The 57671-nt window shown below is 40.9% G+C and carries 53 protein-coding genes and 1 other annotated feature (2 of these 54 cut by a window edge); of the genes, 22 read left to right on the forward strand and 31 right to left on the reverse strand.

Annotated features, from left to right (window positions below; all coding sequences use genetic code 11):
* The 7 genes in view from hisF to hisG are tightly spaced (at most 13 nt apart) and all read right to left on the reverse strand, a layout consistent with a single transcriptional unit that may run on beyond the window.
* A protein-coding gene (gene hisF, locus PSF28_RS00510; RefSeq protein WP_210838850.1) for an imidazole glycerol phosphate synthase subunit HisF crosses the window boundary here: on the reverse strand, positions 1-126 show its beginning. The gene continues 651 nt to the left of window position 1, outside the view; the window shows 126 of its 777 coding nt (coding positions 1-126); it begins with the start codon at positions 124-126; its stop codon lies beyond the left edge, outside the window.
* Positions 108-845, reverse strand: coding sequence for a 1-(5-phosphoribosyl)-5-[(5-phosphoribosylamino)methylideneamino]imidazole-4-carboxamide isomerase (hisA, locus tag PSF28_RS00515; RefSeq protein ID WP_210838852.1), 738 nt, complete (start codon positions 843-845; stop codon positions 108-110). The genes hisF and hisA overlap by 19 nt, the downstream gene beginning before the upstream one ends.
* A 5-nt stretch (positions 846-850) precedes the next feature.
* Complete coding sequence (gene hisH, locus PSF28_RS00520; protein WP_272684450.1) at positions 851-1444, reverse strand: imidazole glycerol phosphate synthase subunit HisH; 594 nt, start codon at positions 1442-1444, stop codon at positions 851-853.
* Positions 1444-2511 (reverse strand): bifunctional histidinol-phosphatase/imidazoleglycerol-phosphate dehydratase HisB, encoded by a 1068-nt coding sequence (gene hisB, locus PSF28_RS00525; protein WP_210838856.1) that lies wholly within the window; start codon positions 2509-2511, stop codon positions 1444-1446. The genes hisH and hisB overlap by 1 nt, the downstream gene beginning before the upstream one ends.
* Positions 2512-2524: 13 nt before the next feature.
* On the reverse strand, positions 2525-3595 hold the full coding sequence (gene hisC, locus PSF28_RS00530; RefSeq protein WP_272665356.1) for a histidinol-phosphate transaminase: 1071 nt from the start codon (positions 3593-3595) through the stop codon (positions 2525-2527).
* Between the two features lie 3 nt (positions 3596-3598).
* Positions 3599-4915: a histidinol dehydrogenase gene (hisD, locus tag PSF28_RS00535; RefSeq protein ID WP_272684451.1), complete on the reverse strand. Its 1317-nt coding sequence runs from the start codon at positions 4913-4915 to the stop codon at positions 3599-3601.
* Positions 4916-4921: 6 nt separating this feature from the next.
* Positions 4922-5821 (reverse strand): ATP phosphoribosyltransferase, encoded by a 900-nt coding sequence (gene hisG, locus PSF28_RS00540; RefSeq protein WP_210838862.1) that lies wholly within the window; start codon positions 5819-5821, stop codon positions 4922-4924.
* Between the two features lie 53 nt (positions 5822-5874).
* Positions 5875-6002: a sequence feature (His leader region), on the reverse strand.
* Positions 6003-6270: 268 nt separating this feature from the next.
* Here hisG and PSF28_RS00545 point away from each other — a divergent pair.
* On the forward strand, positions 6271-7098 hold the full coding sequence (locus PSF28_RS00545; protein ID WP_272684452.1) for an SDR family oxidoreductase: 828 nt from the start codon (positions 6271-6273) through the stop codon (positions 7096-7098).
* Here PSF28_RS00545 and PSF28_RS00550 read toward each other — a convergent pair whose 3' ends face one another.
* Positions 7099-7722, reverse strand: coding sequence for a glutathione S-transferase family protein (locus tag PSF28_RS00550; RefSeq protein ID WP_272665353.1), 624 nt, complete (start codon positions 7720-7722; stop codon positions 7099-7101).
* Between the two features lie 218 nt (positions 7723-7940).
* Here PSF28_RS00550 and PSF28_RS00555 point away from each other — a divergent pair, with 218 nt between their 5' ends.
* The gene (locus tag PSF28_RS00555) at positions 7941-9146 is read left to right on the forward strand and encodes a serine hydrolase (RefSeq protein ID WP_272684453.1); all 1206 of its coding nucleotides are present in this window, start codon (positions 7941-7943) and stop codon (positions 9144-9146) included.
* A gap of 81 nt (positions 9147-9227) precedes the next feature.
* Here PSF28_RS00555 and PSF28_RS00560 read toward each other — a convergent pair whose 3' ends face one another.
* From PSF28_RS00560 to ybjG, 3 genes are all read right to left on the reverse strand, one after another.
* Positions 9228-10595, reverse strand: a complete 1368-nt coding sequence (locus PSF28_RS00560; RefSeq protein WP_210838870.1) for an L-serine ammonia-lyase — start codon at positions 10593-10595, stop codon at positions 9228-9230.
* A 75-nt stretch (positions 10596-10670) separates the two neighbouring features.
* On the reverse strand, positions 10671-11987 hold the full coding sequence (locus tag PSF28_RS00565) for a serine/threonine transporter (RefSeq protein WP_210838871.1): 1317 nt from the start codon (positions 11985-11987) through the stop codon (positions 10671-10673).
* Positions 11988-12838: 851 nt separating this feature from the next.
* Complete coding sequence (gene ybjG / locus PSF28_RS00570; protein WP_272684454.1) at positions 12839-13447, reverse strand: undecaprenyl-diphosphate phosphatase; 609 nt, start codon at positions 13445-13447, stop codon at positions 12839-12841.
* 199 nt (positions 13448-13646) lie between these two features.
* Between ybjG and PSF28_RS00575 the strand changes: the two genes are divergently transcribed.
* On the forward strand, positions 13647-14075 hold the full coding sequence (locus tag PSF28_RS00575) for a secondary thiamine-phosphate synthase enzyme YjbQ (RefSeq protein WP_272684494.1): 429 nt from the start codon (positions 13647-13649) through the stop codon (positions 14073-14075).
* A 247-nt stretch (positions 14076-14322) separates the two neighbouring features.
* Here PSF28_RS00575 and PSF28_RS00580 read toward each other — a convergent pair whose 3' ends face one another.
* Entirely contained in the window at positions 14323-14586 is a 264-nt protein-coding gene (locus PSF28_RS00580; protein ID WP_004256424.1) for a GrxA family glutaredoxin, read from the reverse strand.
* Positions 14587-14746: 160 nt separating this feature from the next.
* Between PSF28_RS00580 and PSF28_RS00585 the strand changes: the two genes are divergently transcribed.
* From PSF28_RS00585 to rlmC, 3 genes are all read left to right on the forward strand, one after another.
* Positions 14747-15073, forward strand: a complete 327-nt coding sequence (locus tag PSF28_RS00585; RefSeq protein ID WP_004909362.1) for a YbjC family protein — start codon at positions 14747-14749, stop codon at positions 15071-15073.
* Positions 15074-15213: 140 nt separating this feature from the next.
* Positions 15214-15729 (forward strand): YbjN domain-containing protein, encoded by a 516-nt coding sequence (locus PSF28_RS00590; protein WP_210840384.1) that lies wholly within the window; start codon positions 15214-15216, stop codon positions 15727-15729.
* Positions 15730-15738: 9 nt separating this feature from the next.
* Positions 15739-16872, forward strand: coding sequence for a 23S rRNA (uracil(747)-C(5))-methyltransferase RlmC (gene rlmC / locus PSF28_RS00595; protein ID WP_272684455.1), 1134 nt, complete (start codon positions 15739-15741; stop codon positions 16870-16872).
* A gap of 66 nt (positions 16873-16938) precedes the next feature.
* Here rlmC and PSF28_RS00600 read toward each other — a convergent pair whose 3' ends face one another.
* The 8 genes from PSF28_RS00600 to PSF28_RS00635 all read right to left on the reverse strand — a co-directional run bounded on the left by PSF28_RS00600 (position 16939) and on the right by PSF28_RS00635 (position 23507).
* Complete coding sequence (locus tag PSF28_RS00600) at positions 16939-17442, reverse strand: hypothetical protein (protein ID WP_272684456.1); 504 nt, start codon at positions 17440-17442, stop codon at positions 16939-16941.
* Positions 17426-17920, reverse strand: coding sequence for a hypothetical protein (locus PSF28_RS00605; RefSeq protein ID WP_272684457.1), 495 nt, complete (start codon positions 17918-17920; stop codon positions 17426-17428). Before PSF28_RS00605 ends, PSF28_RS00600 begins: the two co-directional genes overlap by 17 nt.
* A gap of 147 nt (positions 17921-18067) precedes the next feature.
* Complete coding sequence (artM, locus tag PSF28_RS00610; protein WP_210840299.1) at positions 18068-18736, reverse strand: arginine ABC transporter permease ArtM; 669 nt, start codon at positions 18734-18736, stop codon at positions 18068-18070.
* Complete coding sequence (gene artQ / locus PSF28_RS00615) at positions 18733-19473, reverse strand: arginine ABC transporter permease ArtQ (protein WP_210840300.1); 741 nt, start codon at positions 19471-19473, stop codon at positions 18733-18735. The genes artM and artQ overlap by 4 nt, the downstream gene beginning before the upstream one ends.
* Before the next feature lie 12 nt (positions 19474-19485).
* Entirely contained in the window at positions 19486-20229 is a 744-nt protein-coding gene (gene artJ, locus PSF28_RS00620; protein WP_004256405.1) for an arginine ABC transporter substrate-binding protein, read from the reverse strand.
* A gap of 18 nt (positions 20230-20247) precedes the next feature.
* The gene (gene artP / locus PSF28_RS00625; RefSeq protein WP_210840301.1) at positions 20248-20976 is read right to left on the reverse strand and encodes an arginine ABC transporter ATP-binding protein ArtP; all 729 of its coding nucleotides are present in this window, start codon (positions 20974-20976) and stop codon (positions 20248-20250) included.
* A 98-nt stretch (positions 20977-21074) separates the two neighbouring features.
* Positions 21075-22556 carry a DUF2867 domain-containing protein gene (locus tag PSF28_RS00630; RefSeq protein ID WP_004909389.1) on the reverse strand — a complete coding sequence of 494 codons (1482 nt, stop codon included), beginning with the start codon at positions 22554-22556 and terminating at the stop codon, positions 21075-21077.
* Between the two features lie 51 nt (positions 22557-22607).
* Entirely contained in the window at positions 22608-23507 is a 900-nt protein-coding gene (locus tag PSF28_RS00635) for a lysine exporter LysO family protein (RefSeq protein ID WP_115167661.1), read from the reverse strand.
* 402 nt (positions 23508-23909) lie between these two features.
* Between PSF28_RS00635 and PSF28_RS00640 the strand changes: the two genes are divergently transcribed.
* The 7 genes from PSF28_RS00640 to PSF28_RS00670 all read left to right on the forward strand — a co-directional run bounded on the left by PSF28_RS00640 (position 23910) and on the right by PSF28_RS00670 (position 33370).
* On the forward strand, positions 23910-25574 hold the full coding sequence (locus PSF28_RS00640; protein ID WP_109911018.1) for an ATP-dependent nuclease: 1665 nt from the start codon (positions 23910-23912) through the stop codon (positions 25572-25574).
* Positions 25575-25784: 210 nt separating this feature from the next.
* Complete coding sequence (gene macA, locus PSF28_RS00645) at positions 25785-26891, forward strand: macrolide transporter subunit MacA (RefSeq protein ID WP_210836803.1); 1107 nt, start codon at positions 25785-25787, stop codon at positions 26889-26891.
* Between the two features lie 2 nt (positions 26892-26893).
* Complete coding sequence (gene macB, locus PSF28_RS00650; protein ID WP_210836804.1) at positions 26894-28837, forward strand: macrolide ABC transporter ATP-binding protein/permease MacB; 1944 nt, start codon at positions 26894-26896, stop codon at positions 28835-28837.
* A gap of 408 nt (positions 28838-29245) precedes the next feature.
* Positions 29246-30592 (forward strand): purine-cytosine permease family protein, encoded by a 1347-nt coding sequence (locus PSF28_RS00655; protein ID WP_004909397.1) that lies wholly within the window; start codon positions 29246-29248, stop codon positions 30590-30592.
* 10 nt (positions 30593-30602) lie between these two features.
* On the forward strand, positions 30603-31436 hold the full coding sequence (locus PSF28_RS00660) for a nitrilase-related carbon-nitrogen hydrolase (protein WP_210836805.1): 834 nt from the start codon (positions 30603-30605) through the stop codon (positions 31434-31436).
* Positions 31433-32185 carry an IclR family transcriptional regulator gene (locus PSF28_RS00665; protein ID WP_210836806.1) on the forward strand — a complete coding sequence of 251 codons (753 nt, stop codon included), beginning with the start codon at positions 31433-31435 and terminating at the stop codon, positions 32183-32185. Before PSF28_RS00660 ends, PSF28_RS00665 begins: the two co-directional genes overlap by 4 nt.
* A gap of 237 nt (positions 32186-32422) precedes the next feature.
* Entirely contained in the window at positions 32423-33370 is a 948-nt protein-coding gene (locus PSF28_RS00670) for a DUF1177 domain-containing protein (RefSeq protein ID WP_210836807.1), read from the forward strand.
* A 77-nt stretch (positions 33371-33447) separates the two neighbouring features.
* Here the strand turns inward: PSF28_RS00670 and cspD are convergent, their stop codons facing one another.
* Positions 33448-33693, reverse strand: coding sequence for a cold shock domain-containing protein CspD (cspD, locus tag PSF28_RS00675; protein ID WP_272665343.1), 246 nt, complete (start codon positions 33691-33693; stop codon positions 33448-33450).
* 389 nt (positions 33694-34082) lie between these two features.
* Between cspD and clpS the strand changes: the two genes are divergently transcribed.
* Positions 34083-34403, forward strand: a complete 321-nt coding sequence (clpS, locus tag PSF28_RS00680) for an ATP-dependent Clp protease adapter ClpS (protein WP_004256357.1) — start codon at positions 34083-34085, stop codon at positions 34401-34403.
* A 31-nt stretch (positions 34404-34434) separates the two neighbouring features.
* On the forward strand, positions 34435-36717 hold the full coding sequence (clpA, locus tag PSF28_RS00685; RefSeq protein WP_210836810.1) for an ATP-dependent Clp protease ATP-binding subunit ClpA: 2283 nt from the start codon (positions 34435-34437) through the stop codon (positions 36715-36717).
* Between the two features lie 60 nt (positions 36718-36777).
* Here clpA and infA read toward each other — a convergent pair whose 3' ends face one another.
* From infA to trxB, 6 genes are all read right to left on the reverse strand, one after another.
* On the reverse strand, positions 36778-36996 hold the full coding sequence (gene infA, locus PSF28_RS00690; RefSeq protein ID WP_004244560.1) for a translation initiation factor IF-1: 219 nt from the start codon (positions 36994-36996) through the stop codon (positions 36778-36780).
* 141 nt (positions 36997-37137) lie between these two features.
* Entirely contained in the window at positions 37138-37839 is a 702-nt protein-coding gene (aat, locus tag PSF28_RS00695; RefSeq protein ID WP_210836811.1) for a leucyl/phenylalanyl-tRNA--protein transferase, read from the reverse strand.
* 7 nt (positions 37840-37846) lie between these two features.
* Complete coding sequence (gene cydC, locus PSF28_RS00700; protein WP_272684458.1) at positions 37847-39589, reverse strand: heme ABC transporter ATP-binding protein/permease CydC; 1743 nt, start codon at positions 39587-39589, stop codon at positions 37847-37849.
* A gap of 2 nt (positions 39590-39591) precedes the next feature.
* A complete protein-coding gene (cydD, locus tag PSF28_RS00705; RefSeq protein ID WP_210836813.1) occupies positions 39592-41358 on the reverse strand; it encodes a heme ABC transporter permease/ATP-binding protein CydD in 1767 nt (588 codons plus the stop codon).
* A gap of 414 nt (positions 41359-41772) precedes the next feature.
* Positions 41773-43452: a DUF7057 domain-containing protein gene (locus tag PSF28_RS00710; protein WP_272684459.1), complete on the reverse strand. Its 1680-nt coding sequence runs from the start codon at positions 43450-43452 to the stop codon at positions 41773-41775.
* 182 nt (positions 43453-43634) lie between these two features.
* Positions 43635-44594, reverse strand: a complete 960-nt coding sequence (gene trxB / locus PSF28_RS00715; protein WP_109911028.1) for a thioredoxin-disulfide reductase — start codon at positions 44592-44594, stop codon at positions 43635-43637.
* A 535-nt stretch (positions 44595-45129) separates the two neighbouring features.
* Here trxB and lrp point away from each other — a divergent pair.
* The 6 genes from lrp (at position 45130) to PSF28_RS00745 (ending at position 54151) form a co-directional block, all read left to right on the forward strand.
* Positions 45130-45624, forward strand: a complete 495-nt coding sequence (gene lrp / locus PSF28_RS00720; RefSeq protein WP_004256338.1) for a leucine-responsive transcriptional regulator Lrp — start codon at positions 45130-45132, stop codon at positions 45622-45624.
* A gap of 423 nt (positions 45625-46047) precedes the next feature.
* Positions 46048-49701, forward strand: a complete 3654-nt coding sequence (locus tag PSF28_RS00725; RefSeq protein WP_272684460.1) for a DNA translocase FtsK 4TM domain-containing protein — start codon at positions 46048-46050, stop codon at positions 49699-49701.
* A gap of 88 nt (positions 49702-49789) precedes the next feature.
* Positions 49790-50410, forward strand: a complete 621-nt coding sequence (gene lolA / locus PSF28_RS00730; protein ID WP_210836816.1) for an outer membrane lipoprotein chaperone LolA — start codon at positions 49790-49792, stop codon at positions 50408-50410.
* 86 nt (positions 50411-50496) lie between these two features.
* On the forward strand, positions 50497-51840 hold the full coding sequence (locus PSF28_RS00735) for a replication-associated recombination protein A (protein ID WP_210836818.1): 1344 nt from the start codon (positions 50497-50499) through the stop codon (positions 51838-51840).
* A gap of 108 nt (positions 51841-51948) precedes the next feature.
* Positions 51949-53241 carry a serine--tRNA ligase gene (serS, locus tag PSF28_RS00740; protein ID WP_210836820.1) on the forward strand — a complete coding sequence of 431 codons (1293 nt, stop codon included), beginning with the start codon at positions 51949-51951 and terminating at the stop codon, positions 53239-53241.
* A 181-nt stretch (positions 53242-53422) separates the two neighbouring features.
* Positions 53423-54151, forward strand: a complete 729-nt coding sequence (locus tag PSF28_RS00745) for a sulfite exporter TauE/SafE family protein (protein ID WP_210836822.1) — start codon at positions 53423-53425, stop codon at positions 54149-54151.
* Here the strand turns inward: PSF28_RS00745 and PSF28_RS00750 are convergent.
* The 3 genes from PSF28_RS00750 to PSF28_RS00760 all read right to left on the reverse strand — a co-directional run bounded on the left by PSF28_RS00750 (position 54137) and on the right by PSF28_RS00760 (position 56820).
* Complete coding sequence (locus PSF28_RS00750) at positions 54137-55030, reverse strand: LysR substrate-binding domain-containing protein (protein ID WP_210836823.1); 894 nt, start codon at positions 55028-55030, stop codon at positions 54137-54139. The two genes, PSF28_RS00745 and PSF28_RS00750, sit on opposite strands and share 15 nt — an antisense overlap.
* Before the next feature lie 151 nt (positions 55031-55181).
* The gene (locus tag PSF28_RS00755; protein WP_004909482.1) at positions 55182-55988 is read right to left on the reverse strand and encodes a BPSS1780 family membrane protein; all 807 of its coding nucleotides are present in this window, start codon (positions 55986-55988) and stop codon (positions 55182-55184) included.
* Between the two features lie 364 nt (positions 55989-56352).
* Positions 56353-56820: an Lrp/AsnC family transcriptional regulator gene (locus PSF28_RS00760; RefSeq protein ID WP_004909485.1), complete on the reverse strand. Its 468-nt coding sequence runs from the start codon at positions 56818-56820 to the stop codon at positions 56353-56355.
* A 155-nt stretch (positions 56821-56975) separates the two neighbouring features.
* Between PSF28_RS00760 and PSF28_RS00765 the strand changes: the two genes are divergently transcribed.
* Entirely contained in the window at positions 56976-57398 is a 423-nt protein-coding gene (locus PSF28_RS00765) for a DUF2000 domain-containing protein (RefSeq protein WP_004909488.1), read from the forward strand.
* A gap of 31 nt (positions 57399-57429) precedes the next feature.
* Here PSF28_RS00765 and pflA read toward each other — a convergent pair whose 3' ends face one another.
* On the reverse strand, positions 57430-57671 hold the 3' end of the coding sequence (gene pflA / locus PSF28_RS00770) for a pyruvate formate lyase 1-activating protein (protein ID WP_042851778.1). 511 nt of this gene lie beyond the right edge of the window; the window shows 242 of its 753 coding nt (coding positions 512-753); its start codon lies beyond the right edge, outside the window — the gene reads right to left on this strand; it ends in the stop codon at positions 57430-57432.

The raw sequence follows: 57671 nt of genomic DNA on the forward strand, positions 1-57671 counted from the left end.
TTCTTGGGCATAGCGCTGTGCCAATGGAACAATATCACCGATAATTTCGTGATTACGAAATTGGACACCTTTAACCACTTGCCCATCACGGACGTCTAAGCAAGGAATTATGCGTTTTGCCAACATTTGATTGCCTCCGTAACGGTGAATTTACCTTCTAATAATGCACGACCCACAATCACGCCAGCCGCACCAGATGGCGGGATAGCCGCAATATCATCTAAATCGCCAATTCCCCCTGATGCCTGAAAGGCAATATCAGGGAATTTTTGGCTAATTTCTTGGTATAAATTCACATTAGAACCCGCCAATGTTCCATCTTTGGAAATATCAGTACAAAGGACATGTTTTAAGCCATAAGGGCGATATATTTCAATGGCTTGTTCTAAGGTTAAATTTGAATTTTCTTGCCAGCCGCTAATGGCGATTTCTTTTACGCCTTTGTCATTAATGCGTACATCTAACGCAAGTACAATGGCTTCCCCACCATAGGTTTCAAACCATGTTTTAACCAGTTCAGGTTTAGTCACCGCAGTTGAGCCAATGACGACTCGAGTTGCTCCGGCTTCCAATAAGGCTCTAACATCTTCTTCGGTACGAATACCACCACCCACTTGTACTGGAACATTCACGCCAGCTAATAATTTTTTGAGTAGTGGAATTTGGCGTTTTTGTGGGTCTTTCGCACCTGTTAAATCCACGAGGTGCAATAATGTTGCCCCTTCTTTTTCATATTGCTGCAAACGTGGGAGCGGGTCATTGCCATAATCAGTTTGCTTGGCGTAATCCCCTTGGTGCAATCGCACTACGGTGCCATCGATTAAATCTAATGCGGGAATGATCATGGTAATTACATCTCCAAAAAATTTTGAATCAAGCGTGAACCTGCGGTGCCAGAACGTTCTGGGTGAAATTGGACACCGTAGAAGTTATCGCGATTCACCGCGCTGCTAAACGGGTTGCCATATTGCGTTTGTGCAATGGTATTGCTGGAAATTGGCATTGAATAACTGTGTACAAAATAGAAATAGGCATTATCAGGGATGTCCCTAAACAGAGGGTTTCCTGCTAGGGCTTTGACTTGGTTCCAGCCGCTATGCGGAACTGGAAGCCCATTGGCATCCATTTTTTGCACAGGGCTATCAATTAACCCCAGTAGTGGCACCGTTGATTGACCTTCTTCACTGAAAGAACCGAGTAATTGCATACCTAAACAGATGCCTAACACGGGTTGAGTCAGTGCTTTAATTAACGGCACTAATTCACGTTCAGTGAGCTTTTCCATGGCTGTGCTAGCCGTACCGACACCCGGTAAAAAGACTTTGTCGGCTTGAAAAATGGTATTGGTATCACGGCTCACCACCGGGTCATAGCCTAGGCGTTTTACCGCATAGGTCACGGAGGCTAAATTTGCACAACCAGTATCAAGGATGACAACGTTCATTACAGAACCCCTTTTGAGCTAGGTAACGTATCCCCTTCAACACGAATCGCTTGGCGCAGTGTACGGCCGAAAACTTTAAACAAGCTTTCGGCTTTGTGGTGATCGTTTTTCCCTTTGGTTTTCAGGTGTAATGTACAACCCATAGCATAGGAAAGTGAGCTAAAGAAGTGCTCAATCATTTCAGTGCTTAAGTCACCGACACGTTGATATTTGAATTCTGCTTTATATTCAAGGTGTGGGCGACCTGAAATATCCAGTGCACAGCGTGCTTGGCATTCGTCCATTGGCAGAACGAAACCAAAACGTGCGATACCGCGTTTATCACCAAGCGCGATTTTCAGTGCTTCCCCTAAAGCAAGGCCCGTGTCTTCGACAGTGTGGTGGTCATCAATAAATAAGTCGCCATTGACTTCAATGTTTAACCGGAAACCACCGTGAGTCGCGATTTGGTCTAACATGTGGTCAAAGAAGCCCACACCCGTGCTAATTTTGCTGCCACCTTCTTGGTCTAGCCACACTTCGACTTGGATATTGGTTTCTTTTGTCACGCGTTTGACTAGCGCATGGCGGTCGCGTTTGGTTAATTGTGTGGTGATAGCTTCCCAGTCTAGTTCTGTAGGGTTATAACGTAACCCTTTAATACCCATATTTTTAGCGAGTTGAATATCTGTTTCGCGATCACCAATCACATAGCTATTTTCGCTGTCTAGTACGTTGCTATCTAAATAGCGCTCAACCAACTGAAGTTTAGGTTTACGGCAAGCGCAGTTATCTTCAGGCTTATGTGGGCAAATTAACACGTCATCAAACTTAATACCTTGGGACTCAAATACTTGCATCATTAAATTATGCGGTGGTTCGAAATCTGCCGTAGGAAAGCTCTCTGTACCTAAGCCGTCTTGATTGGTTATCATTACTAAGCGGTAATTGGCTTTTTGCAGGGCAAGTAAACTAGGAATGACCGCTTTTTCAAAGGCGAGTTTACTTAAGCTATCAACTTGGAAGTCGGTTGGTGGCTCGGTAATTAATGTTCCATCACGGTCGATAAATAAAATTTTCTGGCTCATGAGTCATTCCTAATTAGCAAAGTGCGGCAATAGCTTCAATAACGCGGGTATTTTCAATTTCTGTCCCGACAGTAATACGCAGGCAATTAATGAGACCTGGCTGTTTGCTTTGGTCACGTAAAATAATGCCTTGATCCCATAGGGCTTTAAAGACTTTACTACCATCGGTGAAACGCACCAAAATATAGTTAGTTTCACTCGGATAAACATGCTCAACCACAGACAAGTCGCGCAGAGCTTCACTGAGTGCAATACGGTTTTCTGTTACCGTTACTACACGGCTTTTCATGGTTTCAATGCCTTGTGGTTCAAGGGCTTGAGCAGCAATCATCGCAACAGGGGTTGATAAAGGATAAGGAGCGATAACCTTCAATAGCACTTCAATCACTTCAGGAGAGGCTAAGGTAAAGCCACAGCGTAAACCGGCTAATGCAAAGGCTTTAGATAAGGTTCTTAAAATCACCAAATTGGGGTATTGTGCTAACCAGCTTGCCACACTGTATTGTGGGCAGAACTCAATATAAGCTTCATCGACAACGACTAATGCGCGGCCTGCCGCCATATCTAGCACTTCACGCAAATCTTTATTATCGATGATATTGCCCGTTGGGTTATTTGGGCTGCAAATATAAATCAGTTTGGTATTAGATAAGTTTTCACGGATCGCGTTAACGTTTAATGCCCAGTCAGGCAATGCCATGATTTTCTTTTGTTCAACGCCAAAGGTTTCTGCACTGACGCTGTACATGCCATAGGTTGGTGGGCAAAACATCACCGCATCTTTACCCGGCTCACAAAATGCGCGGATCAATAATTCGATAGATTCATCGGCCCCACGGCAAACCAATACTTGTTCAGGTGTAATTTGCGCATAAGCCGCATAGTTATTGATCACGGCTACCGGTTGGCATTCAGGGTAACGGTTAAGGTTGCGTTCACTGAATTGGTAATCAGGTGCAATTGGGTATTCATTGGCATTGAGCCAAACATCTCCATTTCCTCCTAGACGTCGTGCAGACATATAAGGGGTCATGGTTTTAACATTTTCACGTGCAAGACTGGCGGCATTAAATGGTTGGCTCATGACTTACTCCTGATTTTGTTTTTTTAGTTCGTTAACGCGTAAGGTAACGGCATTTTTGTGAGCGGTGAGTTGCTCTGCTTGAGCTAAGGTTTCGATGGTGTTGGCTAAACCTAATAACCCTTGTTTTGACAGTTTCTGCACCGTCATTCTCTTCATAAAATCCGCGAGCCCAAGGCTTGAATAGGTTGCAGTATATCCATAAGTTGGTAATACGTGATTAGTGCCTGAAGCGTAGTCTCCTGCAGATTCGGGTGACCAGTCTCCGACAAACACGGAGCCTGCGCTAGTGATAGAATCGATTAGGTCATCGGCATTGCGTGTTTGTAAAATCAAGTGCTCAGGGCCATAGCGATTGCTAATTTCAACACATTGTTCGATCGAATCAGCAATAATGACACGGCTGGCACTTAGTGCTTCTCTCGCAATTTCGGCACGAGAAAGTTGCGCTAATTGTTTTTCTGTTTCTTCAATCACGCGCTGGGCAAAGTTTTCATCGTCAGTTAATAAAATGACTTGTGAATCAGGACCATGTTCCGCTTGTGATAGTAAATCAGACGCGGTGAACGCTGGGTTTGCTCCGCTATCCGCAATCACTAACACTTCAGAAGGCCCCGCAGGCATATCAATGGCGGCTCCATCATGGTTTTGACTCACTTGGCGTTTCGCCTCAGTGACATAGGCATTACCGGGGCCAAATATTTTATCAACCGTAGGAATGCTTTGGGTGCCAAATGCCATTGCTGCAATCGCTTGCGCGCCACCTACTTGGAAAATATCGCTGATGCCGCACAGTTTCGCTGCATACAAAATTTCATCGGCAATAGGTGGGGGCGAACACAAAATGATTTTGCGACAGCCTGCGATATTCGCCGGAGTTCCTAACATCATGACTGTTGATAACAAGGGAGCAGAGCCCCCCGGAATATATAAGCCGACCGCATCTATTGGGCGAGTGACTTGTTGGCACACTACGCCTGCCTGTGTTTCCACTCTAATCGGAGTGGGTTTTTGGGCTTCGTGAAAACGACGAATGTTGCCAATGGCTGTTTTCATTGCTGTTTTGATTTCATCGCCAAGACGAGCCTCTGCCGCGTCAACAGCATTTGCAGGTACTCGCACTGTTTCGATTTCAGTTTTATCGAAACGACGGCTTAGAGCTTGGAGGGCGGTATCGCCCTCGTTACGGACTTGCTCAATAATTTGGCTCACCGCAGTACTAATGCTGCCAGAGGCTGCAATTGCGGGGCGCATCAGTAAAGCATTTTGTTGCTCTTGGTTACAAGCCGACCAGCGAACAGGTTGGTTAAATCCCATTTTCATGGCGGCTTACTCCATCATTTTTTCAATTGGTAATACAAGGATTGAGCTTGCCCCTAATGCCTTGAGTTTTTCCATGGTTTCCCAGAATAAGGTTTCTGAGCTTACCATGTGCATAGCGACACGGTTGTTGTCACCAGCTAATGGCAGAATGGTTGGGCGTTCAGCACCTGGTAATAAGGCAATGATTTCTTCTAGTGTTTCACTTGGTGCGTGTAACATGATGTATTTAGATTCGCGTGCTTGGATAACACCTTGGATACGGGTCATCATACGGTCGATAAGCTGTTGTTTATCAGCTGACATTTCACCGTCACGTTGAATCAAACACGCTTTCGAACGGTAAATGACTTCCACTTCTTTTAGGCCGTTTGCCTCTAATGTGGCACCAGTAGAAACAAGGTCACAAATCGCATCCGAAAGTCCAGCACGGGGTGCAACTTCTACTGAACCATTTAACAGACATGATTTAAACTGAATGCCTTTTTGGTCGAAATAGCGTTTTAACAAGTGTGGATAAGAAGTCGCAACACGTGAACCATTCAGGCATTCTGCACCCGTGTAGTTAAAGTCCAATGGCGCCGCTAATGACAAGCGACAGCCACCAAAATCGAGGCGGCGCAGTGTTTTGTATTGTGGGTTTTCGCCTTGCGCGCGGCGGTTTAATAATTCTTCTTCAAGAACGTTTTCACCAATGATCCCTAAATCAACAACGCCATCCATGACCAGCCCTGGAATATCGTCATCACGAACGCGAAGTAAATCAATAGGCATATTTTCTGCATAAGCAATCAAACGTTGTTGTTGTAAGTTGATTTTGATACCGCAGCGAGCCAGTAGTTCTCTTGATTCTTCACTCAGGCGACCTGATTTTTGAATTGCAATACGTAAACGTGATTTATCCAACATGACTTTACCCTTATCCCTTTAAAATTTTTTGTTTAGTAACTCTTTGTTCAAGAATAAAAAAACCCTCGGAAGATTATCTTCCGAGGGTTCTCTCAATTCGCATTTCAGCCACCGGAAGATTCGTTGAACGTCTTCCAGCACACATCGCCCGAAAGACTAGTCAGGATGATGGTGATGATGATGGTTGCGTGAAATACGATTCATAATGTCTTCCGTTCTGTTATTTAAGTGAATGACTAAACATTCATTGTGCTAACTAAATACTCATTGGTATTCAACCTATCCGATTTCCCCCTATGAATGCAACCTTTTTTTAAAAAATAACCAATAATAATTAGTTGATGCGCTTTTATAGTGATTAATCTCTCAGAAATTGTGTTCGGAAGTTTTATGGTTTTCAGCTACTCTGTGATTAATTTCAGTCAGTTGGTCGATTGAGGAGTTATCGTATGAAGAAAGTCACCATTATTGGGTTAGGGTGGGTAGGGTTACCCCTTGCCCAAGCTTTATTGTCCCAAGGCATTCATGTGGTTGGCACTAAAACAACACCAGATGGTATTGAAGCCGCTCAAGCGGTAGGAATTGAGTGCTATGCATTGAAATTAACCCCAGAACTTGAATGTGATAACGATGATTTAGCGCAATTGATGATGCAAAGCGATGCTATCGTCATCTTGCTTCCCCCTTCTAAAATTAATACCGAATACTATATGGCAGCGATTGAAACACTGGTGAATAGCGCAATAGCATTTCAGGTACCCAAAGTTATTTTCACGTCATCTACTGCGGTTTATGGGGAGCAAAATGGTGAAATGACCGAAGATAGCCCATTGGATGGCGTGACGGATTCGGCTAAAGCTTTAGTGGCGACAGAACAGTGGTTGCATCAGTTACCGAACATATCGGTAGATATTCTGCGATTAGCTGGATTAGTCGGGGAAAAACGACATGCAGGGCGTTTTTTAGCAGGTAAAACCGGGGTGAAAGGGGCAAGTCAGCCTGTCAATATGGTGCATCAAGACGATGTCATTGACGCCATTTTATTATTGCTCCAGCAGCCACAAGGCGGGCATATTTATAACCTTTGTGCGCCAATCCACCCAACACGAGCCAAATTTTATACTCATGCCGCTCAATCTATTGGTTTAGTTCCACCACAATTTATTGAAGAGGGGAATGCATTAGAAGGGAAAGTCATTAACGGTAATAAAATTTGCCAAGAACTCGGGTTTGAATACCAGTACCCAAACCCAAGTTTGATGAATATGACTCTGTGATTACTTAATCGGGATCATGACAATTTTTTGGAACGCAGGACGCGTGGTCAGCTGCTGATACCAGCGTTCCAAATTGTTAAATTCAGGGCGTTCAGTCACAATTTCATGCCAAGGGTAAAATAGTGGCGCGATAGCGATGTCTGCGATACCAAATTTATCACCACTGAAATAGGCTTGGTTGGCTAATGCATTATCAGCAATTGTGAGTAATCGATTAATATTGCCATATATAATTTTAGCTTGCTCTGGGTCTCTATCTGCTTCAGGGACACGAACAATTTTGTTCATCATTTGCTTAATGTGGTCGAATAAATTAGCACCACCCCAATCCATCCATTTATCGGCGGCAGCTCTTTCTTGTAGGTCTTGTGCGAGTAATAAGTGAGAATGATCAAATTTTTCCGTAAGGTAACGTAAAATCGTATTTGATTCCCACAGAGCAAAGTCATCATCCTGTAGAGTTGGAATGGTGCTGTTTGGATTCATTTTTATATATTCAGGTGTATCTAGTCCACCAAATGGGCCACCCACATCTTTTTGATTGTAAGCGATATTTAATTCTTCTAAGCACCAAAGTACTTTTTTGACATTGGAAGAGTTGACGCGTCCCCAAACAGTTAACATTGCGGTCTCCTAAATTGATTTTTTTGGTATCGACTATGGTTAAGATAGATTAAATTCACTCATAGGCAAATGTTTATTTGTTAGCTGTGGCCTCTGTGAAATTAAAGTCTTATATTAGGTCTAGTTATCGAATTTTGTCACGGCGATGGTTTCTCGTTTAGTGATGCTGAGTCAATGACCGTATTTTAAATGTGTAGAATTAAGTGAAGGAATAACCGATGAGTAAGAAAATGTTGTCTTTAAAAACCCGCCGAGCAGGTATCGGGTTGAGTCTTTTGGTTGCCGTAAGTAGCAGTGTTTATGCGGCGCAGACACCGGTTGCTCCTCAAGTCGATGCAAAAGCATTTGTTCTGATGGATTATAATAGCGGTAAAATTTTAGCTTCTGGGAATCCAGATGAACGCTTAGACCCCGCAAGTTTAACCAAAATTATGACCAGCTATGTGATTGGTCAGGCAGTAAATGCAGGAAAAATTACCCCACAAGACATGGTCACGGTAGGGGAAGATGCGTGGGCGACGGGTAATCCTGTTTTGAAAGGCTCTTCTTTGATGTTTTTGAAGCCAAAAGACCGCGTTTCTGTATTGGATTTAAATAAAGGGATTGTGATCCAGTCAGGGAACGATGCCAGTATCGCCCTTGCTGATTATGTTGCAGGTAGCCAAGATTCATTTGTGAGCTTAATGAATCAATACGTGCAAAAGATTGGTTTGAAAAATACTCACTTTAAAACGGTTCATGGTCTCGATTCTGAAGGGCAATACAGTACGGCACGGGATATGGCATTGTTAACCCAAGCGATGATCCGTGATGTCCCCGATGAATACGCACTGCACAAGGAAAAGGAATTTACTTTTAATAAAATTCGTCAACCTAACCGTAATCGTCTGTTATGGAACCAAAATTTAAAGGTGGATGGCGTAAAAACTGGGCACACGAGTGGTGCAGGTCATAATCTAGTCGCCTCTGCAACAGAAGGTGATATGCGTTTGATTTCAGTTGTGTTGGGGACACCAAGTGACCGTGTGCGTTTTTCTGAAAGCGAAAAATTACTAACATGGGGTTTCCGTTTCTTTGAAACTGTCACGCCAATTAAAGCTGATGCCACATTGAAAAAGCAGCGTGTCTGGTTTGGTGATACTTCAGAAGTTGATTTAGGTGTTGCCGATGATGTTTCTATTACTATTCCTAAAGGGCAATTGCAAAACTTAAAAGTGGATATTCAACTCACCAACGATTCACTTGAAGCGCCTCTTGCTAAGAACCAAGCAGTGGGAACGATTAACTTTATTCTTAATGATGAAGTCGTCGAACAGCACCCTTTAGTCGCAAAAAATGCGGTTGAAGAAGCGGGGTTCTTTGGGCGTATTTGGGATTATATCATGAAAACCATTAGTGGCTGGTGGAGTGCCATTTTCGGTTAATAATGGTTGAGTTGAAAATGATGTGAACAAAAAAATGCCTGCATTAGCAGGCATTTTTTTAGAGACGATAGATAAACAATACTATTCGCAGTGAGCCAATTTAATCGCTAAACCGCCTTGAGACGTTTCACGATACTTAGCGTTAATATCTTTACCAGTTTCATACATGGTTTCAATGACTTTATCGAGGCAAACACGTGGGTCACTGACGCGACGCAGTGCCATGCGTGCTGCATTTACGGCTTTAACGGAAGCAATGGCGTTACGTTCAATACAAGGTACTTGAACTTGCCCTCCGACAGGGTCACAGGTGAGACCTAAGTTATGCTCCATGGCAATTTCTGCTGCGATACACACTTGCTCAGGGCTACCGCCCATTAATTCGGCGAGCCCTGCAGCGGCCATCGAACAAGCAACACCCACTTCTCCTTGGCAACCTACTTCGGCGCCGGAAATTGATGCATTCATTTTATATAACGCACCAATCACACCAGAAACTAAAAAGTAACGGGTATAGGAATTTTCATTCACAGGGCGAATAAACTTATCATAATAAGCTAATACCGCAGGAATGATGCCACATGCACCATTAGTTGGTGCCGTGACAACACGACCACCCGCTGCATTTTCTTCGTTAACGGCAAGTGCATACATATTGATCCAATCTATGACTGCCATTGGGTCCATATTGGTGTTATCGGTTGTCACGAGTTGACGGCGTAATGCGGCTGCTCGGCGCGGTACACGTAATGGTCCGGGTAGTAAACCTTCTGTTGTCACTCCCCGTTCAATACCGGATTTCATGACCTCCCATACGGACGAGAGGTATTGCTGAATTTCTTCTTTACTGCGTAATGCTAATTCATTTTGCATCACGAGTGCGGAAAGTGATAACCCTGTGTCTTTACAATGCTTTTGCAGGTCGGCCGCATATTTAAATGGGTAAGGGACTTGCACTGCATTTTCATCAGACTGGCCAAAGTGCTCTTCATCGACGATAAAACCGCCACCGATAGAATAGTAATTTTTGCTGTAAATAACATCATCACCACTGAATGCCGTAATACTCATTCCATTTTCATGGAGGGGGAGGTTGGTAGTATGAAAATTCATGCCACCTTCAGTAGGGAAATCAACTTCATGTTGCCCGTGTGCAAGGGAGAGCCTTTCAGTTTGCTCTACATTACGCATAAAAGCAGGAATAGCGTCAATATTAATGGTGTCTGGTAAGTTACCTGCAAGGCCCATAATAATCGCCATATCCGTTGCATGGCCTTTACCCGTCAAAGAGAGTGAGCCATAGACGTCTACTGAAATTCGTGTCGTGCGAGTGAGTAATTCTTGCTGGATAAGGTCGTCAACAAACTGCTTGCCTGCTTTCATTGGGCCGACAGTATGGGAGCTTGAAGGGCCGATACCAATTTTGAAGATATCAAATACACTAATCATATTCAGTGCTTCCTTTTGTAGAAAGTCATTGAAATTAGGTAGCTTCCATTACTGGTCGCTACCTAGTGGCTTCAATTAGAAGAATAACTTATATGTTGCCGCAGAGATAGCGACCAGACCCATAATTACGATAAATACATTACTGATTTTACCTGAGTATTTACGCATCGCAGGTACTTTGCTAATTGCATACATTGGCATTAAGAACAGTAAGATAGCGATAACTGGGCCACCGAGGCTTTCAATAATATCCAATACACCCGGGTTTAATGTTGCTACTATCCAAGTGGTGACTAACATGAAAATTGCAGTACCGCGGTTTAACTTACGAACATCAATGGTTTTACCTTTTGCACGGTAAGCACGTTCAACTAAGCCATTGAAACCTTCACGGGCCCCTAAATAGTGACCGAGGAAAGATTTAATAATTGCGATAAAGGCAATGATTGCAGCAGCGAATTTGATGAATGGCTGATCAAAATAGCCAGACAAATAATCAAGGATACTAATATTTTGTGCTTTAGCTTGTGCGAGATCCGCTGAAGATAAGGTAAATACACAGCTGATCACGAAGAACATAACGGTCAGCACCATCAAAATGTGCGCGGAGGCAAGGATCCGTGAGCATTTTTGTTCAGCGGCATCACCGTATTCTTCACGTTTTGCCACAGAGAAAGCAGAAATAATTGGCGAGTGGTTAAATGCGAATACCATCACAGGGATTGTCAGCCAAATGGTGACCCAAATACTTTGCCCACCCGTATTTTTTGTTGCTTCAGTGATACCTTCCCAAGTTAAGGTATTCAGTACATCACCAGACCAGTGTGGGATCATATACAGTGAGAATGCAACCAGTACGGCGATAAATGGAAACACTAACATACTCATGACTTTGACGATGTATTTTTCACCAAATGCTACAATCGCCATGACTCCGCCGACAAGGATCAAGGCAAGTAACCAGCGTGGTGGTGCGCCAACGCCTAATAATTCGGTTAAGAATTTATTGACGTTATTGGTGATGGAAACACCATAAACAAGAAGAATAGGGTAAATAGCAAAGAAGTAGAGTAGGGTGATCCAGTTACCTGCTGTGCGACCAAAGTGTTCCTCGACGACTTCAGTAATATCACCGTCAGGTTTTGAACCAGAGAGAACGAAGCGTGTTAACCCACGGTGAGCAAAAAATGTCATTGGGAAGGCTAATACCAGCATCAGTAAAACAGGTAATAAACCACTCATACCTGCGTTGATTGGCAAAAACAACACTCCAGCACCGATAGCTGTACCATATAAACCCAGCATCCATACTGTGTCAGTTTTGCGCCAAGCATTACTCGTTACTGTTTGCGAGGCTGTTTTGTCGATGGAACCAACTTTTGTTGCATCCATAATAGTCTCCGAAAATATAAGTCAAAAAAATCATTTAGCGTAACGGCAATTGCGTTACGAACTTTTAATCTTTTGGTACGAACAATTACTCAATAACAATTGTTTTCTTTTGCGTAACAATCTGATTGGAAATAAAACTAAAATTTACGGTAAATTGATTTTCAATCAGTTTTGTATTTTTATCATTTAATTTTAACAGTGGATTTTGAGTGTGTGAATTTATATTTTACCAGAATAAAATGCCGTGATCATTATCTCAAAAGAGAAATATCCCCCAAGATTGCGAGAAATAATCATATTTTATAAAATTGTTAAATAAATTTGTGTTAAGTTTATTTTTGTTAGCGATTAAATACTGAGTAAATAAGTTTTGCTTTGCTTAAATGTGAGTAGAATAAAATTCTATTAGAAAAATATTATTATATTAATGATCGGAATGTAGCTGGTTAAAATATCATCCATATCAATGTGAATATTGAACTGTACTGTAATAGTAGTACGGTTTTCTAAGCTGTGTATTTTTGTATTTACATGAAAAATAACAAAATATTTTTCATTTATTGATTGGTTTATTGCGTGATTAATTAGTTTGAAAACTGGAGGGAATAGAACTATATATTAATTATTTTATGTTTTTCTCAGACCTATATTTGTCACTTTTTTCGCAACGAAAAAAATAATTGAAAAAGGTAACAAAATATTTGTTAATTAATTGTTTTGATAATTTTATTGATAACTTCAAAAAAGTTTTAATGATGAAAATGAAAATAAACAGAAACTTTGATTTAGCTCAATTTTTATAAGGCGAAAAATACTGGCATTAATTAATGCCAGTATTTGAGTCTATATTGTTATGGTTGAAACCAACCTTTACGAATAAGTGGGGAAAAAATAAAGCTATATAGTTGAGTGATAGGTAATTGAATTTTATTCGCACCAAGAGACCAGAGAATTTGAGTTAAGCCGCATGCCACCATCGCAAGTATGAAAGCACCAGCCATATCTAAAGGCCAATGAACACCGAGGTAAATACGTGACCAAGCAATCACAACAGCTGGGATCATCATCACAAGCCCGACCCAAGTTCTTAGCCAGAAAAGGAATGCGAAGGCGAATGTAAAGACAATTGTGCCATGATTACTCGGGAAGGATGGCGTAGCTTCATGATCAGAGAAATTGGTACCAACCCCCATGACAAATGGGCGGTCATGTGGAGCAAAATAACCAATTAACCATGAGATAGTTAAACCAATGACGATAGCAATAGCGGCTTTACAGGCAAAGGCACGTTGGCGAGTCATATTTGGCTGGGCGCCCCAAAACCAACAAGCAACAGTAAATAGTGGAAATAACAAAATTAAACGTTTCGCAATCACGTTCGCTATAGCAATGGTTCCACTTGCGGTTTCTGGAGTGGCATTGATCAAATTGAATAGATCAAGGTTAAGTTGTTCCAGCACAGTTCAGTACCTCGGACAGATAGTTAGTGAGACAGAATAGAGTCAAAAAGGGAGATTAAAGTTTCTTAATGAGCAGGTAAAGTCCCTTTGTCTTATTATTGAAAGCTTTGTGCGACAAATTTACTTGCGGTTTAACTATTACTCAATAATTATTTAGTGCAGTAACAGACTTTGATAAGTAAAAGGAAGAAAAAAAGTGATGTGGTGGCAAAAAGAGATACAACTTAGCGCAAAAGCAAGAGGGTTTCATTTAGTGACAGAAGAAATTCTCAAGCAGCTTCCCGAACTTAGTTTAATCAATGTTGGTTTAGCCAATATTTTTATTCAACATACATCGGCATCTTTAACGATAAATGAAAATGCGGATTACACTGTCAGAGAAGATTTCGAAAGTTTTTTTAATCAGGCCGTTCCTGAAAATGAGCCTTATTATAAACATGATTATGAAGGAAGTGATGATATGCCAGCTCACCTAAAAAGCAGTTTATTAGGTGCCAGTTTGACTATTCCGATTACTAAAGGGCGTTTAAACTTGGGGACGTGGCAGGGGATTTATTTATGTGAGCACCGAAATTATGGTGGAAAACGTAGGTTAATCATTTCATTGCAAGGTGAACCCAGTAGTTAGAAACAAAAAACCCGATAGCAGGAAAACAAAAAGTTGGCTATCGGGCTCCTCAATATGGGGACATCAAAGAAAAGCAGTGGCATTAATTAAGACTCCGTCTAAAAAAGAAAGTTCTCACCTAGATGAAAAAAAGTGCAATATTTTTATTAAATTTGGCTTAAATAGCACAAAAAGAACAAGCAAAGTGTCAGCACCGATAAATAAGTGAACAACTTTGCTTGTTGAGATGAAAAACGGAAGTGGCTAACTATTTGTAAAGATTTAAATTTTCTTTTGCATAAGCTTCGAAATCTGTGCACCCACCAATGTGTTGCTCATCAATGAAAATTTGTGGAACGGTTTCAACAGGTTTGCCGACAGTTTTAGATAAATCTTCTTTAGAAATACCTTCTGCTTGAATATCAACATAGCGGTAGTCAAAATCTTCACGTTCATTTTTCAGTTTTTCAGCGAGTTCTTTTGCACGAACGCAGTATGGGCAGCCAGGACGACCAAAAATAACAGTATACATAGTATCTCCTTTTTATCTTGAACTCAGATTCTAATTACAATGCTCAATACTATGCCTACATAAATTATGAAATAAAAGTCGAATTTTCCTGTTATACCTATAGGTATGGCATATAATCCTCAGTTTGAGGAAGTGACACAATAATGAGAGGAGAGGAAGAATGAGTAATAAACCTCAGTCTAAAGGGACGATGCGTTCATTGGCGGATATGCCAAAGCCCATTATCGTGTTAGAAGGTGTCGGGATCATTCTGCTTATCATTGTGTTGTTGGCATTAAATGACTATATCACCCTGCCGGAGCCTTTAATGCAGCCGGGGGCTATCGTCAGCATTATTATGGTCGGTATTGGCTGTTTGGTACCTGCAATGATCAATATTGTCTGGCGAGCAATTCATGGCCTGAGTTTTTTGGGGATAGATAATAAACAACCAGAAAAGAAAGCCTCTAAAAAGTCGGACTCTACAGATAATAAACCTGATGAATAAATAGATTAAACGCGGTTTTACTGGTGTTTCGGCCTACAATATGTGAGAATTATTCGTTTTTTTCGTTAGGGGGAAAATGTGCCAAAACCCTAACAAATCAATATTGCACGACTATTTTGAGTTGAAGAAGGTTACTGCCCATGGATTCTATTTGTTACCCTGACATCACTAAGTTACGTGAATGGCTAGACCAACTCAAAACCTCTTATTTCGAGTGTGATTCCTGCTCTGCATTACATTTACCTCATATGCAAAATATTGACGGTATTTTTGATGCGAAGCTCGATATTTTAAATAATGTTTTGGTGTTGTCTGCATTAGCTGAGCTCAAACCGACAGCGATTGTGACGTTAGTGGCGAATATCAGCCAAATTAATGCCAGCTCATTAACGGCAAAAGTTTTCCTTGAAATAAATAATGAAAACTTGCCTAAATTGATTGTTAGCCAATCATTTTCATTAGCAGCAGGAATGACATATCGTCAATTCGGTCATTTTTTACAGCAAGCAGAAGAACAAATTTCAGCTATTGTATTTGAAATTTTTAGCAATAACTTGCTGTATGCGAATCAAGATGATTTCAGTGAAGACGATGACAATGTTGATGAAGACTCTGAGCATTCTCTTGACGACAAACCTTCGATAATCATCCACTAAGTCTTTGTTATGCATTGTGAAAAGTATGCCACAGGGCAATGCCATTCATGCCAATGGCTAACACTAACTCCTGAACAGCAAATTATTGAAAAGCAGAGCCAACTACAGGCTCTTTTACCTGCTATTGATACCTCCCTATTTCAGCCTCCAGCTACAGGGCCGCAAACGGCTTTTCGCAATAAAGCTAAAATGGTCGTTAGTGGTAGTGTTGAGAAGCCCATTTTAGGTATTGTTGGGCGAGATGGGCAAGGTGTAGATTTAACGGACTGCCCGTTGTATCCAGATGCCTTTTCTGACGTGTTTAGTGCCATTATTCCTTTTATTGCAAGGGCAGGGCTGACGCCTTATAACATTGAACGCAAACGTGGTGAGTTAAAATACCTATTATTGACTCAAAGTCATCATACTGGGAAATTTATGCTGCGGTTTGTGTTGCGCTCAGAGAAAAAAATTGAGCAATTAAAAAAGGCACTGCCATGGCTACAAGAACAGTTGCCACAGCTTGAGGTGATCACCGCCAATATTCAACCCGTGCATATGGCAATACTTGAAGGTGAGGATGAAATTTTCTTAACGGAGCAGCGCACACTTCGTGAAGAGTTTAATCAAGTCCCTTTATTTATTCGTCCACAAGGTTTTTTCCAAACGAATCCTATAGTGGCTGCAAAATTATACCAAACCGCTAGAGAATGGGTTAAAGCGTTAGATATCGATAGCTTGTGGGATCTGTTTTGTGGCGTGGGCGGTTTTGGGTTGCACTGTGCTGAAAAAGACACTCGCTTAACAGGGATAGAAATCAGTGCACCAGCGATTGCCAGCGCACAGCAATCAGCGGATGAACTTGGATTAAAGCATGTTGAGTTTAAAGCCCTTGATTCAACGCGTTTTGCCACGGCGAATCAGGATATCCCTCAGCTTATTTTAGTTAATCCGCCACGTCGAGGGATCGGTAAGGTATTATGCGATTACCTTACGCATATGCAGCCTGAATATATTTTGTATTCTAGCTGTAATGCACAAACCATGGCGCAAGATTTACAACTGTTGGCTGGCTATCAAGTCTGTAAAGTCCAGTTATTTGACTTATTTCCTCATACAGCACACTTTGAAGTGCTGACGTTGTTAAAGCGAATCGAACAGTAAAGCCTATTTGAACAGCTTATAGTTCGATATTTTTATGCTCTATTTTCAAAATTTATTCTAGTTATTTTATAAAATATTATAACTTGAATTCTTAAGTGATTCCATTGAGATTATTTCAACTGGAAAATCCAGTGTTTTGATTAGAGTTTTATCTGAACTATGATTGGAGAGTAACTCTTCAATATCATCAAAAAAAGATTCTTGAGTTTTATATTTTTTTATCCCTTTATTAGAATCAAAGAATTTATAGATATAATCGGAGTTTTTTGAGTTGCGTTTAATCGAAATAGCCATGCAGTGATTATCATAAATAATTAATGAATAAAAAACATGTTCATTGTTTATTATGCTTTTTATTCTGTCCTTAAGTTCCTGAATGGATGAAAGGTCATTATCGAAAATTAAATTTTCATCGTCATTAATTTTTCGTTCTTTACAGTTTACTAAACCAAAGTTTAATTTTTTAGACGTGTTTTTATACATTTCATTTTTAGCTAAAAATTTAAATGAGCTTTTTAAAAAATCTATTATTTCAGTTTCACTTAACTCTATGTCATTTTTTATTATCAATTATTAATGGTTTAGTTTCTTCATTGGTATTTAGGTAGCTTATCTTTTTATCTAGAGAGAGTCTTTGGGGCACTGTTTCTCCAATAATTGAATCTAAGTTGTATGAGATGTAATTGAAATTATATGCGCGTGAGCAATTCATTTGAATGTTTAAAACATTAGCTAAATGAGTGTTCAATGTCGATATATTATAATTGTATTTCTTTGTTTTTGTACTAAGTAACTTAAATTTGTTTGATGCTTTATCTTGGTTGCATTTTTTTAATTGTGAAGTTATGGTTTTTATTAATTTATCACCTTGATTCTTGTTTTCATTACAAAGATAAGCAGAGGATAATCCATAACAAAGGCCATTAGTTATATGTGATGTATTCTTTACAAGAGATAGTTTGTTACTTATTATGTTTTTTTTGTCTTTTTTAAAATAGGTAATTAATTTATTTTGATTAAAAGGAATGTCAAATTTAATATTAGGCATAGTCATCTCAATTATTGATTTTGTTTATGTAATGACCTGAATTATGGCATTTGTAACTTTAATGCTCTTTCAAAAATCAATGAATCTTATTAAAAAAAAGCTTGGCATAACACCAAGCTTTTTTTACTTGTCGGCGAGAAAGAAGGACTAACCTCTGTGCTCAAATTCCAACGCTTTGCGTTCAATTAAACGCATTAGAATGGTCAAAATTGCATTGACCACTAAATAAATAATTCCTGCTGCAACAAACGCCATCACATTCCAGCTTTGACCAAAGATCAGTTGGCTGTAACCCATAACATCTAGCATTGTAATCGTACTGGCAAGTGAAGTACTTTTGAAAATCAGGACGACTTCATTGGAATAGGACGATAACGAACGTTTAAAGGCATAAGGCAAAATAATACGCATGGTTTGCATTTTGCTCATCCCGAGGGCTTGGCACGATTGCCATTGGCCTGACGGAATAGCTTTAACTGCACCGTGGAATAACAAAGTAGAATATGCTGCACTATTTAGTGCCAATGCTATCATGGCGCATACCCAAGGGGTTGAGATAAACTCCCATAGCATTGGGTAATTCTGCAGTGATTTAAACTGGCTTGGACCATTATAAATTAAGAAGAACTGCACCAATAAAGGCGTACCAGTGAAAAGCGTGATATAGACTTTAACGGCTTGAGAAACCACGGGGGTTTTAAGTGAAAGAATTAAAGTAAATAATATCGCTAAGATAAAAGCTACAATAAGAGCACTAAATGTCAGTGATAAGCTGGTTGGTAGCCCAGGAAGAATATCTAAAATTAAATCCATCATTTTGATTCACCTCGCTCAAAGCGAGTCGTACGCAATTCAATACGTTTTAAAATAACTTGACTGACTAACGTAATGGCAAGGTAAATCAAACCCACAATGGCGTACCATGTGAATGGTTCGTGAGTTCTATTGACGATTGTTTTTGTTTGTAACATCAAATCATTAACGCTGATGAGTGAAACTAACGCAGTATCTTTTAATAATACAAGCCATTGGTTACCTAAGCCTGGAAGCGCATGGCGCCACATTTGCGGCATAATGAACCGAAAGAAAATAGTACGTTTGTTTAAGCCTAATGCAAAACCGGCTTCCCACTGACCATAAGGTACTGCTTTTAAAGCCCCTCTTAATGTTTGTGATGCATAAGATGCGTATAACAGGGCGAGGGCAATAACACCACAAACAAATGGGGTGTAATCAAATTCACCGCTATCAGCAAAGAATATGCTGGGGTCAATCTGGATAGTGCCTTGCCAAAAACCGAGGTTTATATCGAACCCATCACCAAACAAATTGATCAGTTGTAATGTACCAAAATAGACAAACAACACGACCAATAATTCAGGCAGACCGCGAATCAAAGTAACCCAACAGGTCCCTAAAAAGGCAATAGGTTTAAAACGGACGGACTCCCATGCAGTAAATAGCATGGCGAGGATCAGCCCCAAAACCAGTGCAGAAACAGCAAGGCCGACGGTAATACCGGCGGCACTTGTTAAAAATAGAAAGTTGCTCATTAATTATATCAATTACTGTTGAAACCATTTTTTGTGGATAGCATCATAAGTGCCGTCTGCTTTAACTTCAGCTAAGGCTTTATTCATTTTATCCAACAGCTCTTTATTTCCTTTACGCACCGCAATACCAAGCCCAATACCAAAATATTGTGGATCAGTCACTTTTTCACCTACAGCGGCTAAGTTTTCGTTACCTTTAGCTTTTAACCATTCGTCAGCAACTGCGGTATCACCGAAGACGGCATCGATACGGCCATTTTGCAGGTCTAAAATAGCAGATTGGTAGTTATCATAAGGAACGGTTGTCATACCTTTATGTTGTTCCATGATATATTTTTGGTGAGTGGTTCCGTTTTGAACACCAATTTTTTTATCTTTTAATTGGTCTACTGAGCTGATTTTTTCTTTCACAGCAATAAACTCTGCTGAGTTAGGGTAGTAAGTTTCAGTGAAATCCACTTGCTGTTGGCGCTCAGGGGTAATATCGATACCTGCCATTAATGCTTCAAAGCGGCGGAATTTTAAGCTAGGGATTAAGCTGTCGAAAGATTGGTGAGTAAATGTACAAGTTGCATTCATTTTTTCACACATGGCATTGGCTAAATCAACGTCAAAGCCAACGATTTGGTTATTCTTATCGAACATTTCAAAAGGTGCGTAAGTCGCTTCTGTTGCAAAACGGATGGTTTCTTTTTCCGCAGCAGTTGCAGATAGGGTTACAGCGCCCAGTAGTGCAGCTAATATAATTTTTTTCATTGCTTAATCCTATATCTATTAATGTGACAGATAATTTGCAAATGCTTCTGTTTGAGGTGCAGTGAAATGGCTTGCATCCCCTTGTTCTACTATATGGCCATTTTCCATATACACTACACGGCTAGCGGTTTTACGAGCAATTTCCACTTCGTGAGTAACGATGACTTGCGTAATTCCAGTTGCAGATAGTTCTCGAATAATATCAACAACTTGTGCGGTAATTTCTGGGTCAAGTGCAGCGGTTGGTTCATCAAATAATAAAACTTTTGGTTCCATCATCAATGCTCTAGCAATCGCAACACGCTGTTGCTGCCCACCCGATAAATGTAAGGGGTAGCGATCAGCAAATTGAGACAACCGTAAGCGCTCTAATAGCTTAGAGGCTTTTGCTTGCGCTTCTTGCTTGGACAATTTTAACACGCGGCACGGTGCTTCAATTAAGTTGTCCATAACGCTCAAATGAGGCCATAGGTTATATTGTTGAAATACCATTCCCACATTTTGACGCAGCTCACGAATCGCTTTCGCATCTGGAGCTGAAGAAAAGTCAAATTGCTGACCCACAATATTTAAGTGGCCTGAACGTGGCATTTCTAATAAATTGAGGACACGTAACAATGAGCTTTTACCTGCTCCGCTTGGCCCGAGTAATACCATAGTCTCACCAGAAGAACACTCTAGATTGATATCAAAGAGTGCCTGATGGGAACCATAGAAACAGTTGATGTTTTTTAATTGAATGCTCATGTGTACCAATAATATCTTATTTCACTACCCGCGATATTAATCCTATGAGCATATTTATGCAATAATTTCTGCATAAAAATTTGGTTTTTACGCTAAATTTATTCTGATTTAACGGTCAGTTGCTCTGCTTGCTGTTGTTTAGCGAGTTGTTTATCCCGCTCATAAGCTAGCTCACTGATGCGTTTTGCCATGCCTTTAAAAATAAATAAATGTGCAGGCATCATGGCAAACCAATAGAGTAGACCGCAAAAGCCAGCAGGGTGCCACCATGCCCGAACATCGATTGAACGGCGGTTTCCGCTATCATGAATAGTAAAAGTTAGGCGGCCAAGTCCTGGAGCTTTCATACCAAATAACAAGCTAAGTTGTTTATTAGGCTCAAGATTAATCACGCGCCAGCCGTCAATCTCATCACCGAGTTGGAGCTGTTCACGATCGGGGCGGCCATATTTCACTTTATTCAACATCATATCATCCATGATGGCGCGGGTTTTCCACAGGCCATTGGCATAGAAATAGCCGTTTTTTCCGCCAATCTGTTGCACTGTATACCAGAGCGATTCTGAACTGGCCGTTGTTCCAAGGGTTGCTCCCGCTTGTTTTGGGTAATAGCCATAACCAGGACGCCAACGTTTTCTGACTTCTGGGTCATAACCCCAATCTGCGTTATCAACGGCATCGGCTTCTTCAGCTAAAGTGGTTCTAACCGCATCATCAAAAGAAATTAAGGTTTGTGGGATCAGTTCTCGTAACGCTTTATCATCTGCCGGGAGATCGTGCTGCAAGCCTTGGATTAGCTCCTTAGCAATTGATGGTGGCACAGAGGTGATCAAACTGATGAAATGCACAGAGATCATACTGATGGGGATCGGAATAGGGATAAGTAAACGCCGTTTACCACTGACTTTAATAAAGCGTTTAAATAGTTCTTGGTAGCTAATAAACTCAGGACCACCCGCATCGAAAATTCGGTTCTCGGTTGTTGGTATTTTTGCTAGTTGCGTTAAATAATACAAAATATTCGACAGGGCGATAGGTGACGACTTAGAGCGAACCCAACGCGGTGGCGTTAAAATCGCTAAGTTGTAGACCATATCGCGCATTATTTCGAATGCAGCAGAACCAGAGCCAACGATAATGGATGAACGAATTTCAGTAACAGGGACTTGGCTCTCACGTAAAATATCACCGGTTAAACGCCGTGCTATTAGGTGTGGTGAATAGGTATGCCCGTGTTGTAATGCGCTGAGATAGATAACATGTTTAACGCTTGAGCCTTCAAGGGCTTGTTGCACATTGCGAGCGGCTGCGCGCTCACGTTCGACTAAATTGGCTTGGTCAGCCATGCTATGAACGAGGAAATAAACAATGTCGATGCCTTCCATGACACCTTTTAATGTTTCGGGGTCGTGAAGATCTACATAAATGCATTGGGTGTCTTGCCAGCCTTGAGATAGCATCCAATCAACACGGCGTGCACCTGCTGTTACGTCATATCCTTGCTCAATGAGTTTAGGGATCAAATTCTGACCAATATAGCCACTAGCGCCCAACACTAAAACACGTTGTTTATCTGTCATGTTAATTTCCTGTTTCACGCAAATTAACGGCTATTGTGACTGAAATTTTACCTATGTAAAGAAGGCCATAAGAATTGGCGTAATTAGACTAAGTACGAAACCGTGAACTATGGCGGCAGGGACAATTGAAACTCCACCGCTGCGTTGTAAAACAGGTAATGTAAAATCCATTGATGTTGAACCGCAAATGCCAAGAGCCGTTGAGCGGTAACGGTTGATAATAATAGGAATGAGCATGATGGCAGCAAGTTCCCTTGCTAAGTCATTGAAAAAAGCAGCACTTCCCATGACTGGGCCATATGCATCGGTAAGTACGATGCCTGTTAATGAGTACCAGCCAAAGCCAGAAGCGAGCGCTAGCCCCATTTTCACTGGAAGATCGAGTAAAAATGCAGCTAACGCGCCACCGGCTAACGCACTGATTGCCATGACAAACGCGATGGTGGTACCACGGCGATTGATTAAAATTTGCTTGATGCTCATGCCACTATTGCGTAGCTGAATACCGACAAGTAATAGCAATAGCATTAACGCCACTTGGCTGCCTTTGTCGGCATAGTGTAGAAAGTCAAAATGCGTCAAGCCAACGGCAAATCCGAGTAGTAGCACACCGCATAACTGTAAGGATTCGAGAACCATTTTGATTCGTGAAGGTGGCTTTTCTTGTTTATGTTGCGGAATTCTCCATGGATCAAATTTATCGAGCAATAACAGTGAGATTACATTCAATGAAAATATGCAACCAAAAAAGGTAACTGCATAAATTAAAATAGAAAATAAGTGAACGCTTAAGTTTTCAAGTAGTGCGAGGGTAATTCCCATTAAAAATAAAATAACATATACCATTGAATTCAGAGATTGATGAACTCGATGGAGAATACGTTTATTTTTAATAGGAATAAGATAACCGAGTGTTAACGGTAGAAGAATAATTAAGAGTCCTGAATACATGGCCGTTTCCTTAGAGGTTATCCCATCGACTAGGTTAATGTAAACAAAGGGTTATGCTTATCTTTTTTATTTAGGTTATCGAAGCATAAACCTGATTTAGCGCCCTGTGCTAAAAGAATTTATTGTTATAAAATTTTTTTATTGGTTAAAGAAAGAAAAATAGGTCAAAAACACTAAAAATGAAAGTTTTACTATTTTATAACACTGTAATTAGATGCTCAACACAGTTCGCTGTTTTGTTATAAGTATTTTTATTTTGCTTACATATTTATAGTAATAAAGGCGCTTAATCGGTAAGCTCTAAATAGTGTCTTTTAGTCTGTTTAATTGACGGAATCACCCGGTATGTAATGAAAACTAATAATATTGAGGGTGAATTAAAAATCTTCCAAGGAGAGTAATATGTACCTGGAACGTGTGGAAATATACGGATTTAGAGGAATTAACCGGCTTTCTTTAGAACTGAATAATAGTACGGTTTTAGTCGGTGAGAATTCCTGGGGAAAATCGAGTTTACTGGACGCACTTGACCTTCTTCTTTCCCCTGAGCATACAGATTACCAATTCAGCCTTCATGACTTCCATCACCCAGCAGGGAACGATGAATCACGTTATCGCTCATTACAGATTGTTCTAAAATTTTGTGAACGCCGAAAAGGACGTCATCAATCATATCGTTTTCATAATCTTAACTCTGTTTGGGTCGATAACGGAGATGGCCTTAAACATATTTTCTATCGTGTTAGCGCAGAGCTGAGAGATGATGACACGATAGTTGTAGATAAAAACTTTTTGAACTCAGGCGGTAATAAGCTTTCTTTAGATAATGTAGGTAAATACATTAAAGAAATTATTAGGTTGTATCCGGTTATTCGCCTGCGAGATGCCCGCTTTTTGCATACACTTAACACTGAAACTATCGTTACAGGCCAAAAAGATTTACGTGATTTGTTCAACGTTCGCATTAAAGAATTAACCCATGCATTGGTCAATAACCCTGAATGTTTAAGTGACGAGGACCTTGGTGATGGTATTGATGCAATGCAACAGCTGCTCAGTCATTATTTTTCAGGGCAGAGCGCGCATCTTATAAAACTGGATAACTCAATTGTCAATATAGAACCGCGCAAGCGTGGGTGGAAAGCACTTGATAATATTAGCCGTTTAATCGCTAAACCAAACCAACGCAATATTCGTTTAATTATCTTAGGAATGTTTTCTTCGTTATTACAATCAAAAGGTAATATTCAGTTAGATAAACATGCACGGCCATTGATTATCGTTGAAGATCCAGAAACACGCTTACACCCGATTATGCTCTCCATCGCATGGGGGTTATTTAGCCTATTTTCTCTACAGCGGATTACCACGACGAACTCAGGGGAGTTACTTTCATTAGCACCTCTGGAAGATTTGTGTCGTTTGGTACGCAATACCAATAAAGTTTCAGCTTATCGATTGAGTGAAAATGATTTAAGTGCTGAAGAATTACGTAAAATTTCTTTCCATATTCGCTTTAATCGTCCATCAGCGCTGTTTGCTCGCTGCTGGTTATTAGTTGAAGGGGAAACTGAAATTTGGTTGATGAATGAATTTTCGCGCCAGTGTAACTATTACTTTGAAACTGAAGGAATAAAAGTTATTGCATTTGCACAAAGTGGTTTGAAACCATTGCTGAAGTTTGCCAATAAAATGGGTATTGAATGGCATGTTTTAACCGATGGTGATGAGGCTGGGCGCAAGTATGCAGCAACAGCGACACATTATGCCAACAAAATTAATTCCTCAGATAGGGATAGGCTAACGATGCTCCCCGCACCAGATATGGAACATTTCCTATATCGTGAAGGGTTTAGAAGCCTTTATCATGAAATTGCTGATATTCCAGATAATGCGAAGGTTTCAACCAGGCGAGTAATTATTAAGGCGATTTCTCGTACATCGAAACCAGATTTAGCGCTAGCTACTGTAAATAGAGCCGCAGAATTAGGGCCAGACAGCATTCCGCTGCAATTAAAAAGTATGTTTTCTCGCGTGGCATGGTTGGCAAGGGGGAAAGCAAATTAATGGTGATATCGATAAATATTACTTGTTGTTGATTGATTATTAAGAAATGGCTCTCTCAGGTTTATCACATGTTGAATCAATTGATAACTTAAGTGATATATAATTTGATCATTAGTTTTTAGCTGGCAACTAATTGGATCCACCTTTTTACACGTTGTCAGCGATCTTAGAGGGCAAAGCCCTCTTTTTGTTCATAGGAAGCAAGTAAACATGAAGGCAAAGCCTAAGAAAAAGTGGCCGATTTATTTGGCAATCATTATTGTTGCCCTAATCACCGCTGGGTTTCTTTTTAATCGTGAGGAAGCCGAGGTTTTTCAAACCGTAGATGTCACTCGAGGCAATTTAGATAAACAAGTACTGGCAACGGGGAAACTTGATGCCGTACGTAAAGTCGATGTGGGGGCTCAGGTGAGTGGGCAGCTGCAAACTCTGTATGTCAAAGAGGGCGATTATGTTAAAAAAGGCGATTTATTAGCGGTTATTGACCCGAAAAAAGCCCAAAATGATGTTATTGAGTCTGAGGCAACAACACGTGAGCTCGAAGCCAATTTATCATTAGCTCAAGCCGAGCTGCGTCTTGCTCAGGTGACTTATCAGCGCCATCTGAGTTTGGCGAAGTTACAAGCTGTTGCTCAGCAAGATCTCGATAAAGCCAAAACAGATGTTGAGGTGAAAAAAGCGCAAGTTGCTACTTATCAAGCACAAATTAAACGTAATCAGGCCACATTAGACACAGCAAAAAATAATTTAAACTATACGCAAATTACAGCGCCAATGGATGGCATTGTGACCTTTATTAAAACACTACAGGGGCAGACAGTTATTGCTGCCCAAGAAGCACCAACAATTTTAACCCTTGCGGATTTGGACACGATGCTAGTGAAAGCCGAAGTTTCTGAAGCCGACGTAATTTATTTGGAACCCGGTCAAGATGCTTCTTTTACTGTTCTAGGCGCTCCAGATAAAAAGTTTGCTGGGCAATTAAAGGATATTTTGCCAACTCCTGAAAAAATTAATGATGCCATTTTCTATTATGCGCGTTTTGAAGTGCCTAACCCGCAACATTTGCTGAAATTACAGATGACCGCTCAGGTCACGATTGAATTAGATTCACGTAAGAATGTGCTGTTGCTACCACTATCTGCATTAGGCAATGAAATTTCACCACAAACCTATGAAGTGGATATTCTGCAAGGCAATAAAGTCGAGAAAAAACAAGTTGAAATTGGTGGCCGAAACGATGTGTATGTGGAAATTACCAAAGGCCTAAATGAAGGTGACAAAGTCGTCATTGGGCACAGTGAGGCGGAATACTAACTATGGCTGCGCTAATTGATCTTCAAGGGATCACTCGCCGCTACGGGGAAGGTGAAAACCAAGTTACGGTCTTAAAAAATGTCTCACTGCAAATTAATGCAGGTGAGATGGTAGCAATTATAGGTGCTTCTGGTTCAGGTAAATCTACACTCATGAATATTATTGGGTGCTTAGATAAACCAACAGAAGGGAATTACTGTATTGATGGCCAAAGCGTTGCAACATTAGATAACGACCAATTAGCAGAATTGCGTCGAGAACATTTCGGTTTTATTTTTCAACGTTACCATTTATTAAGCCATTTAAGTGCGGAGCAAAATGTTGAGGTACCTGCGGTATATGCAGGGGCAGGTAAAAACCAACGTCGTGAACGAGCAGCTCAACTATTACAGCGTTTAGGGCTTGGGGAGCGAATTGAATATCGTCCAAGCCAGTTGTCTGGTGGGCAACAACAGCGCGTGAGTATTGCTCGCGCTCTAATGAATGGCGGGCAGATAATTCTCGCGGATGAGCCAACAGGAGCGCTAGATAGCCATTCAGGGGAAGAGGTCATGAGTATTTTAAAAGACCTTTGTGCTCAGGGGCATACAGTGATTATTGTTACTCATGATCCCGAAATTGCTCAGCAAGCGGAACGTATCGTAGAAATTAAAGATGGCGAAATTTTGAAAGATTCGGGGAGTAAAGCCTCGATACGCACGAATTCATTACCAAAAGCTCCTGCAAGAAAACTCACATTAAATCAAATGTATGGCCGATTTAGTGAGGCATTGTTAATGGCTTGGCGAGCCATGGTTGTCAATAAAATGCGCACGCTGCTGACGATGCTTGGAATTATAATTGGTATTGCCTCCGTGGTTTCAATTATGGTGATTGGCGATGCGGCGCAAGGCATGGTACTCAATGATATTAAATCGATCGGAACCAATACCATTTCTATCTATCCTGGGAAAGATTTTGGGAGTGACGATGCGGAAAATAGGCAATCATTAAAGTCGTCGGATATTGACGCGATTGCTAAGCAACCTTATGTCCATGCTGTCTCTGGGGAATTAAATAGCTCAACTCGGCTAAGAAAAGGCAATTTAGATGCATCAGCTCAACTTTCAGGTGTTGGGCGTGATTATTTTAATGTTTATGCTTCAAGGTTTTCAGAAGGAATGGGGTTTACTCAAGATATGGCGGACAGACGAGCCCAAGTGGTGGTCATTGATGCTAACACCAAGCGCCGCTTTTTTCCTAAACAAGAGCATGTTATTGGCGAAACTTTACTCATTGGTAATATGCCAGCAACGGTCATCGGTGTACTTGAAGAAAAAAAATCAGCTTTTGGTTCGAATAAGTCATTATCCATTTGGTTACCAGACACCACGGTAAATAGTAAAGTGCTTAATCGGCCATACTACGACAGTATCACTGTGCGGGTTAAAGAGGGCTATGATGCTAAAACAGCGGAGCAGCAACTGATCCGTTTATTGACATTGCGTCATGGTAAGCAAGATATTTTTACCTATAACCTAGATACCTTTATTAAAACGGCAGAGAAAACAACCCAAACAATGCAGTTATTCCTCACACTAGTGGCCGTCATTTCATTAGTGGTTGGAGGAATTGGTGTGATGAATATTATGCTGGTTTCTGTGACAGAAAGGACGCGAGAAATTGGTATTCGCATGGCGGTAGGGGCTAGAACCAGCGATGTGATGCAGCAATTTCTCATCGAAGCCGTGCTGGTATGCTTAATGGGCGGGCTGATGGGGATTGGCCTATCGTATGGAATTAGTTTATTGGCTCAAATGGCGCTACCGGGCTGGACTTTCTCTTTTGATCCTGTGGCGTTAATCAGTGCCTTTGCTTGTTCAACAGCCATTGGTATTATTTTTGGCTTTTTACCGGCTCGAAATGCGGCTCGCTTAAACCCAATTGACGCATTAGCGAGGGAATAGTTTATAGCTTAATCATTTATAAGCTAAATAATAACTGTGTGTCTTCTGCATCACAGGGTTTGGTGCAGAAGATATAAAGAAGGCATTAAATGCTAACTTGAAAGAGATATCTGCTCAAGAATAGTCTCATTTATTGGAACTGAGTTCCTCAAATAAATTCTGCTAATTAAATGCGTTATTTTTAACTCCTTCATTTCCTGATAATATTTTTTTCAATCTATATATTCCCTCGTTTCCCAAAATATTTCATAATAAAAAACTATCTGAAAAGATAAATTCTGCTTGCGAATTGGTATCGATCATGGATATCATTTGCCTTGTAGAATAAATGAAACCTAGTTCCATATAATGGAACTTATAATAAAGCCAGTAAAAACTAAGCAAAGACAACCACACAGCAGGTGCGATATGGCGAATAAAGCAGGTGAAGATTATTCTTTGGCTCGAGTACCCCAAAGTGCTCGTAGACCGTTCTATGAAGTGTTAATTCTACGAATTGGCGCACTAGCTTGTGTTTCACAAGTGATGTTAGGTGCAGCTCTTGGGTATGGGTTAACTTTTTGGCAGGCGTTTTGGGCAACAATGCTTGGCTCTGTAATTTTACAGGTTGTCAGCTGGGGGCTTGGAGCGGCTGCGTGCCGTGAAGGAATGTCAATCAGCCTACTGTCTCGGTGGGCGGGTTTTGGTAAGTTAGGCTCAGCTCTCATTGGTGGCGCGATTGCTATCTCCTTAATGGGCTGGTTTGGCGTCCAAAATGGTTTCTTTGCGGATGGAATGTATAAAGCGACTAATGTGCTAACACCAGGGACTTGGTCACTTATTACAGGTATTGCGGTGACGGTTATAACAGTATATGGGTATCGATTTTTATCTATTACTGCCAATATCTCAACGCCGCTATTTTTATTCGCGTTAGGTTGGGCGACATATAATTTATTATCAGGTCAAGATATTGGTACACTTATCAATGACACTGAACCCGCCGGGCCATTAATGACTATGCCTGCGGCCATTACAATGGTTGCTGGTGGTTTTATTATTGCTGCAGTAACAACACCCGACATCAGTCGCTTTATGAAAGGGCCTAAAGATGTGTTTTGGATGACTCTCATCGGCACATTTTTTGGTGAGCTATTGGTTAATATGATAGCAGTACTAATGGCATTATCATTACGTACAAGCCAAGTATTTGATTTAATGATGGCGCTGACTGGCCTATTAGGTGCATCGATTGTTATCTTTTCGACTATAAAAATGAATGATATCAATCTGTATTCGTCATCTTTAGGTTTTTCTACACTGTTAAATGCCATCTTCAATAAGCGTTTTGACCGCCGTTATTTAACGTGGGTGATTGGTATCTTTGGCACAATCGCTTCAATGTTAGGGATCTTAGATAACTTTATTGGTTTCTTAATTTACTTAGGAATAGCCATCCCGCCTGTCGCAGGGATTATGGTTGTTGACTATTATTTATTGAAGCGTGACCGTAAAGAATTAGATATCACTCGAGAGCAAGGCATATTACCACCAAGCTGTGAAGCATATAACCCTGTTACATTAGTTGTGTGGGTGATTGCTGTGGCTGTTGGATGGGGAACCTCGGAATTAGGTCCATTGCACGCTGACTATGGTATCCCTGCGCTTAACTCTTTGATTACTGGTGCAGTAGCCTATTGGATAGGCATGCGCTGGCAGGCGAAAGCGAAAGGTGTTGAAACGGTACACTTTCGCAAAGTCTCTCATTTAGATTAAGGATTAAACAATGTCAGGTACAAAAGTTAAAGTTGCTCTGGCTCAGTTTGATTCAGAACTTGGCAATAAAACCAATAACTTGCAACGTATGGCGCAGTTATGCCAACAAGCCGCAGATTCAGGGGCAAAATTGATTTGTTTCCCTGAATTGGCGACAACAGGTTACCGTGGTGACTTACTGACCACTAAGTTGTGGGATTTAAGCGATTCCATCGGAAGTGAAACCTATAGGCTATTTAGCGAGCTTGCTACTCGTCTAAATATCACTATTGTGAGCGGCTTTGTTGAGCGTGGTGAATATTTAGGTGATATCTATAACTCTGTCGGTGTTTGGAATCCGGGATGTGAAGGTATCAGTGGTGTTTTTCGTAAAGTTCATGCCTTTGGGCTTGAAAAACAGTGGTTTGGGCGCGGTGATAGTTTCCCGGTGTTTGAAACACCGATTGGTAAAATCGGTATCATGATTTGTTATGACATGGGCTTTCCCGAAGTCGCACGAATTTTAACATTACAAGGTGCCGAATTGTTATTAGCTCCTTCAGCTTGGTGTGTTCAAGACCGAGATGTCTGGGATATTAACAGTGCTTGTCGTGCATTAGAAAATGGAACTCACTTACTTGCAGTGAACCGTTGGGGTCATGAAGAAGATCTGCATTTATTTGGTGGTAGTAAGGTTTTAGGTCCTCGCGGCCAAGTACTTTGTGAAGCCAGCTGTGAAGGTGAGGCGCTATTAATTGGTGAGGTTGATTTTTTAAACCAAGCCCATACACGCTTAAAAGTGCCTTATCTAAGAGATAGAAAGCCACAAAGCTACAGTGTATTAACCCAAGGTTTAGGGTCATGAGTATTTTATCTAGCGTTGTTGACGTTTACCAATTGTTCCTGCGTTCTGGAAATGAGCTGACTGTGACAACGTTGGTTAATGAATTAGGCATGCCTAAAAGTTCGGCCTCCCGCCTTTTAAAGCAAATGGCAGAGCTTGGGTTGTTAGAAAAGAAAAACAATGCACCGATATATCGGCCAGGTTTGCTGATTATGGAATTAGCGCATCGAGCTAGGGGAATGAATCCGTTAATCGATATGATGCTTGAAGCGCTTGATGAACTTGCGAAAGATAGCGGTTTTACCAGCTATGTGTCAGCACTTGACGATGATATGGTTCGCGTCGTTCATGCACGCTTTGGCAATAGCATGTTGCAAGTGATTACTCAACCGGGGACACGCTTACCCATACTGGGAACGTCAACGGGGCGTGCATTATTAGCAAGGTTACCGCTAAATGAGCGGTCAAAAATTATTGACCGTGAACCCAAAGAAGAGCGCGGTAAATTAGTTGAGCGTTTGGACATAGTGGCTGAGCGCGGCTGGGAATTTTCGATGGATGAATCCGTTGCTGGAGTCGCTTCCATATCTAGCACGGTGTTCGACCCAGCGCAAAATACGTTATATGCCTTGTGTTTAAGTTTGCCTGCAACGCAAATGAATGATGAGGTTATGGCGCTGTTATCCAAAAGTCTTTGCCATAAAGCCGCTTATCTTGGTTGTATGGTGGGTGACCCGTATTGGTTGCAAAAAAGCATGAATAAGTCATGAACTTATTTCGTGTCATAAAAGCAAACAGTAGTAAGAAGTAGGCAGTAGAAGTAATCAGTAAATTATAAATATTTATATTGTTATTATTTTAAGTGCGTGAATACGCCTTCATCAGGAAAAATGGAACCTCAATTATATGAGGCTCCATCTAGAGCGAAATGAGGTTAACTCGTTATTTTATGCGAGTTAACCTCAAAGTAGTTCTTCACTCCCATAAAAAAAATTAAAGGAAGTACAATGAGTCTAAAACAAACTCTTTGCGTATATGAGCTAATCGATTGCGCTAGTGTTAAAGGTGAAGACATTGTTGCATTGTTCCAAGATTTCCCACACATTGAAGTCATATCTAAAACGGTTAAGGATAATAAAGGGCAAAGCGATTTTGTTCGTATCCTTATTCCTGGAATACAAGGTAAATCACACCATAAAGACGCGCCAACGCTTGGGATCATTGGGCGCTTAGGTGGGATAGGTGCTAGGCCTTCTCGCATTGGTGTCGTGTCTGATGCAGATGGTGCGATTGCCGCACTTGCAGCAGCACTTAAACTGGCACAAATGTATGAAAAGGGTGATCGGTTACTCGGCGATGTCGTGATCACAACACATATTTGCCCCAATGCGCCAACACGTCCGCATACACCTGTTGATTTCATGGATTCCCCCCTTGAAGATGCTACGATGAATCAACATGAAGCGATCCCAGAAGCGGATGCTATTTTGTCTGTAGATACCACAAAGGGAAATCGTTTACTCAATCATAAAGGGTATGCGTTGTCTCCAACGGTAAAAAATGGTTATATTTTACCTGTATCAGAGGATTTAATCCGTTTGATGGAGTGGAGCAGTGGCCAAAAAGCGGTGACATTCCCGTTGTCCATTCAAGACATCACGCCATATGGTAATGGCCTACATCATATCAACAGTATATTACAACCTGCAGTATCTACATCTGCGCCAGTGGTTGGTGTCGCTATTTGCTCAGAAACGGTGGTGCCTGGTTGCTCTACAGGGGCTAGCCATGAGGTCGACATTGCAGCGACAGTGAAATTTATGATAGAAGTGGCTAAAGCATTCACAGGAAAGCAATGTGCGTTTTATGATGTTGAACAGTATGATTTATTAACGTCATTATATGGTGATATGTCGCACCTGCAAACCGCAGGCAATGGTGCGGTAAAGAAGTGATTAATTGATAAATAGTCACAGTTAATTATTAGTGTTGTCAGTGTTACTAAAATAATTAACTGTGCTCTATTGCTGAGCTATTGATTTAATTCGGTAATGTTGTCTGGGCCATCCTCAATGTTAATAGGAACAATGAGGTTTGCATGATTACCTTTTGGGCCAATAGTCACACTAAATTGAACTTTCTGGCCAGCTTTTAGTGTCCTGTAACCGTCCATTTGAATACAGGAATAATGAGCAAAAATATCTTCTCCGCCATCAGCCGGGCAAATAAAACCAAAGCCTTTTGCGTTATTGAACCACTTAACGATACCCGTCTCCATATTTCATCCTTCAGGTTTACCAATATTTGCGTTTAAAGCAATGTATAAAAACACACAAAATAAGTATAAGTACGATGTCATTTGTTCGTAAAATATACTGTAATAAATTGCCTTCTAAGGTCAAGAGGCGAGGTACAGGAATTAGTGGAAAGTGTTAAGAATTCGCTAATCAATAGCGCTCATTTTCTATAATATTTGATGTGGCTCACAGATTGCTAACCATGGAAGCAAAGGTGATTCCCATGGTACACTGTGACTTGAAGCAATATAGACAAAAACAGCATGGTTACGAAATGGTATAGTTTTGTGGTGTTATCAATATGATTGATAGAAATCGTTGATAATAAAGACTATGCTTAAATTGAAGTTAAACACTGAGCAAGAAAGTAATGAGTGATTTTCTGGGCACATTTAAAACTGACGTCATTTTTAAAGATGAAATAGAACAAACCTTACAGCCACCTTCGATGTATAAGGTGCTATTAAATAATGACGATTACACTCCGATGGATTTTGTTGTCGAAGTGTTACAAAAATACTTTTCTTTTGATGAAGAACGCGCTACACAGATAATGTTAGATGTCCATATTCAAGGAAAGGGCGTTTGTGGAATTTTTACTGCAGAGGTTGCTGAAACAAAAGCGGCACAAGTCAATACTTTTGCTCGTGAACATGAGTACCCTTTGCTTTGCACTATAGAGAAAGTCTAATTTGGCTTAATATCAATTTTGGGAGGTGCTTATGCTCAATCAAGAACTGGAGCTTAGTTTAAACGTAGCTTTTACGAAAGCGAAAGACAGCCGCCATGAGTTTATGACTGTAGAGCACCTATTGCTAGCGCTACTGAGTAATATCTCTGCTCGCGAAGCTTTAGATGCTTGTAAGGTTGATCTTGTTGCATTACGTCAAGAACTTGAACACTTCATCGCGCAAACGACACCTTTGTTACCCGAAAATGATAGCAGAGACACCCAGCCTACGTTGAGTTTTCAGCGTGTATTACAGCGCGCCGTTTTTCATGTGCAATCATCTGGGCGTAACGAAGTTAGCGGCGCAAACGTATTAGTTGCAATTTTTAGTGAGCAAGAATCCCAAGCTGCGTACTTATTACGTAAACATGATGTTAGCCGTTTAGATGTGGTTAATTATATATCTCATGGCACGATAAAAGGCGAAGAGGCGTCATCAGAACAAGATATCCCCTCTAGTAGCATGCAAAATGAAGAGCAGCCGGTCTCAGAAGACCATATGGACAACTTTACGACCAACTTGAACCAGCAGGCCAAGAAAGGGAATATCGACCCTCTAGTTGGACGTCAGGCTGAATTAGAGCGTACTATTCAAGTACTGTGCCGCCGTCGTAAAAATAACCCATTATTAGTTGGCGAGTCAGGTGTCGGTAAAACCGCGATTGCCGAAGGGCTGGCGTGGCGTATTGAGCAAGATGATGTTCCTGACGTAATGAAAGGTTGCACAATTTATTCATTAGATATTGGCTCATTACTGGCCGGAACCAAATACCGTGGTGACTTTGAGAAACGCTTCAAAGCATTATTAAAAATGCTGGAAAAAGATCCGAAGAGTATTTTATTTATTGATGAAATACACACTATCATCGGTGCAGGGGCGGCCTCTGGTGGGCAAGTTGACGCTGCAAATTTAATTAAACCGTTGCTATCCAGTGGCCGAATTCGTGTTATTGGTTCTACAACATACCAAGAATTTGGCAGTATTTTTGAGAAAGACAGAGCTTTGGCGCGTCGTTTCCAGAAAATTGATATTGTGGAACCAACTCCAGAAGAAACAATTCGCATCATCAATGGGTTAAAACCTAAATATGAAGCGCATCATGATGTTCGGTATACCGCAAAAGCGATTCAAGCCGCAGTAGACTTATCCATTAAATATATCACTGATAGACATTTGCCTGATAAAGCCATTGACGTGATCGATGAAGCTGGTGCACGAACGCGATTGGTTGCACCAAGTAAGCGTAAAAAAACTATTGGTGTACCCGAAATTGAAACTGTTGTGGCGCGTATCGCTCGTATTCCTGAAAAAACTGTTTCTTCAAGTGATAAAGACAAACTCAAGACACTCGACTCTCGTTTGAAAATGTTAGTGTTTGGGCAAGACAAAGCGATAGATTCATTGTCTGAGGCAATTAAAATGAATCGGGCAGGTTTAGGGTTAGAAAATAAACCGGTGGGTTCTTTCTTGTTTGCAGGTCCGACGGGGGTGGGTAAAACGGAGGTCACTGTTCAGTTAGCCAAAGCGCTGGATATTAAATTATTACGTTTTGATATGTCCGAGTATATGGAGCGTCATACTGTTAGTCGTTTAATTGGTGCTCCTCCTGGCTATGTCGGCTTTGACCAAGGTGGTTTACTGACAGATGCTGTTATCAAGCATCCACATTCAGTGGTGTTGTTAGATGAGATCGAAAAAGCCCATCCTGATGTGTTTAATATCCTCTTACAGGTAATGGACCACGGTACTTTAACGGATAACAACGGCCGTAAAGCAGATTTTCGAAATGTTGTTGTGGTAATGACAACTAACGCAGGGGTGCAAGAAACTCAGCGTCGTTCTATTGGTTTTGCTGAGCAAGATAATAGTACTGATGCGATGTCTGAAATCAAAAAGACATTCTCACCAGAGTTTCGCAACCGCCTTGATGGTATCATTTGGTTTAACTCATTAACTCCGGAAATTATTACGCAAGTTGTTGATAAGTTTATTGTAGAATTACAAGTTCAACTTGATGAGAAAGGCGTATCAATTGAAGTTAGCGCCGCGGCTCGCCGTTGGTTATGTGAAAAAGGTTATGATAAAGCGATGGGTGCCCGACCTATGGCTCGCACCATTCAGGATAACCTGAAAAAACCATTAGCAAACGAGTTGCTATTTGGTTCACTAACGAATGGTGGCTCTGTAAGTATCGGGCTTGATGAAAAAAGTAACACACTGACATACAGCTTCAGTAGCGTGCACAAGGCCTCTCCGGAGGATGCGGTATTCTGACGAATAGACCACAGGTGTATCAATGCACCTGTGGTTGTCAGGCCTTGCCTGAAGCGAATATCAACGGCTACGGAAAATGATTCGGCCTTTGCTCAGGTCATAAGGTGTTAACTCTACAGTTACCTTGTCGCCTGTCAGGATGCGGATATAGTTTTTACGCATTTTTCCAGAAATATGAGCAGTCACCACGTGACCGTTTTCCAGTTCAACACGGAACATTGTGTTTGGCAGGGTATCTAAAACTGTGCCCTGCATTTCAATATTGTCTTCTTTGGCCATCTAATCCTCTAAGTTTAATAACCGTGATTTTTAACGGGCAAGATAATGCCCAAAAACCCGCACTAAGTAAAGAAGTGTCGCATTTTAACGCGATCTTTATTTTTAAGTGAAGGAATAAAATTAATGTAAAACCAAAATTCATTAATCGAAAATTGGCGGTATTTCAATCGATTGCGGTATCCAGCAGGCGGGGTCAATCGCTTTGTCACGCCACCGATAAAGAATATGTAAAAAATCCCTACGGGATATCTCTTTTGCGCCGATTGAGGCGGTATGGTGGTTAAGTACCTGACAATCAAAAAGTTGCCCATTATAGCGCAAAAAATGAAAATAGAATGTAATAAAAGCAAATTTGGATGCATCATTCATTCTACTGAACATAGATTCCCCACAAAATAGGTGCCCCATGTTCACACCATACAGGCCTCCAACGAGTTTATCGTCATACCAAGCTTCGATGGAATGCGCCATACCTGCTTGGTGTAATGCCAAATACCCCGCTTGAACTTCCGGTAAAATCCATGTGCCTTCTTGGCGTACAGAACAAGCTTCAATAACTTGCTTGAATGCATGGTTTACAGTAATGCGATAAGTCTGCTTTTTTAATACTTTTTTCATTGACCGGCTAATATGAAGCTCACCAACCATGAGTACTGCTCTCGGGTCCGGAGACCACCATAAAGGCATCTCTCCTGGATTGAACCAAGGAAAGATACCATCATAATAAGCGGCTTGCAGCCTTTTTGATGAAAGATCTCCGCCAATCGCTAATAAACCATTGGGCTCCCGCATGGCTTCAGACACGGGAGGGAATAAATAGGAGTCGTCATCTAATTGATACATATACGCCTCAGAGCGGTTGCTGTGCCCAGTGGCGCTGGCGGAACTGATAATACTGGCCTTGCATGCCTAACAACGCTTGATGGGTACCTTGTTCGATGATTTTACCATTATCCATCACACAAATGTTATCCATTTCCTCTAAGCCCTGCATGCGGTGAGTAATGACAATTAATGTTTTATCAGCACATTTTTCTTTGAGTAGCGCTAAAATCTGTTGTTCTGTCTGCGCATCAAGCCCTTCCGTTGGCTCATCCATTAGAATTAATGGGGTATTATGTAATAAAGCACGGGCAATGCCTAAGCGGCGCTGTTCCCCACCAGAAAGCTGTCGACCGCCTTCACCCATCCATGCATTAAGCTTTAATTCGTTTTCTAATAAATTTCCCAAGCCAACTTGTTGTAATACTTCACTTAATTCGATATCAGTCGCTTGTTCATTGGCGAGTAATAGATTATTGCGTAATGTATCACTAAAGACATGAACTCGTTGTGGCACAACAGACATCATATTGCGTAACGATTTTTCGCTAAATTCGTTAATAGGCGTGCCATTTAAGTTGATGGTTCCGCTATCAACATCCCAAGCACGAGTTAATAATTGAAGGAGTGTTGATTTACCGCAGCCAGTTTTACCTAATAAAGCAAGGTGTTGGCCTTTATTTAACGTTAAAGATACATTGTGAAGAACGGCAAATGGTTGTTCTGGATAGGTAAATGAAATATTGTCGACAGTCAGGCTTTCCAATATTGCGATTGAAGGGCTTTCACTCGGGAAAGTTACCTCCGGTTTTGCGGTCATTAATTGGGAAACGCGAGTAGCAGACGCAATCACTTGCCCCATATGTTGGAAGGCTACCGCTACAGGGCCTAATGCTTCGAAAGCAGCCAGCGCACAGAAAACAAACAAAGCAATCAGAGCACCCGGCTTGGTATCCCCCCCGACATGGTCGGCTGCCATCCAAAGAAGTAGTGTAGCAGTCACACCAGAGGCAAATAAAATAATGGCTTGAGATAGCCCGGTAAGTGCTGCTTGCTGTTGTTGGCGTATTTGCCATTTATTTTCAATATTAAGCAAATTTTGGCGAAAACGGTCAGTGGCGCCAAACAATGTTAGCTCAGCTTGCCCTTGCAGTGCAGAGGTTAAAATAGTGCGATAACTTCCACGTAATTCGGTTAGTTCACGGCCGATAGGTTTACCAGCACGATAAAATATAAATGGCATGGTAAACAGTAAGAACAACATGATGCCACCCAGAGTCCATGCAAGACGAGGGTCGAGGTAACTTAAACCAAAAATAAGGACAAAGGTAACAAAAAACGCAGTAATGATCGGCGATAAAACGCGTAAATAGAGGTGATCTAGGGTCTCTACGTCGGCGACGAGGCGATTGAGTAATTCCCCCTGACGGAAACGGCTGATACCGCCCGGTGAAAGGGGTAATACTTTACTAAAAGCGAAAACTCGCAAATGAGCAAGTACTTTAAAGGTGGCATCGTGACTAACTAGGCGTTCCCCATAGCGGCCAGCGGTACGAAAAATAGCGGCGCCACGGACGCCCGCAGCGGGTAACATGTAATTAAAATAGTAAAGACCCGGAAAACCAGCAATTGCGGTTCCGGCTAAAAACCAACCGGAAAGGGTAAGTAAGCCAATACTCGCCAGTAAGGTCACAATCGCTAAGATGATACCTAATGTAATTAAAAACCAATGGCGGCGGTAAAGAGCTAAGAAAGGTAATAAAATTTTCATTATCAAAGCTCCTCACTACGATGGGCAAGTAATTGGGCAAAAGCGCCTTCTGATTGACTTAATTGTGTGTAATTACCTTGCTGAATGATTTGCCCATTAGCCATTACCCAAATTTGGTCATAATCAAGGGTTTCTTCCAGCAAATGGGTGACTAAAAGGGTTGTTTGCTGACTTGATAGCTGGTTAAGTGTTTGCATGACACGTTGCTCACTGTGGGAGTCTAAGCTCGCAGCGGGCTCATCTAGAAGTAGCATACGAGAAGGTTTCAACAGGGTTCGTGCAACGGCAACACGTTGAGCTTGTCCGACCGAAAGGCGGGCGGCATAGTCACCTAATTTGGTATTTAGACCGTCAGGCAAATGGGCTAAGAACTCGGAAACATATGCATTATCAATAGCCTGTTGAATTTCTGCCTCTGTAGCATTTGGCTTGCCTAAACAGATGTTTTCAACCAGTGTTTGCTCTGGAAGGTGAGGGTTTTGCCCAACCCAACCAAGTAATTCACGCCATTTATCAGGGCATAATTCACGAAGTTCAACACCATTGACGGTGATGGAGCCACGATAAGGTAAAAAGCCTAACAATAAATTGAGTAATGAGCTTTTCCCTGCGCCACTTTGACCAACAATCGCAATACGCTGTTGTGGTTCAATATTGAAATCTAATGGCCCAGCAAGGCGCACGCCATCATGGGATAAAATTTCTAATTGTTTAGCCTGAATATAGATAGCATCATCGCTCAGTGTTTGGGTTCCTTGTTGAGTGTTTTGTTCTCCATCACTGTTTAACAATGTTTCGAGTGTTTCAGCGGCACCAACAGCTTGTGCTTTGGCGTGGTAGTATGTGCCAAGATCTCGTAGTGGTTGGAAAAACTCTGGAGACAGTATCAGGGCAAGAAAACCGGCAAATAGTGTGACAGGTAGACCGTAGCTACCAAAGTTCATTTCACCTAGGTAAGAAAAACCAAAATAGACGGCAACAACAGCAATAGAAATCGATGCAAAAAACTCAAGTACACCAGAAGATAGAAATGCCATTCTTAGTACTTCCATCGTTCTAGAACGAAAATCCTCTGTTGATTCGCGAATTTGCTTAATTTCTGCTTTTTCACGAAAAAATAACCGCAAGGTATCAAGGCCTCGTAATCTATCGAGAAAACTACCGCTTAAACGGCCTAATGCAATAAAATTACGGCGGTTAGCATCCGCAGCACCTAACCCGACTAATGCCATAAAAATAGGAATTAGCGGGGCAGTGACGAATAAAATAAGTGCAGCAGCCCAGTTAAATGGGAAAATAGCAATCAGGATCATAATGGGGATGATCCCCGCTAAATACATTTGTGGAAGATAGCGTGAATAGTAGTCTTGCATGTCTTCAATTTGTTCAAGAATAATCGTGGCCCAGCTACCCGCAGGCTTACCTTTAACCCATACAGGGCCGAGCTCTTGAAGTTTATCGAGTACCATGGTGCGTATTTCTTGGCGTACCACTTGGCCACAACGAAAGCCAACACGTTCTCGTATATAGGTGACAATTGCACGTAAGACGAAAACGCAAATCAGAAGAATAAAGGGAGTTAATAGCTGTTCTCGAGGAACGTTATCCATAATCAATGCTTGTAAGATAACAGCTAAGAACCAGGCTTGAGCAATAATCAGTAATCCGCTCAAAATACCTAGTAACATAGAGATCTGCAACCAGCGCTTGGCAGGGGCACTGTGTTGTTTTAACCAACGTACCAATTCAGTCTGTCTTGATTTATCCATAATGATTTAGTTAGCAGGTGTAGTTTTAATGTCATTGAGTATAGTTAGGAAATACCAACCTAACGTTGCTTTTACCATGCGCTATATTGCAGTTGGACTATTTTATACCGCATGAGAACGATAATTTTTTGATCTGGTAACGCAATTGGTGGTTATAAGGAAATCTGCGTTTTTGATCTTACCCATAAATTCGGGTACTAGGGTACATCATAACAGTTTCACCACGATATGTTACATAATAAAAGTGGGTTATTTACGGTGAATTGTGTTTTGTTATTAAATTGTTTTGTAAAGGTAAATTTAATATTTCAGTAAGGTTTGGAATGTAATAATCTTGAGATGTTACTGTATTTTTACGTAATGAAAAGGTGACTTAACAAAGAAATGTTAAGCCACCTGCATTTTTAATTAGTATTAAGAAGTGGGGTCTATCATTAACCATTCTTTGGGTTTTAGTTTAAAGTTTCCTTTTAATAAATTATCCCAAGCCTGATCTTTTTCTTGCATGCTATTAAATGTACGAGTTTGCGTATCCATTAACTCCCAGGTCTGTTCCGTTTGTTGCCATATATTGCAATCAATACTCGAACTACTTGGGTAGGAATAGCACATAACTACATCATTTTGGTTGTTTTGGTTTACATCGGCCATAAAGCCCACACATGGGTATGGGTCATATTGTGAAGTGCAATACCACGCACTGCTAACATTTTCTCCGAGATCGAACCAGCTGTCTGGTATTGTGGGGCTATTTTGAGCCTGAATTAATACTGATTTCAGTGGTTTGCGCTGTTCTTCTTCATAAGGGCTAGTTTGGAATAGTTTTTGATATTCAGGGTTGTTATTGAGTTGCTCAAAAGCCTGTTGCCCTTTTTCACCTAATTGTTTTAAGTCATAAGCTAGCGAGCTATTGACTTTAATTTTGCCATTTTCAACGCCAGCAAGAATACTGTTTAGTGTGATACGTTTAAAATCAGCAATAGGGCTGTTAGTGACCAATATAATGGCAATTAGAGACAAGGCCCCCGCTTTATTGATAAATCCTAAATAGGACATCCATGCTGATCTTTTATAAATAATGGCAATACTGTAAGCAAAAACCAATACAAATAGGAATAAGGCAATAGTAAATGCATACAGGCGTTCAACACTCCAACTATACTGGTTAACTCGAACCAGAATGCCATAGAGAGAAAGCACTGAAAATGCATTGAGTAGAATAATGCTAATTAAGACAAAACCATTTAAACCTGTACGGTATTGATATTGGCTCGTGCCATCGCCATACACAAAATTGATAAAAATGAGATTTAAAATTAAAAACCATAGCATCACGGCGGAGCCTAATTCCGAGTAGCTTAAACCTGAAAAGTAGGAAACAACAAAACCACCTAAGAAAATAACGGCAACTATATTTAAGAGAGGTAAGAAAAAACGAGCAATAAAGCTAGCAAAATTACTGAGCTGTACATTTAGTGTTGCCCGTAAAAAAACTAAACTTACATTGAAGCCAAGTGCAAAGCTCACCCAGTAGATAACGTCGTTATCAAGAGCCTCACTCAAAAAATTAAGGTTAACAATATCAAATAGGAAACTGGCTATTTTTATGATTAAAGTTAGCAACCCACCGATAGCAGCAGCTAGAACACCTAAAAAGGTATTTTTAATATATAGCCCCATTAAGCAACCGTAATCGATTTTCCATGTTCTTGTTGCTTGCCACAGTTGCATCCAAGGAAGCATAAAAAAGAACAGGACGGTTAGGGTGATAAAGGCGAAGAATGGGTCTGTATCTGCAGGATTTTTAAAGTCTTGGGCATGCCAGTAATTGAGCCAGAAAATTAACCCAATAATAACGACGATGTTGAGATAAAAAATACCGGATTTTGCATTGGTAATTAGGTAACTTATTGCTGAAGGAACAAAAATAGCGAGCAAAATAGGCAGATATAGAGTGGTCGCGCTTAATTGGCTTTCTATACGGATGGAGTAATCAGTGGTGGCAGTGATGACGATGCCTTGCATCACGGCAAGTATGACAATAATAAAATAAGAATAACCGCGAATGGCATCATGTTCTAATTGTTGCCCCATACCTACACCCTATATTCGTAAATGTTATGTAAAAACAGTATAGGGAGTATTCGAGAAGTACAATATAAACTTGCTCTTAAAAATATATGTAAAACCAATAGTTAAGATGGGTAATATCAGTAACAAAAAAGGCTTCAATTGAATAAACATTGAAGCCTATTTAAATCACAATAATTTATTGATTATTTAGATGCTAAGCCATCAAGATAACGCTCTGCATCTAAGGCTGCCATACAGCCTGTGCCCGCAGAGGTAATGGCTTGACGGTAGATGTGGTCCATGACATCACCGGCAGCGAACACACCTTCAACAGAGGTTTGGGTTGCATTGCCTTGGGTGCCTGATTGCACTTTAATATAACCGTTGTCTAAATCGAGTTGGCCTTCAAAAATGCCTGTATTTGGACTGTGGCCGATAGCAATAAATGCACCCATAACAGGGATATCTTCTGTTGCGTGTGTTTTAGTACACTCTAAGCGTACACCCGTTACTCCCATGTCATCACCTAAGACTTCATTTAATGTACGGTCGGTATGCAGGATAATATTACCGTTCTCAACTTTATCCATTAAACGGTTAATAAGGATTTTTTCCGCGCGGAAGCTATCACGGCGATGAATTAAATGGACTTCTGATGCAATATTAGAAAGGTACAACGCTTCTTCTACTGCAGTGTTTCCACCACCAACGACAGCCACTTTTTGATTGCGATAGAAGAAACCATCACAGGTTGCACAAGCTGAAACGCCACGGCCTTTGAACGCTTCTTCTGAAGGCAGACCGATATAACGCGCGGAAGCGCCTGTCGCAATAATTAAAGCGTCACAGGTATATTCATTTTCATCGCCAATTAAACGGAAAGGGCGTTGTTTTAAGTCCACTTTTTGGATATGGTCAGAAATGATTTCAGTATCAAATTTTGACGCGTGCTCATGCATGCGTTCCATAAGCCCTGGACCGGTTAAACCTTCTGGGTCACCAGGCCAGTTTTCAACTTCAGTTGTGGTGGTCAATTGACCGCCTTTTTCCACCCCAGTAATCAATGCTGGGTTTAAGTTTGCACGTGCAGCATAGACAGCCGCAGTATAGCCTGCTGGGCCAGAACCAAGAATGATTAACTTGCGATGTGTTGTTGTGCTCATGAATTCCTCTTTAATCTAAAAAGCATTTATCAGATTGTAGGAGAAATAAGAGGCTAACAAAAGTGGTTTAAGTGCGACTTAGTTTCATTTGGCTTATTTCATCAATAGGTAAAACCGACAAAATGTAAAAAAGTGTGACAAAAAGTTGCTTGTGTCACGCATCACAATTTTTAGGAATTATCTTGAATTAAGGCTGCGAAACGTTTTACTGGAAAAAAAAGCGAAATCTTGTACTGATTTTTATTCATTTGCTTTGACAATCGGCTGCGCATTTGCGAAAACATCAGTGTAAGAGTTAATTATCTAGCGGATCAATGGAAATGGCGCATTTTTGTTCTCACTGGAAAATTAACTTTACACTACTTACAAATTTAAAATACAAGTAAAAATTGTGGGTGATAATTACATTCACACTAACTTCAGCATTACGAATAAAATTTGCTCCTGAACACGAATTCCTAAATAAAAAAGGTGGCGGCTAAGGTGCTTATTTTTAGATGTAGAAAATAACAATTAGAGAAAGAGAGATAAAGAGATGATTGACAATAAAAAGCGTCCAGGCAAAGACCTTGACCGTATCGACAGGAATATATTAAACGAGCTACAAAAAGACGGGCGAATTTCTAACGTAGAATTATCTAAACGAGTTGGTTTATCCCCAACACCTTGTTTAGAGCGTGTGCGTCGTCTTGAGAGACAAGGATTTATCTCTGGCTATACGGCGTTATTAAATCCACACTACTTAGATGCATCTTTACTCGTGTTTGTTGAAATTACACTCAACCGCGGTGCAGCTGATGTGTTTGAGCAATTCAATACTGCAGTTCAAAAATTGGAAGAAATTCAAGAATGCCACTTGGTTTCTGGTGACTTTGACTACCTGTTGAAAACGCGTGTGCCAGATATGTCCGCATATCGTAAACTGTTAGGTGAAACTCTGTTACGTTTACCAGGCGTGAACGACACTCGCACCTATGTAGTTATGGAAGAAGTTAAACAAAGCAACCGCTTAGTGATCAAAACTCGCTAATCATAGCTTTTTAACCTCGCTTCAGCACAGCATTTCAGCTTTGTTGCCGCACTGCAGTTTCAACGCTGAGTTTACTCAGCGTTGTTCCGTTTTCTCACCTCATTTGCAGCTAGATAAAAACGTAATATCTCTCCTTTAAAAGGCATTGTCTGACCGTAATCCAAGTCTTTCTGTGTTATTTTGCAAAGATTACTTAGCAATTGATAAATTTTATTTCCAATTTATTGATTCTAAAGCTATAAATATTTAGGACTTTTGATGAGAAATAGAAATTGAATCGTCATACATTAGATGGAATACTGCATCTTAGCGTTTTCATAATGTCCTGATTTACCTTAGATGTTGTAAAGCAGGCAGAGTCAGGCGTTTAATGGTAGAATAAACCTAGGTTAGTCAAGAACATCAGTTAGCAAAGAAACAATAATGAGCCAAGAATATACAGAAGATAAACACATCAAATTTAAAAAACTAAGTAGCGGGAGACGGCTATTAGAGGTTATTTTGCTCGCAATATGCTTGAGCGCACTCTTCTTAATGGTGGCTTTATTGAGCTTCAGCCCTTCAGATCCAAGTTGGTCACAGACAACTTGGAATGCCCCAGTGAAAAATTTAGGGGGGAGTGTTGGTTCATGGAGCGCTGATATCCTTTTCTCTGCTTTTGGTATTCTTGCATTTGCTATTCCTCCCTTATTACTTCTAGGGTGCTGGGCGATTTTCCAATACGAAAGTCAGCGCCGATATATTGACTTTTTCTCTTTATCATTAAGATTAATTGGTGGTTTAGCACTTATTTTATCCTCTTGTGGGCTCGCGGCTCTCAATTTTGATGACTTACCTAACTTCGCCTCTGGTGGTGTGATTGGCAGTGTATTTAGCAGTGCAATTATGCCGTGGTTCAATTCATTAGGTGCTACGTTAGCATTGCTATTTTTATGGGCAATAAGCTTTACCCTGTTTACTGGGTGGTCATGGCTTACAATAGCAGAAAAAATTGGTGCGGCTGTGCTTCTCCCAATTACGTTGCTGATAAATCGAGCTAGGGGAGATGATTTAGATAACTATGATTATGACGTTGAAGAGACTGAAGGGGCTTTACAGCGTGCGCAAGAAGCTGAGCACAGGGCCAATGACGATCTAGAAAATATTGATGCGGATGATATTTTATTTTCCGCTCCCACAGTGGCTGAATTAGTTACTGAAATCGCTCCAACAACGGAAAAAACGACGAATGAAGCGATTACTGCGACAGAAAACTCAATCCCATTGGTGAATCAAAACGTATCTGAGCAAGTTCCAGTACCGGCCTTCTCGGCAGTGGATGAGCCGAGCACATATCATTTTGAAGTACCTGAAGATTACCAACCTAAGCTGGGTGCTGATTTTGATACAACATCTGATACCGTTAATGAGCCGTTAGTTCAAGCGTCGCCATATGTTGCGCCAGAAGAACAGATGTTTAGTGTTCAACATCATCAACAAACAGAACCACAGAAACAAGGTAATACCGCTTACCAAGAGTATTCAGATAAACAAAAAACGCCTGTTCAGCAAGCTGCTTTTGAACCACAAACTCACTCAGTTCCACCATTTGACACTACCAATATGACGCAAAGTGTTATTCCTTCATCAGTCACTGAAAAGGGCTCTAACCCTGCGGCATTAGCAGCTGCGGGTATTTCAGTGGCTGCGCTGGAACGTCATGCTCAGGTTAAACAAAATATGGAACCAGAGCTTCCGCGGCCAAACCCTGTTCGCTTACCGACTCGTCGTGAGTTATATGGTATTCGCATTCCATCGTTACGTGATGCAGAATTACAACGGCGTGAAGAAGAAGCCTCTAAGCGTGAGCAGATATATCAGCAGTGGTCTGCGAGTGAGTCTGAGCAACTTGAAACTGATGATGAAGCACAACAAGGTGAATTGCTACGAGCGCAGTTTTTAGAGCAGCAACGTGAACGTTATGGTGAAGTTGATGAAACGGATTATGAAGTGCCGTTAAATAGCGTACATTCAGATGAAGAACCATTGCAAAATGAGCCAATGACAGAAAATAAAATCAGCTCATTTACACAGCCAGAAATTGAACACCGTTGGGCGTCGGCTTCACTACAGTCCAATAATACGCATACAATCCCAGAACCTGAGGAAGTTGCGCCAATCGTGGATAATGGCTATCAACCTCAGTTCACGCAAGAGTATTCTTCGCAAGAGCAAGAGGACTTTGAGCCTAAGATTGATTTAAGAAAAGAGTTTTCTGTACTGGATAGTTTTACCCCTATTGATGACTTGGTTGATAACGAGCCGGCTGACCCATTATTTATGCCGTCATTTAGTGCGTCTTCTGTTCCACCTGCGGCTCCACAAAATAATATTGATAATATTGCTAAAGGGCTTGGCAACCCACAATCGGTAACACAAACTTTTGCGCAGCCACAGCAGCCACAGCAGCCACAGCAGCCACAGCAGCCACAGCAGCCACAGCAGCCACAGCAGCCACAGCAGCCACAGCAGCCACAGCAGCCACAGCAGCCACAGCAAGATAGCTTATTCCACCCGTTCTTAGTGCGTAATGACCAACCATTACCGAAACCAACAACGCCAATGCCATCTCTTGATTTGCTGGCAAGCCCACCAGCGCAAGAAGAGCCAGTGGACATGTTCAAACTTGAACAAACAGCGAGGCTGATTGAAGCAAGGCTCAATGATTATCGTGTTAAAGCTGAAGTGGTTGGGTTCTCGCCAGGTCCAGTCATCACTCGGTTTGAACTTGATCTAGCGCCGGGAGTAAAAGCAGCAAGAATATCTACATTGTCACGTGACCTTGCTCGTTCGTTGTCAACCGTAGCCGTACGTGTTGTAGAAGTGATACCAGGTAAACCTTATGTGGGCCTAGAGCTCCCTAATGAGAAACGGCAAACCGTTTACTTGAGTGAAGTATTAGACTGCGATGACTTCCGCAAAAATCCATCTCCTCTCACTATTGTGTTAGGGAAAGATATTGAAGGCGATCCTGTCGTTGCCGATTTAGCGAAAATGCCACATTTACTCGTTGCGGGGACAACCGGCTCTGGTAAATCTGTTGGGGTCAATGCAATGATCCTCAGCATTTTGTATAAAGCGAAACCAGAAGATGTTCGCTTTATCATGATTGACCCGAAAATGCTCGAATTATCCATTTATGAAGGTATCCCGCATCTATTGACAGAAGTGGTTACTGACATGAAAGATGCGGCAAATGCCTTGCGTTGGTGCGTGAATGAAATGGAACGCCGTTATAAATTGATGTCTGCGCTAGGGGTACGTAACCTAGCGGGTTATAACGATCGCATCAAAGCGGCAGACGAAATGGGACGGCCAATCCCTGATCCACATTGGAAACCCGGTGATAGTATGGATGCAGAGCATCCAATGCTGAAAAAAGAACCTTACATTGTTGTCATGGTTGATGAGTTTGCTGACTTAATGATGACGGCAGGTAAAAAAGTGGAAGAGCTAATTGCACGATTAGCGCAAAAGGCACGTGCAGCGGGTATCCATTTGGTATTGGCAACCCAACGACCATCGGTTGATATTATTACAGGGTTAATCAAAGCAAATATTCCAACACGGATTGCTTTTACGGTATCCAGTAAGATTGACTCTCGTACGATCCTTGACCAAGGCGGCGCGGAGTCTTTACTTGGTATGGGGGATATGCTGTATTTACCACCAAACTCTTCAATTCCAGTGCGGGTGCACGGCGCCTTTGTCCGTGACCAAGAGGTTCATGCCGTTGTGAATGATTGGAAAGCTCGCGGTAAACCACAATATATTGATAGCATTACAACCTGTAGTGATGATAGCGAAGGCGGTGGTTATGATAGTGGTGGCGAAGAGCTCGATCCGCTGTTTGACCAAGCTGTAGAGTTTGTTATTGAGAAACAACGAGTTTCCATTTCTGGGGTTCAACGCCAATTCAGGATCGGTTATAACCGTGCTGCAAGGATTGTTGAGCAAATGGAAATCCAAGGTATTGTTAGTGAGCAAGGGCACAATGGTAACCGTGAAGTTCTTGCTCCTCCGTCAATGGGACATTAATAATTTAGTGTGCTAATTGCTGGTTTAATTTAAGGGGTGTATAAAGACGGGACGCCTCTTAAGGTAATAATTTTAAGGTCTTTCATCGATGAAAAAAATGATGTTATTGGGTGCGTTAGCCCTGAGTTTACATATTGGCCAAGTATTGGCAGACGCAAGCCAAGACCTTCAAGAACGTTTGAATAAGGTCAATAGCTTCCAAGCTAGCTTCTCGCAAAAAGTGACAAGTCCTGAAGGGGATTTGATTCAAGAAGGTGTTGGGGATTTATGGCTTGAGCGCCCAAATTTATTTAATTGGAATATGACATCACCTGATGAAAGTGTACTGGTGTCAGATGGAAAAAATTTGTGGTTTTATAATCCGTTTGTAGAACAAGTGACCGTAACTAATTTAGCGGATGCTACGCAAGATACGCCATTTCTACTAATTACACGTAACGACCCGAAAGATTGGAAACAGTACTCAATCATCCAACAAGGAAATACGTTTGATTTAAAACCAAAACAAACTAATGGAACTTTAAAACGTTTTTCCATTACAGTTTCTCCCCAAGGGACGATTGAGCAGTTTTCAGCGGTTGAGCAAGATGGCCAAACCAGTGCTTATCAATTAAAAGAGCAAAAAAATGGTCGCGTTGATGCAAGTAAATTCAAGTTTACTGTGCCAAAAGGTGTCACTTTAGATGACCAGCGCTCAAACGTAAAATAAGCTTGATTAGAAAAAATATTAACCAGCAACATTGGTATTTGCTGGTTAATATATAAGGTATTTTAAGTGGTAAAAAAGAGGATATAGTGGGTAACCTGTCTCTTGATTTTTCGCAGAATGAATTTCAACCTTTAGCAGCAAGAATGCGGCCTGAAACCCTTGAACAATATATTGGCCAAAAGCACTTATTGGCAGAGGGCAAACCGTTACCGCGTGCGATTAAAGCGGGTCATCTGCACTCCATGATTTTATGGGGGCCCCCAGGAACAGGCAAAACAACCCTTGCTGAAATTATTGGTAATTATGCACAAGCCGATATTGAACGCATTTCAGCGGTTACCTCTGGTATTAAGGAAATCCGAGAATCCATTGAAAAGGCTCGGCAAAATCGCAGTGCAGGGCGAAGAACCATTTTATTTGTGGATGAAGTTCATCGTTTTAATAAAAGCCAGCAAGATGCATTTTTACCGCACATAGAAGATGGCACGATTACATTTATTGGTGCGACAACAGAAAACCCATCATTTGAATTAAACTCCGCGTTGTTATCACGCGCTCGGGTGTATTTGCTTAAATCTCTTGAAGAAAATGATATTGAGCAGGTATTGCTGCAAGCGCTGGCAGACTCATCTCGTGGCCTTGGTGGGCAAAATATTGTTCTACCTGACAGCACGCGCAAAATGGTTGCTCAGTTGGTTAATGGGGATGCTAGGCGTTCATTAAATCTGCTGGAAATGATGGCGGATATGGCCGAAGCGGATAGCCAAGGGCAGCGTATTTTAACCGCTGATTTATTAAAAGAAGTCAGTGGCGAGCGAACAGCAAGGTTTGATAACAAAGGTGACCGTTATTACGACTTAATTTCTGCGCTGCATAAGTCTATCAGAGGATCAGCACCGGATGCCGCACTATACTGGTTTGCAAGGATCATTACTGCGGGTGGTGACCCGTTGTATGTTGCTCGTCGGTTACTTGCAATTGCATCAGAAGATGTGGGTAATGCGGATCCTCGCGCGATGCAAGTCGCCATTTCAGCTTGGGATTGCTTTACTCGAGTGGGGCCAGCCGAAGGTGAGCGTGCAATTGCCCAAGCCATTGTTTATTTAGCTTGTGCGCCGAAAAGTAACGCAGTTTATACCGCCTATAAAGCGGCGATTAAAGATGCGCAAATGCAACCGGATTACGATGTGCCAGAACATCTTCGAAATGCCCCAACTAAACTATTAAAAGAAATGGGAGCAGGGAAAGAGTATCGTTATGCGCATGATGAACCTAACGCTTACGCGGCAGGGGAAAACTATTTTCCTGAACCGATGCAAACAACGCGTTATTACTACCCTACGAAACGGGGTCAAGAAAGCAAGTTTGCTGAAAAATTAGACTGGTTAGCCCAACAGGATCAAATTAGCACCACAAAACGCTATCGCTAAACTGGGCAATGCGGTAAGGTTATATAGCGAAATACTTTACTTTATTTGTTGTGCTGGAACGCACCTCAAAAAGTATCATTAATTACTAACAATAATCACAGGATAAGCATGCTCGATCCCAATTTACTGCGTACGGAGCTAGACGCGGTTGCTGAAAAACTGGCTCGCAGGGGTTTTACCCTTGATGTGGAAAAGCTGCGTGAATTAGAAGAACGCCGCAAAGTTTTACAAGTTGAAACTGAAACCCTGCAAGCAGACCGTAACTCGCGATCGAAAACTATTGGTGCGGCGAAAGCACGTGGTGAAGATATCGAACCATTACGTCTAGAAGTTAACCAATTAGGCGAAAAATTGGATTCTGCAAAAGCGGAGCTTGAAAAGCTGCAACAAGAAATCCGTGATATTGCCTTGAGTATCCCGAATATCCCTGATGACCAAGTACCTGACGGTAAAGATGATTCTGACAACGTTGAAGTGGCTCGTTGGGGCGAACCTCGCGAGTATGACTTCGAAGTTAAAGACCATGTTAGCCTTGGTGAGCTATCTGGCGGCTTAGATTTTCCAGCTGCGGTAAAACTGACGGGTGCTCGTTTTGTTGTCATGAAAGGGCAAATTGCTCGTATGCACCGTGCATTGGCACAATTCATGCTTGATTTACATACTGAACAACATGGCTACCAAGAATTGTATGTTCCGTATTTAGTCAACCATGACACGCTGTACGGAACTGGCCAATTACCAAAGTTTGGTGAAGACTTATTTCATACTAAACCTCTGGAAGAAGAAGCAGACAGCAGTACTTATGCTTTGATCCCAACTGCAGAAGTACCTGTGACTAACTTGGTTCGTGATGAAATTTTAGATGAAGACTCACTTCCTCTGAAAATGACAGCACACACACCTTGTTTCCGTTCTGAAGCGGGATCTTATGGCCGTGATACACGTGGTTTGATCCGTATGCATCAATTTGACAAAGTTGAGTTAGTGCAAATCGTTCATCCAGAAAAATCCATGGATGCATTGGAAGAGCTGACTGGCCATGCAGAAAAAGTATTACAATTACTGAACTTACCTTATCGTAAAGTGATTTTATGCACCGGTGATATTGGTTTTGGTTCACGTAAAACTTATGACTTAGAAGTGTGGCTACCAGCGCAAAATACTTATCGTGAAATTTCATCTTGTTCAAACATGTGGGATTTCCAAGCGCGTCGTATGCAAGCTCGCTTCCGCGGTAAGAGTGATAAGAAAACACAACTTGTTCATACTCTGAATGGTTCTGGTTTAGCGGTTGGTCGTACATTGGTGGCGATTTTAGAAAACTACCAATTAGCAGATGGCCGTATTGAAGTTCCAGAAGTACTGCGCCCATATATGAAAGGGTTAGAGTACATCGGTTAATTTCCGTTTCCTCTTCAAAAGTAAAACGCGACTCATAGTAGTCGCGTTTTTTTTGCAAATTTTAAGTATTTTGAAAACGTATCCTCAGGCTAAACCTGATCCCCCCTCAATATTTTCCAAATAGCGCTATTCAATGTAGGACATTAATCTACGGTAAAGTAAATTTATCGGAGCGATATAGATGGGTGTAATTATTGGTGTTTTCTTACTAGCAGGCCTTGTAAAAGGGGTGATTGGGTTAGGGTTACCAACAATCGCAATGGGGTTATTAAGCACGTCCATGGAGCCTGCTGCCGCTGCTAGCTTGTTAATTATTCCCTCGTTAATCACGAATATATGGCAATTATTGATTGGCCCACAATTTATGGCACTAATCAAACGGCTCAGTGGTTTTATTATTGGGGTGGTACTAGGCACCGTATTCAGTTTTTTACCTTCTTTAACCTCAGCATCTGGTTGGACACTACCTGCACTTGGTATCGTGCTTATTATCTATGGAATATGGGGGTTAATCGCAAAAAAAATGCCATCATTCGAGAAACATGAAATATGGCTTTCCCCAACAGTGGGGTATATCACCGGTGTGATTACGGCTGCTACAGGTGTATTTGTTATTCCAGCAGTCCCTTATTTGCAAACCTTAAAATTAAATAAAAATGAGCTTATTCAGGCTCTAGGGCTAGCCTTTACCGCATCAACAGTTGCATTAGCAATCAAGTTATCCATTGACCAGCAACAATATGATATTAATTGGCGTTTATCTGCCTTTGCCTTAATACCTGCTATTGGTGGAATGTACCTTGGTCAATATTTTCGCAAGATTATTAGCGAGAAATTATTCCGTCGTTGCTTTTTTATTGGTTTGATCGGATTAGGAATTTACATGGCGACAAAATTAGCCTTCAGATGACCAGTTAATTAAGAAATTAACAAACTCGTTAGTGTAATCAGGTAATTGGTTGAAATCTCGTGCACAGATAACTAATTTTCGACATGCCCAAATCTCAGCCAATTGCACTATTTTACTCGCAGAGAATTGGCTACGCTGTGCCGCTTGTTTGGGAATAATAGCTATGCCAATGCCATCATTAACCCCTTGCATTACAGAATCTAATGTTGGCATACGTACTCGGTAGTTTAGCCGCCTGCCTTGTTGTTTGGCGTTATTATCAATATGTTTTTGTAATGGGTTATCTTCCATTAAACCAATAAATTCAGCATCAATAATGTCAGAAAATGGAACATTTTCTCGGTTTGCCCAAAGGCTATCTTTATGGACAAAAACAACTAATTCATCTGAGCTGAATGGCCGAATATCCAGCCCGGTGAGATCAGTAGAATCTGCGATAACACCGATATCAGCAATTTTATTTCTGATTGCAGTGACGATATTAGTACTTGGCATTTCCTTCACTGACACAGACATAGCGGGGTGCTGGCGTAAATAAGCACTAACACGGGCAGGTAAAAACTCCATTTGAGCAGAGGTATTACAAAGAATATTAATATGCCCACGCAGGTGTCGACTATATTGCTGCAGTTCATCTTGCATTACTTCAATTTGCTGCAAAATTGTTTTCGCATGCTCAATAAATGTATGACCTGCATTTGATAATGAAACCCCTTTCACTGAGCGAACAAAAATATCTACGTTTAATTCATTTTCTAACCCACGTATCCGTTCACTTGCAGATTGCAGTGTAAGATAAGTTAGTTTCGCTCCATGGGTGATGCTCCCTGCATTAGCGACATTAACACACAGTTTTAAATCAGTAATATCGAAATACATGGAAAACAGCTCCAATTTATGAAAGGAAAGAGGGAGATTACTATTTAAAGGAATATATGTGAATTTGTATGGGATAGCAAAAAGGAAAGCAATTGCTTTCCTTTTTTAGATTTAATGATTTAGCAAAGTCGTTAAACCATCACACTTTGGTTTATTTTACTTGTGAGAAAAACAGGCTGCGGTAGCTGCTGTAATAGCAAACATACATAATTGGCATAGAAACTAATAAACCTAAACCTAAAGGAATTACTGAAATTATCATTAAGATTGATAAAACGATAAAGAACAGGAGACCTGGCAGGATATTTTTCTTAACAGCTTGTAAGCTTGCAGAAATTGCAGCGCCAACAGTGAAGTCGTGGTTCATAACCAATGCTGGAGCAAACCATGTCAAGGCAGTACCTACTAACGCAGCAACGGCCATGATAATAATTGCAAAGAAGAATGTACCTGAAGATGCAAGGATAGCCGCGTCAGATGGTGAACCATATTGGTTGCTTTCCATCAATAAACCAAACATAGCAGAACCACCGATAATAAATGCGATGATCATGCCTACTAAGTTAGCCGCAAAGTTGATGGCACCAACGGCAAATAGGGTACCGAATTTATTTTGGAAACCAGCAAATAATAACCCAATTTCTGCTTGGCCAGTTTTACGTTGATTTTCACTGATAGCAATAATACCACCAATAAAAATAGGCGTAATAAAAGTAATCAGTAAGTTCAAGAATGGGATCATTGAAATGATAAAGATCACCGCAAACAGAACGATGTTAATTAGGATCCACATTCCCAGCTTTTCTTTAACAAGAGACCATGATTGGCTGATCCAGTTAACACCTTCACCTGCATCTACTGTGCGAGGTTCTGCGTGAAAAACGAATGTATCGGCTTGAGTTTGTGCGTTAATTGTAGGTGCAGGGTTGTTATCTGCACTGAAGTTTTCATTATTCATGATAAGAAAGGAACCTGTTAGTCGTAGTGAATTAGCAATATATTATTATTAATAAGTTTTCTGAGTTTATACTCATTCTTGTAACTTATCGGCAGTAGTATGCAGATAAGTTAACTTATTATAAAGCAGACTATTCTGGTAAGGTATTTTTGATTAAAAATTTCTTGTATAAGATATTTTTTATCGTAATAAGACCATTATCTATACCTTAATGTATTGAATAGAGTATGAGTATTTAGTAGTACAGTGAAAACGGCTGTTTTTTTTATTCTATACAGTAAGACCAAACCCTAATTTAATAGTGAATAGTAAATTAAATAATCATTATTATTAATACGTAAGCAAAATGCCATTTACCCAGCGGTTAAATGAGTGATATTGGGTAAGCATCCAATGGCTTAATCTCTTTTAGTACAAACATACTTTGCATTTCTTTGATACCCGGTAACCGGCGAATAACCGTCATCGCGAAATCGGCGTAGGAGTCTAAATCATGAGATACAACCTGCAATAAAAAGTCGGTATCACCACCAATACTGTAGCAAGCGACAACATTTTCGAGCTCAGTCACTTCTTGTTCAAATTTTTGAGCTTCAGCCTCGCTATCGCTATCAATAATAACGCGAACAAATACCATCACACCTAAGCCAATTTTTTTACGATTGAGAATAGCGCGATATCCTTCAATAACATGTTCTTCTTCTAGTTTTTTAACTCTTCGCCAACAGGGAGAGGCTGACATGCCTACTTTTTCAGCAAGAACTTGATTCGTTATTCGAGCGTCATCTTGTAGTAATTTCAATATTTTTATTTCTGTCTTATCTATTGCCATAAATGAAAGCCTTTACCTTAAAATTGCATAAAATAGGATAAAATTGCCTAAATTTTAGCGTGTAATGACTGAATTAGAAAGCTTATTTCTTTCTTTAAATGCAATAATAATGAGGTGTTTTAGAACAATAACAAACAGTAAAAGGGAAAAGAGAGATGATTTTTAATCCAACAGAACACCGTTGTGCCATCGTGGTAAACCAAAACTTATCGAATGGTTTAGCGATGAATGCAGCGAGTGTAATTGGTGTGAGTTTAGGAAATAAAGTCAATAATATGGTAGGGAATGATCTTAATAGTTTGGATAATATGAATTACCCAGGGGTGATTTATGCACCATTACCGATATTAAAATCCGCAGAGCAATATATGAAAGAGATTGAAGTGGCAGCTTACCAGAAAGATGATATTTATATCATTCCTTTTAGTTTGCTCGCTCAATCTTGCCGTACTTATGATGAATATCAGCAGAAATTATCTGAACAGCAATATAAAGATATTCAATTGGCAGGGATAGGCTTGGTGGGAAATAAAAAAGCAGTTACTCAGTTAATTGGCCATTTACCGCTTTTCAAATAAATAAGAGGCTCTGCAAAGAGCCTCTATAATTTTAGTACATCACTTTGTGACCATAACTTTCAAGAATGCTTTTGACTCGTTCCATCACTTCTTTTGATGGTGGTCTAACGCCATCTAGCTTGTATTCTTCACCCATAGTTTCCCATTTGTGTTTACCAAGCTCATGGTAAGGTAATAATTCGATTTTCTCGATATTGTTCATATCTTTGGTAAATTCGCCCAGTAAATGTACTGAATGGTCGTCATCGCTCCAACCCGGCACGACAACATAGC

The sequence above is a fragment of the Providencia sp. PROV130 genome (assembly GCF_028482225.1).
In the GTDB taxonomy this organism is placed as follows: domain Bacteria; phylum Pseudomonadota; class Gammaproteobacteria; order Enterobacterales; family Enterobacteriaceae; genus Providencia; species Providencia rettgeri.

Bases quoted from the DNA above. Each gene is read 5' to 3' on its own strand.
- PSF28_RS00760 (WP_004909485.1), bottom strand. From the start codon at position 56,820: ATGGCAATAGATAAGACAGAAATAAAAATATTGAAATTACTACAAGAT.
- PSF28_RS00580 (WP_004256424.1), bottom strand. From the start codon at position 14,586: ATGTATACTGTTATTTTTGGTCGTCCTGGCTGCCCATACTGCGTTCGT.
- PSF28_RS00635 (WP_115167661.1), bottom strand. From the start codon at position 23,507: ATGTATTCAGGACTCTTAATTATTCTTCTACCGTTAACACTCGGTTAT.
- lolA (WP_210836816.1), top strand. From the start codon at position 49,790: ATGAAAAAAATGATGTTATTGGGTGCGTTAGCCCTGAGTTTACATATT.
- trxB (WP_109911028.1), bottom strand. From the start codon at position 44,594: ATGAGCACAACAACACATCGCAAGTTAATCATTCTTGGTTCTGGCCCA.
- PSF28_RS00585 (WP_004909362.1), top strand. From the start codon at position 14,747: ATGAGTAATAAACCTCAGTCTAAAGGGACGATGCGTTCATTGGCGGAT.
- PSF28_RS00545 (WP_272684452.1), top strand. From the start codon at position 6,271: ATGAAGAAAGTCACCATTATTGGGTTAGGGTGGGTAGGGTTACCCCTT.
- PSF28_RS00725 (WP_272684460.1), top strand. From the start codon at position 46,048: ATGAGCCAAGAATATACAGAAGATAAACACATCAAATTTAAAAAACTA.
- PSF28_RS00710 (WP_272684459.1), bottom strand. From the start codon at position 43,452: ATGGGGCAACAATTAGAACATGATGCCATTCGCGGTTATTCTTATTTT.
- artJ (WP_004256405.1), bottom strand. From the start codon at position 20,229: ATGAAAAAAATTATATTAGCTGCACTACTGGGCGCTGTAACCCTATCT.
- macB (WP_210836804.1), top strand. From the start codon at position 26,894: ATGGCTGCGCTAATTGATCTTCAAGGGATCACTCGCCGCTACGGGGAA.
- hisC (WP_272665356.1), bottom strand. From the start codon at position 3,595: ATGAGCCAACCATTTAATGCCGCCAGTCTTGCACGTGAAAATGTTAAA.
- PSF28_RS00605 (WP_272684457.1), bottom strand. From the start codon at position 17,920: ATGCCTAATATTAAATTTGACATTCCTTTTAATCAAAATAAATTAATT.
- PSF28_RS00555 (WP_272684453.1), top strand. From the start codon at position 7,941: ATGAGTAAGAAAATGTTGTCTTTAAAAACCCGCCGAGCAGGTATCGGG.
- PSF28_RS00660 (WP_210836805.1), top strand. From the start codon at position 30,603: ATGTCAGGTACAAAAGTTAAAGTTGCTCTGGCTCAGTTTGATTCAGAA.
- rlmC (WP_272684455.1), top strand. From the start codon at position 15,739: ATGCATTGTGAAAAGTATGCCACAGGGCAATGCCATTCATGCCAATGG.
- cydD (WP_210836813.1), bottom strand. From the start codon at position 41,358: ATGGATAAATCAAGACAGACTGAATTGGTACGTTGGTTAAAACAACAC.
- PSF28_RS00640 (WP_109911018.1), top strand. From the start codon at position 23,910: ATGTACCTGGAACGTGTGGAAATATACGGATTTAGAGGAATTAACCGG.
- lrp (WP_004256338.1), top strand. From the start codon at position 45,130: ATGATTGACAATAAAAAGCGTCCAGGCAAAGACCTTGACCGTATCGAC.
- artM (WP_210840299.1), bottom strand. From the start codon at position 18,736: ATGATGGATTTAATTTTAGATATTCTTCCTGGGCTACCAACCAGCTTA.
- infA (WP_004244560.1), bottom strand. From the start codon at position 36,996: ATGGCCAAAGAAGACAATATTGAAATGCAGGGCACAGTTTTAGATACC.
- hisB (WP_210838856.1), bottom strand. From the start codon at position 2,511: ATGAGCCAGAAAATTTTATTTATCGACCGTGATGGAACATTAATTACC.
- cspD (WP_272665343.1), bottom strand. From the start codon at position 33,693: ATGGAGACGGGTATCGTTAAGTGGTTCAATAACGCAAAAGGCTTTGGT.
- PSF28_RS00750 (WP_210836823.1), bottom strand. From the start codon at position 55,030: ATGTATTTCGATATTACTGATTTAAAACTGTGTGTTAATGTCGCTAAT.
- serS (WP_210836820.1), top strand. From the start codon at position 51,949: ATGCTCGATCCCAATTTACTGCGTACGGAGCTAGACGCGGTTGCTGAA.
- PSF28_RS00655 (WP_004909397.1), top strand. From the start codon at position 29,246: ATGGCGAATAAAGCAGGTGAAGATTATTCTTTGGCTCGAGTACCCCAA.
- PSF28_RS00630 (WP_004909389.1), bottom strand. From the start codon at position 22,556: ATGACAGATAAACAACGTGTTTTAGTGTTGGGCGCTAGTGGCTATATT.
- PSF28_RS00670 (WP_210836807.1), top strand. From the start codon at position 32,423: ATGAGTCTAAAACAAACTCTTTGCGTATATGAGCTAATCGATTGCGCT.
- PSF28_RS00560 (WP_210838870.1), bottom strand. From the start codon at position 10,595: ATGATTAGTGTATTTGATATCTTCAAAATTGGTATCGGCCCTTCAAGC.
- clpS (WP_004256357.1), top strand. From the start codon at position 34,083: ATGAGTGATTTTCTGGGCACATTTAAAACTGACGTCATTTTTAAAGAT.
- PSF28_RS00550 (WP_272665353.1), bottom strand. From the start codon at position 7,722: ATGTTAACTGTTTGGGGACGCGTCAACTCTTCCAATGTCAAAAAAGTA.
- macA (WP_210836803.1), top strand. From the start codon at position 25,785: ATGAAGGCAAAGCCTAAGAAAAAGTGGCCGATTTATTTGGCAATCATT.
- cydC (WP_272684458.1), bottom strand. From the start codon at position 39,589: ATGAAAATTTTATTACCTTTCTTAGCTCTTTACCGCCGCCATTGGTTT.
- PSF28_RS00665 (WP_210836806.1), top strand. From the start codon at position 31,433: ATGAGTATTTTATCTAGCGTTGTTGACGTTTACCAATTGTTCCTGCGT.
- PSF28_RS00565 (WP_210838871.1), bottom strand. From the start codon at position 11,987: ATGGATGCAACAAAAGTTGGTTCCATCGACAAAACAGCCTCGCAAACA.
- hisA (WP_210838852.1), bottom strand. From the start codon at position 845: ATGATCATTCCCGCATTAGATTTAATCGATGGCACCGTAGTGCGATTG.
- PSF28_RS00590 (WP_210840384.1), top strand. From the start codon at position 15,214: ATGGATTCTATTTGTTACCCTGACATCACTAAGTTACGTGAATGGCTA.
- hisG (WP_210838862.1), bottom strand. From the start codon at position 5,821: ATGTTGGATAAATCACGTTTACGTATTGCAATTCAAAAATCAGGTCGC.
- aat (WP_210836811.1), bottom strand. From the start codon at position 37,839: ATGTATCAATTAGATGACGACTCCTATTTATTCCCTCCCGTGTCTGAA.
- clpA (WP_210836810.1), top strand. From the start codon at position 34,435: ATGCTCAATCAAGAACTGGAGCTTAGTTTAAACGTAGCTTTTACGAAA.
- PSF28_RS00765 (WP_004909488.1), top strand. From the start codon at position 56,976: ATGATTTTTAATCCAACAGAACACCGTTGTGCCATCGTGGTAAACCAA.
- PSF28_RS00755 (WP_004909482.1), bottom strand. From the start codon at position 55,988: ATGAATAATGAAAACTTCAGTGCAGATAACAACCCTGCACCTACAATT.
- artP (WP_210840301.1), bottom strand. From the start codon at position 20,976: ATGAGCATTCAATTAAAAAACATCAACTGTTTCTATGGTTCCCATCAG.
- artQ (WP_210840300.1), bottom strand. From the start codon at position 19,473: ATGAGCAACTTTCTATTTTTAACAAGTGCCGCCGGTATTACCGTCGGC.
- hisH (WP_272684450.1), bottom strand. From the start codon at position 1,444: ATGAACGTTGTCATCCTTGATACTGGTTGTGCAAATTTAGCCTCCGTG.
- PSF28_RS00575 (WP_272684494.1), top strand. From the start codon at position 13,647: ATGTGGTGGCAAAAAGAGATACAACTTAGCGCAAAAGCAAGAGGGTTT.
- PSF28_RS00745 (WP_210836822.1), top strand. From the start codon at position 53,423: ATGGGTGTAATTATTGGTGTTTTCTTACTAGCAGGCCTTGTAAAAGGG.
- hisD (WP_272684451.1), bottom strand. From the start codon at position 4,915: ATGAAAATGGGATTTAACCAACCTGTTCGCTGGTCGGCTTGTAACCAA.